This is a genomic window from Kitasatospora sp. NPDC059722, from assembly GCF_042733235.1.
Taxonomy (GTDB): domain Bacteria; phylum Actinomycetota; class Actinomycetes; order Streptomycetales; family Streptomycetaceae; genus Kitasatospora.
This window is the reverse complement of the sequence record NZ_JBHWGD010000010.1, coordinates 1-44,131: the sequence shown is the minus strand read 5'-3', so window position 1 is coordinate 44,131 and position 44,131 is coordinate 1. Positions and strand designations below refer to the sequence as shown.

44 protein-coding genes are annotated in these 44,131 nt (G+C 73.4%); 9 read left to right on the top strand and 35 right to left on the bottom strand.

Going from position 1 to position 44,131, the window contains the following annotated elements; translation table 11 throughout:
* Positions 1-131: 131 nt before the first annotated feature.
* The 11 genes from trpA to ACFV4F_RS08660 all read right to left on the bottom strand — a co-directional run bounded on the left by trpA (position 132) and on the right by ACFV4F_RS08660 (position 8,126).
* A complete protein-coding gene (trpA, locus tag ACFV4F_RS08710; RefSeq protein ID WP_380501080.1) occupies positions 132-941 on the bottom strand; it encodes a tryptophan synthase subunit alpha in 810 nt (269 codons plus the stop codon).
* Position 942: 1 nt separating this feature from the next.
* Complete coding sequence (trpB, locus tag ACFV4F_RS08705) at positions 943-2,193, bottom strand: tryptophan synthase subunit beta (RefSeq protein ID WP_380492817.1); 1,251 nt, start codon at positions 2,191-2,193, stop codon at positions 943-945.
* Between the two features lie 49 nt (positions 2,194-2,242).
* Complete coding sequence (trpM, locus tag ACFV4F_RS08700; RefSeq protein ID WP_329928299.1) at positions 2,243-2,392, bottom strand: tryptophan biosynthesis modulator TrpM; 150 nt, start codon at positions 2,390-2,392, stop codon at positions 2,243-2,245.
* Between the two features lie 9 nt (positions 2,393-2,401).
* The gene (trpC, locus tag ACFV4F_RS08695) at positions 2,402-3,208 is read right to left on the bottom strand and encodes an indole-3-glycerol phosphate synthase TrpC (protein WP_359963056.1); all 807 of its coding nucleotides are present in this window, start codon (positions 3,206-3,208) and stop codon (positions 2,402-2,404) included.
* Positions 3,209-3,503: 295 nt separating this feature from the next.
* Positions 3,504-3,944: a DUF2752 domain-containing protein gene (locus tag ACFV4F_RS08690; protein ID WP_380440532.1), complete on the bottom strand. Its 441-nt coding sequence runs from the start codon at positions 3,942-3,944 to the stop codon at positions 3,504-3,506.
* Between the two features lie 87 nt (positions 3,945-4,031).
* Complete coding sequence (locus tag ACFV4F_RS08685; RefSeq protein WP_380440534.1) at positions 4,032-4,295, bottom strand: HGxxPAAW family protein; 264 nt, start codon at positions 4,293-4,295, stop codon at positions 4,032-4,034.
* A 182-nt stretch (positions 4,296-4,477) separates the two neighbouring features.
* A complete protein-coding gene (locus ACFV4F_RS08680) occupies positions 4,478-5,107 on the bottom strand; it encodes a TIGR02234 family membrane protein (protein ID WP_380501078.1) in 630 nt (209 codons plus the stop codon).
* A gap of 26 nt (positions 5,108-5,133) precedes the next feature.
* Positions 5,134-5,610 carry a Uma2 family endonuclease gene (locus ACFV4F_RS08675; protein WP_380492824.1) on the bottom strand — a complete coding sequence of 159 codons (477 nt, stop codon included), beginning with the start codon at positions 5,608-5,610 and terminating at the stop codon, positions 5,134-5,136.
* Between the two features lie 30 nt (positions 5,611-5,640).
* Positions 5,641-7,164: an anthranilate synthase component I gene (locus ACFV4F_RS08670; protein ID WP_380440540.1), complete on the bottom strand. Its 1,524-nt coding sequence runs from the start codon at positions 7,162-7,164 to the stop codon at positions 5,641-5,643.
* Between the two features lie 38 nt (positions 7,165-7,202).
* On the bottom strand, positions 7,203-7,574 hold the full coding sequence (gene hisI, locus ACFV4F_RS08665; RefSeq protein ID WP_329928306.1) for a phosphoribosyl-AMP cyclohydrolase: 372 nt from the start codon (positions 7,572-7,574) through the stop codon (positions 7,203-7,205).
* A gap of 63 nt (positions 7,575-7,637) precedes the next feature.
* Positions 7,638-8,126, bottom strand: coding sequence for a hypothetical protein (locus ACFV4F_RS08660; RefSeq protein ID WP_380501076.1), 489 nt, complete (start codon positions 8,124-8,126; stop codon positions 7,638-7,640).
* A gap of 107 nt (positions 8,127-8,233) precedes the next feature.
* Between ACFV4F_RS08660 and ACFV4F_RS08655 the strand changes: the two genes are divergently transcribed.
* From ACFV4F_RS08655 to ACFV4F_RS08645, 3 genes are all read left to right on the top strand, one after another.
* The gene (locus ACFV4F_RS08655; protein ID WP_380501074.1) at positions 8,234-8,815 is read left to right on the top strand and encodes a hypothetical protein; all 582 of its coding nucleotides are present in this window, start codon (positions 8,234-8,236) and stop codon (positions 8,813-8,815) included.
* Between the two features lie 25 nt (positions 8,816-8,840).
* Entirely contained in the window at positions 8,841-9,485 is a 645-nt protein-coding gene (locus ACFV4F_RS08650; RefSeq protein ID WP_380501072.1) for a TIGR03085 family metal-binding protein, read from the top strand.
* Positions 9,486-9,906: 421 nt separating this feature from the next.
* The gene (locus ACFV4F_RS08645; protein WP_380501070.1) at positions 9,907-10,686 is read left to right on the top strand and encodes a VOC family protein; all 780 of its coding nucleotides are present in this window, start codon (positions 9,907-9,909) and stop codon (positions 10,684-10,686) included.
* A 64-nt stretch (positions 10,687-10,750) separates the two neighbouring features.
* Here ACFV4F_RS08645 and hisF read toward each other — a convergent pair whose 3' ends face one another.
* From hisF to hisD, 8 genes are all read right to left on the bottom strand, one after another.
* Complete coding sequence (gene hisF / locus ACFV4F_RS08640; RefSeq protein ID WP_380440548.1) at positions 10,751-11,521, bottom strand: imidazole glycerol phosphate synthase subunit HisF; 771 nt, start codon at positions 11,519-11,521, stop codon at positions 10,751-10,753.
* Positions 11,518-11,958 carry a RidA family protein gene (locus ACFV4F_RS08635; RefSeq protein ID WP_380440550.1) on the bottom strand — a complete coding sequence of 147 codons (441 nt, stop codon included), beginning with the start codon at positions 11,956-11,958 and terminating at the stop codon, positions 11,518-11,520. The genes hisF and ACFV4F_RS08635 overlap by 4 nt, the downstream gene beginning before the upstream one ends.
* A gap of 73 nt (positions 11,959-12,031) precedes the next feature.
* Entirely contained in the window at positions 12,032-12,757 is a 726-nt protein-coding gene (priA, locus tag ACFV4F_RS08630; RefSeq protein WP_380440604.1) for a bifunctional 1-(5-phosphoribosyl)-5-((5-phosphoribosylamino)methylideneamino)imidazole-4-carboxamide isomerase/phosphoribosylanthranilate isomerase PriA, read from the bottom strand.
* Positions 12,758-12,774: 17 nt separating this feature from the next.
* Positions 12,775-13,410: an imidazole glycerol phosphate synthase subunit HisH gene (gene hisH, locus ACFV4F_RS08625; protein ID WP_380440552.1), complete on the bottom strand. Its 636-nt coding sequence runs from the start codon at positions 13,408-13,410 to the stop codon at positions 12,775-12,777.
* 34 nt (positions 13,411-13,444) lie between these two features.
* The gene (locus ACFV4F_RS08620; protein ID WP_329928313.1) at positions 13,445-13,597 is read right to left on the bottom strand and encodes a hypothetical protein; all 153 of its coding nucleotides are present in this window, start codon (positions 13,595-13,597) and stop codon (positions 13,445-13,447) included.
* On the bottom strand, positions 13,594-14,187 hold the full coding sequence (gene hisB, locus ACFV4F_RS08615) for an imidazoleglycerol-phosphate dehydratase HisB (protein WP_359963098.1): 594 nt from the start codon (positions 14,185-14,187) through the stop codon (positions 13,594-13,596). The genes ACFV4F_RS08620 and hisB overlap by 4 nt, the downstream gene beginning before the upstream one ends.
* A 6-nt stretch (positions 14,188-14,193) precedes the next feature.
* Positions 14,194-15,303, bottom strand: coding sequence for a histidinol-phosphate transaminase (locus tag ACFV4F_RS08610; protein WP_380492837.1), 1,110 nt, complete (start codon positions 15,301-15,303; stop codon positions 14,194-14,196).
* On the bottom strand, positions 15,300-16,625 hold the full coding sequence (gene hisD, locus ACFV4F_RS08605) for a histidinol dehydrogenase (RefSeq protein WP_380501068.1): 1,326 nt from the start codon (positions 16,623-16,625) through the stop codon (positions 15,300-15,302). Before hisD ends, ACFV4F_RS08610 begins: the two co-directional genes overlap by 4 nt.
* A gap of 91 nt (positions 16,626-16,716) precedes the next feature.
* Here hisD and ACFV4F_RS08600 point away from each other — a divergent pair, with 91 nt between their 5' ends.
* The 3 genes from ACFV4F_RS08600 (at position 16,717) to ybaK (ending at position 19,638) form a co-directional block, all read left to right on the top strand.
* Positions 16,717-18,294 carry an oxidoreductase gene (locus tag ACFV4F_RS08600; protein WP_380501066.1) on the top strand — a complete coding sequence of 526 codons (1,578 nt, stop codon included), beginning with the start codon at positions 16,717-16,719 and terminating at the stop codon, positions 18,292-18,294.
* An 85-nt stretch (positions 18,295-18,379) separates the two neighbouring features.
* A complete protein-coding gene (locus ACFV4F_RS08595) occupies positions 18,380-19,108 on the top strand; it encodes an LON peptidase substrate-binding domain-containing protein (RefSeq protein WP_380492841.1) in 729 nt (242 codons plus the stop codon).
* Between the two features lie 35 nt (positions 19,109-19,143).
* Positions 19,144-19,638 carry a Cys-tRNA(Pro) deacylase gene (gene ybaK / locus ACFV4F_RS08590; protein ID WP_380501064.1) on the top strand — a complete coding sequence of 165 codons (495 nt, stop codon included), beginning with the start codon at positions 19,144-19,146 and terminating at the stop codon, positions 19,636-19,638.
* An 18-nt stretch (positions 19,639-19,656) separates the two neighbouring features.
* On the opposite strand, the gene ACFV4F_RS08585 is transcribed toward ybaK, so the two are convergent.
* From ACFV4F_RS08585 to ACFV4F_RS08560, 6 genes are all read right to left on the bottom strand, one after another.
* Positions 19,657-20,520, bottom strand: coding sequence for a hypothetical protein (locus ACFV4F_RS08585; RefSeq protein ID WP_380501062.1), 864 nt, complete (start codon positions 20,518-20,520; stop codon positions 19,657-19,659).
* 64 nt (positions 20,521-20,584) lie between these two features.
* Complete coding sequence (locus tag ACFV4F_RS08580) at positions 20,585-21,397, bottom strand: ABC transporter permease (protein ID WP_380440566.1); 813 nt, start codon at positions 21,395-21,397, stop codon at positions 20,585-20,587.
* Positions 21,394-22,395: an ABC transporter ATP-binding protein gene (locus ACFV4F_RS08575; protein WP_380501060.1), complete on the bottom strand. Its 1,002-nt coding sequence runs from the start codon at positions 22,393-22,395 to the stop codon at positions 21,394-21,396. The genes ACFV4F_RS08580 and ACFV4F_RS08575 overlap by 4 nt, the downstream gene beginning before the upstream one ends.
* A gap of 105 nt (positions 22,396-22,500) precedes the next feature.
* Entirely contained in the window at positions 22,501-23,748 is a 1,248-nt protein-coding gene (locus ACFV4F_RS08570) for an NYN domain-containing protein (protein ID WP_380440570.1), read from the bottom strand.
* Between the two features lie 293 nt (positions 23,749-24,041).
* Entirely contained in the window at positions 24,042-25,070 is a 1,029-nt protein-coding gene (locus ACFV4F_RS08565) for an aspartate-semialdehyde dehydrogenase (protein WP_380501058.1), read from the bottom strand.
* A gap of 113 nt (positions 25,071-25,183) precedes the next feature.
* On the bottom strand, positions 25,184-26,074 hold the full coding sequence (locus ACFV4F_RS08560) for a dihydrodipicolinate synthase family protein (RefSeq protein ID WP_380501056.1): 891 nt from the start codon (positions 26,072-26,074) through the stop codon (positions 25,184-25,186).
* A gap of 72 nt (positions 26,075-26,146) precedes the next feature.
* Here ACFV4F_RS08560 and ACFV4F_RS08555 point away from each other — a divergent pair, with 72 nt between their 5' ends.
* On the top strand, positions 26,147-27,034 hold the full coding sequence (locus tag ACFV4F_RS08555) for a LysR substrate-binding domain-containing protein (protein WP_380440576.1): 888 nt from the start codon (positions 26,147-26,149) through the stop codon (positions 27,032-27,034).
* 148 nt (positions 27,035-27,182) lie between these two features.
* Here ACFV4F_RS08555 and dnaE read toward each other — a convergent pair whose 3' ends face one another.
* From dnaE to ACFV4F_RS08525, 6 genes are all read right to left on the bottom strand, one after another.
* A complete protein-coding gene (gene dnaE / locus ACFV4F_RS08550; protein ID WP_380501054.1) occupies positions 27,183-30,716 on the bottom strand; it encodes a DNA polymerase III subunit alpha in 3,534 nt (1,177 codons plus the stop codon).
* 134 nt (positions 30,717-30,850) lie between these two features.
* Positions 30,851-31,585 (bottom strand): hypothetical protein, encoded by a 735-nt coding sequence (locus ACFV4F_RS08545; protein ID WP_380501052.1) that lies wholly within the window; start codon positions 31,583-31,585, stop codon positions 30,851-30,853.
* Positions 31,578-31,985, bottom strand: a complete 408-nt coding sequence (locus tag ACFV4F_RS08540) for a DUF3052 domain-containing protein (protein ID WP_380501050.1) — start codon at positions 31,983-31,985, stop codon at positions 31,578-31,580. Before ACFV4F_RS08540 ends, ACFV4F_RS08545 begins: the two co-directional genes overlap by 8 nt.
* Positions 31,973-32,599, bottom strand: coding sequence for a dienelactone hydrolase family protein (locus ACFV4F_RS08535; protein WP_380501048.1), 627 nt, complete (start codon positions 32,597-32,599; stop codon positions 31,973-31,975). Before ACFV4F_RS08535 ends, ACFV4F_RS08540 begins: the two co-directional genes overlap by 13 nt.
* Positions 32,600-32,632: 33 nt before the next feature.
* Positions 32,633-33,490, bottom strand: coding sequence for an ABC transporter permease (locus ACFV4F_RS08530; protein ID WP_380501046.1), 858 nt, complete (start codon positions 33,488-33,490; stop codon positions 32,633-32,635).
* Positions 33,487-36,264 (bottom strand): alpha/beta fold hydrolase, encoded by a 2,778-nt coding sequence (locus tag ACFV4F_RS08525; protein WP_380501044.1) that lies wholly within the window; start codon positions 36,262-36,264, stop codon positions 33,487-33,489. The genes ACFV4F_RS08530 and ACFV4F_RS08525 overlap by 4 nt, the downstream gene beginning before the upstream one ends.
* Positions 36,265-36,398: 134 nt before the next feature.
* Between ACFV4F_RS08525 and ACFV4F_RS08520 the strand changes: the two genes are divergently transcribed.
* Positions 36,399-37,421, top strand: a complete 1,023-nt coding sequence (locus ACFV4F_RS08520) for a mechanosensitive ion channel family protein (RefSeq protein WP_380501042.1) — start codon at positions 36,399-36,401, stop codon at positions 37,419-37,421.
* 49 nt (positions 37,422-37,470) lie between these two features.
* On the opposite strand, the gene ACFV4F_RS08515 is transcribed toward ACFV4F_RS08520, so the two are convergent.
* The 4 genes from ACFV4F_RS08515 to ACFV4F_RS08500 form a co-directional block, all read right to left on the bottom strand.
* Complete coding sequence (locus ACFV4F_RS08515) at positions 37,471-37,938, bottom strand: GNAT family N-acetyltransferase (RefSeq protein ID WP_380501040.1); 468 nt, start codon at positions 37,936-37,938, stop codon at positions 37,471-37,473.
* 1 nt (position 37,939) lies between these two features.
* On the bottom strand, positions 37,940-38,878 hold the full coding sequence (locus tag ACFV4F_RS08510) for an RluA family pseudouridine synthase (protein ID WP_380440594.1): 939 nt from the start codon (positions 38,876-38,878) through the stop codon (positions 37,940-37,942).
* Positions 38,879-38,946: 68 nt separating this feature from the next.
* Positions 38,947-39,603 carry a signal peptidase II gene (gene lspA, locus ACFV4F_RS08505; protein ID WP_380501212.1) on the bottom strand — a complete coding sequence of 219 codons (657 nt, stop codon included), beginning with the start codon at positions 39,601-39,603 and terminating at the stop codon, positions 38,947-38,949.
* Positions 39,604-39,770: 167 nt separating this feature from the next.
* Positions 39,771-40,238: a TraR/DksA family transcriptional regulator gene (locus ACFV4F_RS08500; RefSeq protein ID WP_380440596.1), complete on the bottom strand. Its 468-nt coding sequence runs from the start codon at positions 40,236-40,238 to the stop codon at positions 39,771-39,773.
* A gap of 650 nt (positions 40,239-40,888) precedes the next feature.
* Here ACFV4F_RS08500 and ileS point away from each other — a divergent pair.
* Complete coding sequence (gene ileS, locus ACFV4F_RS08495; RefSeq protein WP_380501038.1) at positions 40,889-44,017, top strand: isoleucine--tRNA ligase; 3,129 nt, start codon at positions 40,889-40,891, stop codon at positions 44,015-44,017.
* Positions 44,018-44,131 lie beyond the last annotated feature (114 nt).

Below are 44,131 nucleotides of genomic sequence, written 5' to 3'. Positions count from 1 at the left end.
GGCGGCGGTCACCCCCTGGCGGCCCCACCCACACCCAACGGCCGGTCCCCCCCGCCCCCCCCCCCCACCCCGCCGGCCCCGCGCCCCCCCCCCCCCCCCCGGGCCGTCAGCCGTCCCTATCGGTCAGCGCGTCAGCGTCGCCGTACGCCCTGCGCCAGTTCGCCGGCCAGGGCGCGGACGGCGTCGAGCGCGGCCGGTTCGTCCCCGTCCGCCTCCAGGATCCGCTTCACGAACGCGGACCCGACGATCACGCCGTCCGCGAAGGCCGCGACCTCGGCCGCCTGCTCCGGCGTGGAGACGCCGAGCCCGACGCAGACCGGCAGGTCCGTGGTGGCCCGGGTGCGGGCGACCAGGTCCTCGGCGAGCGAGCCGACCGCGCTGCGGGTGCCCGTCACGCCCATCACCGCGGCGGCGTACACGAACCCGCTGCCGGCCGCGGTGACCTCGGCCAGCCGCTCGTCCTTGCTGCTGGGGGCGACCACGAACACGGTGTCCAGACCGTGCTCGTCCGCCGCCTTGCGCCACTCCCGGGACTCCTCGACCGGCAGGTCCGGCAGGATGCAGCCGGCCCCGCCGGCGGCCGCCAGGTCGGCGGCGAAGCGGGCCACGCCGTAGCGGTCGACCGGGTTCCAGTAGGTCATCACCAGCACCGCCGCCCGCGGGTGCGCGGTGGCGACCTCCTGGACGGTCCGCAGGACGTCCTTGATCCGCACGCCGCCGCGCAGGGCGATGTCGTCGGCGGTCTGGATGACGGCGCCGTCCAGCACCGGGTCGGAGTGCGGCAGGCCGACCTCGACGACGTCGCAGCCGCCCTCGACCAGCGCCCCGATCGCCCGGATGCCGCCGTCGACGGTCGGGAAGCCGGCCGGCAGGTAGCCGATCAGCGCGGCGCGGTCGTCGGCCTTGGCCTTGGTCAGGATGCCGCTGAGCTTGCTCGCCATGTCACTTACCCCCGTCGGCCGCGTCGCCGGCCGGCTCGTCGTACAGGCCGAAGTACTGGGCCGCCGTGTGCATGTCCTTGTCGCCGCGCCCGGAGAGCGAGACCAGGATGGTGGCCTCCGGCCCGAGTTCGCGGCCGAGCTCCAGGGCGCCGGCCAGCGCGTGGGCGCTCTCGATGGCCGGGATGATGCCCTCGGTGCGGGAGAGCAGGCGCAGCGCCTGCATCGCGGCGTCGTCGGTGACCGGGCGGTACTCGGCCCGTCCGGTGTCCTTGAGCCAGGCGTGCTCCGGGCCGACGCCCGGATAGTCGAGGCCGGCCGAGATGGAGTGCGACTCGATGGTCTGGCCGTCCTCGTCCTGGAGGACGTAGGTGCGCGAGCCGTGCAGCACGCCGGGGTCGCCCTTGGTGAGGGTGGCCGCGTGCCTGGGGGTCTCGGCGCCCTCGCCGGCCGCCTCGCAGCCGATCAGGCGCACGCCGGCGTCCGGGATGAACTCGTGGAAGATGCCCATCGCGTTGGAGCCGCCGCCGACGCACGCGACGACGGCGTCGGGCAGCCGCCCGGTGCGGTCGAGGACCTGCTCGCGCGCCTCGACGCCGATGACGCGGTGGAAGTCGCGGACCATCATCGGGAAGGGGTGCGGCCCGGCGACGGTCCCGAACAGGTAGTGCGTGGAGTCGACGTTGGCGACCCAGTCGCGGAACGCCTCGTTGATGGCGTCCTTGAGGGTGCGGCTGCCGGACTTGACGGCCACCACCTCGGCGCCGAGCATCCGCATCCGGGCGACGTTCAGCGCCTGGCGCTGAGTGTCGACCTCGCCCATGTAGATCGTGCAGTCGAAGCCGAACAGCGCGCAGGCGGTGGCGGTGGCCACGCCGTGCTGGCCGGCGCCGGTCTCGGCGATGATCCGGGTCTTGCCCATCCGGCGGGTGAGCAGCGCCTGGCCCAGCACGTTGTTGATCTTGTGCGAGCCGGTGTGGTTCAGGTCCTCGCGCTTGAGCAGGATCCGCGCGCCGCCCGCCTCGGCGGAGAAGCGGTGCACGTCGGTCAGCGGGCTCGGACGGCCCGTGTAGTCCTTGAGCAGGGCGTCGAGCTCGGCGGTGAAGGCCGGGTCGGTCTTCGCCTTCTCGTACTCCTCGGCGACCTGCTCGACGGCGGCGACCAGCGCCTCCGGGATGAAGCGGCCCCCGTACGCGCCGAAGTAGCCGCGGGCGTCCGGCACGTGCGCGCCGGACTGGTGGTCCTTGTCGGACATGGTGGTTTCCCTTGGGGAGATGACGACAGTGACGTCTCGTGGCCGGTGATCAGCCGAGCGTCCCGCGCCATCGCCGGCCGGGCACCTGCCCGGGCTCACAGCCGATGACGTAGCGCACCCGCCGCCCCAGCACCCGGCGCGCGGGCGCGCGGCAGCCGCGCGGGCGGCAGCCGGGGGCGAGACGGGTGGCGATCTTCATCTGCTGCGCTCAGTCCTTGTGCCGCACGGCCGGGTGGGCCCCGGCGGCGACCAGGTCGGCGACCGCGGCCCGCGGGTCCTTGCCGGTCACCAGGGACTCGCCGACCAGCACCGCGTCGGCGCCGAGGTTGGCGTAGGAGATGACGTCCAGCGGGCCGCGCACGCCGGACTCGGCGACCTTGACGATGCCGTCCGGGATCGCGTGGACGACGTTGCCGAAGGTGTCGCGGTCGACCTCCAGCGTCTTGAGGTTGCGGGCGTTGACGCCGATGATCCGCGCCCCGGCGTCCACCGCGCGCTTGATCTCCTCCTCGTCGTGCACCTCCACCAGTGGCGTGAGGCCGATCGACTCGGCGCGCTCGATCAGCGACACCAGGGCCGGCTGGTCGAGGGCGGCGACGATCAGCAGCGCGAGGTCGGCGCCGTGCGCGCGGGCCTCCCACAGCTGGTAGGCGGTGACGATGAAGTCCTTGCGCAGCAGCGGGGTGTCCACCGCCGCGCGGACCGCGTCGAGGTCGGCCAGCGACCCGCCGAAGCGGCGCTGCTCGGTCAGCACGCTGATCGCGGCGGCGCCGCCGGCCGCGTAGTCGACCGCCAGGGCGGCCGGATCGGCGATCGCGGCCAGGGCGCCCTTGGACGGGCTGGAGCGCTTCACCTCGCAGATCACCCGGATCCCGTCGCCCTTGAGGGCGGCGACGCCGTCCTTGGCCTCCGGGGCCTTGGCGGCGAGCTCCTTGAGCTCGTCCAGGGAGACCCGGGCCTGCCGCTCGGCGAGGTCCTCGCGGACCCCTTCGATGATCGTGTCGAGCACACTCATGCGTCCACCTCGCTGCGCTCGGCAGGCGCATCGCGCAACACGCACCTGTCAATGGTTCGGTCGCTCCGCTCACTCACGGCGCAGTGCCCCCATCGTTTCTGCTAGTTCAGCTAGCCGGTAGCCGTCGGACAGAGGCCCGTCGGCTCTTCGATGGTATCGGCACCCGGGGGCGCGAACCGCATCAGCCCGGCGCGCGTCTCGCGGACCGGACGCCCCTTGCGGCGGCTCTCAACTGCGACTTCACCGCTTCTCCACCCAGGGCCGGGCGCCCCCGGCCCGGACCGGGCTCCCCGGCTCAGACCAGCGGCGGAGCCAGCCCCGCCCCGACCGGCAGGTTGCGCACGACGGTGAACACCAGCACCAGCAGTCCGATCAGCGCCCAGCGGCGCGCCCCGACCGACATCCGCGGCACCGGGCCGCCGGTCAGCGCGGCCCAGGCCCAGCGCAGCCACATCAGCGCCAGGACGGCGAACAGGAGCACCGCGACGGCGTTGTCGTGCAGCGCGGCGGTGAAGTCCCCGTGGGCCAGCGCGTGGACGCAGCGCAGTCCCCCGCAGCCGGGGCACCACCAGCCGGTCGCGGCCAGGAAGGGGCAGGTCGGGTAGTGCCCGGGTGCGTTCGGGTCCACCACGGAGACGTACACGGCGGGCACGGCCGCGGCGGCCAGTGCGGCCAGCGGCGGGCCCATCCGCCGCAGCACGGGCGGCGGGGCGGAGGCGGCGGGGGCGGCGTTCACGCCCCCGATTGTGCCCGGCGCGGGGGCCGGGGATGCGAAAACGGCGGGCGTGGCGCCCGCCGTTCTGCAGTGCGAAGGGTGTCGTCGTCAGGCGGCGACGGCAGCGCGCGCGGCGCGGGCCTCGGTCTGCTCCTGGACGGACGTGTAGACGTTGGTGCTCGGCTGCTTGCCCATGCCGGCCATCGCCATGGCCTTGCCGACGATGCCGCCGACGAGGACGACCGCGAGACCGGCCACGACCAGCAGCGGCGACGGCAGGATCATCGCGACGCCCGCGATGCCGAAGCCGACGAAGGAGATGACGACGCCGGTCCAGGCGGCGGGGTTGTGGCCGTGTGCTGCTGCTGCCATCGATGGTGCTCCTTGGCTCTCGGGGCCCGGCCGGGCCTGCGGGGCCGCCGGCGGGTTTGACGGGTTCCATTGTGCCGGGCCACATGTCGGCGGCCCAAAGCGGGTGGCGGGTCTATCGCGTCACAGTGGACGGCCGGGGACGGGCCTGGGGAGTGTCTTCCGGTTGCGCCGAAGGACAGGCCCTAGACGGCCGTCGGGTCCTCGCCGCGGTCCAGCGCCTTCCACAGGTCGGCCGGGGTGTCCGCGCCCTTCGCGGCGCCCTTGGCCGGGCTCTTCACCGGGGCCTTGCCGGTGGGCGCCTCGTAGCGGCTGCCCATGGCCGGCCAGCCGCGGCCGAAGCGCAGCGTGAGCAGCCCGGCGACGGCGAGCAGCACCCCGCCGGCCACCGCCACCCACGGCCAGCCGCTGTGGCCGACCTCCGTGGCCGTCGAGCCGGCCAGGGCGAGCTTGCGGGCCGCCTCGGCGTCCAGCGCGGCGGTGTCGCCGGCGCCGGCCACCGCCGTGGCGGCCACGCCGATCCCGGCCAGCAGGGTCAGCGCGCCGACCGCGAGCCGTCCGGCGCCGCGCACCGCGAACACCGCGATGGCGGCGGCCAGGCCCACCAGGGCCAGCCCGCCGGGCAGTTCGGAGATCCGGCCGCCGCTGACGGACACCTCCAGGGTGCCGGCCCGGCCCTGCGCCCAGTCCCGGCCGACCGCGGTCAGCACCAGGACGGCGCTCAGCACGGTCAGCAGCAGCATCACGCCGAGCGTGCGCCGGCCCGGCCGCGCGGCCGGGGCGGTGTCGGGTACGGGGTTCTGGTCAGCGCTCACCCGTCCACTATCCCCCGGCCGCGTTCTCAGGCCGTACCCGGGGTGGGGCGCTCCACCACGAACCCGTCGGTCTGGAGCACGAGCGTCCGCTCGCCGAGCGGCAGGAAGAGGTCGTTGCCGATCGGCACCCGTTCGGCCTCCCGGTACACCCCGCCCGGCGCCGGGGCGGTGTGCACGGTGCAGACGCCGGCCACCGGGTCCACCACCACGTACAGCGGCAGCCCGGACTCCGCGTACGCGCGCGCCGCCGCGCCGTGGCCGCCGCCCGGGGCGGCCACCTCCAGGACGGCCTCCACGGACGTCCCGTCGTAGCGCCCCCCGGCGCCCCGCGCGGCACCCGGGGCGATCACCGCCAGGTCGGGGGCGAGGCCGCCGGGCGCGGCCCGGAAGTCGATCAGGACCTGCGACAACACCCTTCCGTGGCCCGCCAGTTGGTCCCCGATCTGGACGGCGGCGGCGAGCACGGCCACCCACCGCCGCTCGTCCTGCGGCACCTCGGACATCCCGGCCGCCTCCCTTGCGTACCTGTGGGGCTACGAAAGCTCCGGCGTCCGCAGCGTATTGGCGGTGGCGATCGCCCGCAGCACGGCGGCCGCCTTGTTGCGGCACTCGGTGTCCTCGCCGTGCGGGTCGGAGTCGGCCACCACGCCGGCGCCGGCCTGCACGTACGCGGTGCCGTCGCGCAGCACAGCGGTCCGGATCGCGATCGCGGTGTCGGAGTCGCCGGCGAAGTCCAGGTAGCCGACGCAGCCGCCGTACAGGCCCCGGCGGGTGGGCTCCAGCTCCTCGATGATCCGCATCGCCCGGGGCTTGGGCGCGCCCGAGAGGGTGCCGGCCGGGAAGCACGCCGTCAGCACGTCGAAGGCGGTCCGCCCGGGCGCCACCTTGCCGGTGACGGTCGAGACGATGTGCATGACGTGGCTGTAGCGCTCGATGTGCATGAAGTCGACCACCTCGACGCTGCCCGGCTCGCAGACCCGGCCGAGGTCGTTGCGGCCCAGGTCGACCAGCATCAGGTGCTCGGCGCGCTCCTTGGGGTCGGCGAGCAGCTCGGCGGCCAGCGCCGCGTCCTCGTGCGGGCTCGCGCCGCGGTGGCGGGTGCCGGCGATCGGGTGCAGCATCGCCTCGCCGTCGGTGACCTTGACCAGCGCCTCCGGGCTGGAGCCGACCACGTCGAAGCCGCCCTCCGCGCCGCCGTCGGGGCCCGGGAAGCGGAACAGGTACATGTACGGGCTCGGGTTGGTGGTGCGCAGCACCCGGTAGACGTCCAGCGCGGAGGCCGGGCAGGGTGCCTCGAAGCGCTGCGAGGGCACGACCTGGAAGGCCTCGCCGGCCCGGATCCGCTCCTTGATCACGTCCACCGCGGCCCGGTAGGGCGCGCCGCCGAACGGCGAGCGGACGTCGCCGGGGCCGGCCGGGGTGAAGGTGGCGAGCCCGGGGTCGACGGGCCTGAGCAGGTCCGCCTCCATCGCGTCGAGCCGGGCCACCGCGTCCGCGTGGGCCTCGTCGACGCCGCTGGCGAGGTCGTTGTGGTTGACGGCGTTGGCGATCAGCAGCACCGTGCCGTCGACGTGGTCCAGCACGGCGAGGTCGGTGGCGAGCAGCATCGTCAGCTCGGGGAGCCCGAGGTCGTCCGGGTTGAGGTCCGGCAGCTTCTCCAGGCGGCGCACGACGTCGTAGCCGAGGTAGCCGACCAGGCCGCCGGTGAGCGGCGGCAGGCCGTCGTCGGAGTGCCGGGGGGTGTGCAGGGCCTCCAGGGCCGCGCGCAGCACCTCCAGCGGGTCCCCGCCGGTGGGGATGCCGACCGGCGGGGCGCCGAGCCAGCGGGCGTCGCCGTCCGGGCCGACGGTGAGGGTGGCGGCGCTGCGCACGCCGACGAAGGAGTAGCGCGACCAGCTGCGGCCCTGCTCGGCGGACTCCAGCAGGAAGGTGCCGGGCCGCTCGCCGGCCAGGCTGCGGTAGAGGCCGATCGGGGTGAGGCCGTCCGCGAGGAGCCTGCGGGTGACCGGGATGACCCGGGTGTCGACGGCGAGCTTGCGGAAGGCTTCGAGGTCCATGGCGGGCGGCACCTTCAGGGTCGGAGGCTTTGGTGTGGTCAGGCGAGCGGGAGCACGTCGGCGTCGAAGCAGGTGCGGTCGCCGGTGTGGCAGGCGGCACCGGTCTGGTCGACCTTGACCAGCAGGGTGTCGCCGTCGCAGTCGAGCGCCACCGACTTGACCGCCTGGACGTGCCCGGAGGTGTCGCCCTTGACCCAGTACTCGCGGCGGCTGCGGCTCCAGTAGGTGCAGCGGCCGGTGGTGAGCGTGCGGTGCAGCGCCTCGTCGTCCATCCAGCCGAGCATCAGCACCTCGCCGGTGTCGTGCTGCTGCGCGATGGCCGGCAGCAGGCCGTCCTCGGTGCGCTTGAGGCGGGCCGCGATCGCGGGGTCCAGGGCGGTGGTGCCGGGGGCGGCGGGTGTGGTGGACATGGGGACATTGTGTCAGCCCGGCCGGGGCGCCCGGTGCGCCGTCCGCATCGCGGCCGGCGCAGGTCAGCGGGGCCGCTCGCAGCCGGCGGGCCAGATCCGGTGGACGAACAGCCCGGCCCCCTGAGCCAGTGCGGCCACCCGGGCCGGCCCGTTGCCGGGCTCGCCGTCCCACGGTTCTCCGTCCCAGACGGCGATCAGCTCGTCGATCATGCCGACCAGCGCCCGCCCGGTGTCGTCGCCGAGGCCCCCGCGCTCGGCCGCGGCCAGCCGGTGGACGGCGTTCGCCTCGTTCATCAGCTCCAGCCGGGTGGCCCGGTGGTGGTCGTCGGCGCGGCCGACGAGCGGCGCACTCGCGGGGACGATGATCTCCAGCTTGCCGCCGTGCTCCAGGACGGACCGGGCGAACCAGGTGTCCGGCCCCTCGTCGGCGCAGGTGACGCCGACGAGCTCGTACGAGCCGAAGGTGGTGACCAGCTGCCAGAGGTCGCCGCGGACCAGCATCTCCGTGATGCCGCCCGACAGGCCCTGGTGTCCGGTGATTCCGACGCGCATTCCCAACTCCCGGGATCGTGTCGTGCCGCCCGGGAGCCTACCCAATGGGGGGACGAGTTCGGCCAACCACCTGCCGCGGAGCACCGGTTTGGGCCATCCTCATGGCCATGACCTCCGAGCAGCCGCCGTCCGCAGCCGCCGACCCGCGCCCGTCCCGCGGCCTGGTCCTCACCGTCGCGGCGGTCCTCGTCGCCCTGCTCGCGGTGGTGGCGACCGTCATGCTCTGGCCCGACGACAAGAAGCCGGCCGCCGCACCTCCCCCGCCCACCCCCGCGACCACGGCCACCGCGACGCCGACCCCCACCCCGACGCCCACGCCCACCCCGACCCCCACCCCGCCGTACGCCTTCTTCCCGGTCGGCACCTGCTTCGACCACCCGCAGCTCAGCCCGGCGATCGTCCGGTCCGAGGAACGGCCCTGCACCGGCGAACACGACGGCGAGGTGATCGCCGACCTCAAGCTGCCCGAGGGCCTCACCGGCGACCTCAAGATCAACCTCGCGATCCTCGACGGCTGCAAGGCCGCCGAGACCGCCGCCAAGGCCCGCCAGGGCGACGCCCGCACCTACTACGGCCGCCCGGTCGGCCCGACCATGGCCAACTACCAGCAGGGCTGGCGGGACTACACGTGCGCGCTGACCCTCAGCAACCGCCAGGGCGGCCCCAAGCTCACCGGCCACCTCCGCTGAGCCCACCACGTTCTAAGGTGACGCCATGTCGAACCACGCCCTCGCCGAGCGTCACCGCCTCGCCGAACTCCTGGCCGCCGCCGGGCCGGACGCCCCCACCCTCTGCGCCGGGTGGACCACCCGCGACCTCGCCGCCCACCTGGTGATCCGCGAACGCCGGGCGGACGCGGCCCCCGGCATCCGCGTCGGCGCCCTCGCGGGCTGGACCCACCGGGTGCAGTCGGCCTACGCCGAGCGCCCGTACGACGAGCTGGTCGGCCTCTTCCGCTCCGGCCCGCCGGTGTTCTCCTTCTTCGCGCTCCCCGGCGCGGACGAAGCGGCCAACACCGTCGAGTACTTCGTGCACGCCGAGGACGTCCTGCGAGCGGCCGACGACTGGACCCCCCACCCCGTCCCGCCCGGCCGCTCCGAGGCCCTGTGGCGCCGCCTCCCCCTCCTCGCCCGCTTCGAAGCCGGCCGCCGCTCCCCCGTCCGCCTCGAACTCCACCACCCCGACGGCCGCACCGTCACCGCCGGCCCCACCGGCGCCCCGGTCGTCCGCATCACCGGCGAGCCGGCCGACCTGATCCTCTTCACCTACGGCCGCGGCGCCCGCACGACCCTCACCGTCGACGGCCCCTCGGACGCCGTCGAGGCCCTCCGCCACGCCCTGCCCCTGCCCCCTCGGTAGCGCGCCCGATGATCCGCGGTGGGGGGGGGGGGGCCGCCGGCCGGGGCGCGCCCACCCCCCCCCCCCCCCCCCCCCCACCCCCCGCCCCCCCCCGCGCCCCCCCCCCCCCCCCCCCCCCGCGCCCCCCCCCCCCGCGCCCCCCCACCCCCCCACCCCGAGCGCACCCGCGCGACGACGACACCCGGCCGCCCGTCCGGAACCGGCCGACCACGTGCGGGAAGTCGACCGCGCCGACTTCCCGCGCACGGGCCTCGGCATCGCCGGGGATGCCCCGTTCGAGGGACCGGCCCGACCCGCCCCATCCCGTCCCGGCTGCGATTGTCAGTGGCCCGGTGCAGACTCTCAGGTGGCCGGGGAGGGGGCGTGCGCGCGCCTGTCGGAAACCGCTCCGGTCAGTTCTCCGTCGAAGGGGCACCACCTCATGCTCACCACCGACTTCCCCGCCGGTTCGCCCTGCTGGATCGACCTGGGCAGCCCGGACATCCCCGCCACCACCGAGTTCTACGACAAGGTCTTCGGCTGGACGTTCCAGTCGGCCGGCCCGGAGACGGGCGGCTACGGTTTCCTCCAGCTGGACGGCAAGACCGTCGGCGCCGTCGGCCCGCTCGACGAGGGCGACCAGTCCACCTGGACGACGTACTTCCGCACCCCCGACGTGGACGCCGCCGTCAAGACCGCCGAGCAGGCCGGCGGCACGGTGCTCGTCCCGCCGATGGACGTCATGGGCGAGGGCCGCTTCGCCCAGGTCACCGACCCGCAGGGTGCCCGGTTCGCGCTGTGGGAGGCCGGCAACACCAAGGGCCTGGACGCCGTCTCGACCGACAGGACCATGTGCTGGTCCGAACTGCACACCTCCGACCAGGACGCCGGCTTCGCGTTCTACGAGACCCTGTTCGGCTGGCGGGTGGAGAACTTCGAGCCGTCCCCGGGCATGAGCTACCGGGTGGTCTCGACCGCCGAGGGCGACCAGCAGGAGACGAGCTTCGGCGGCATCGCCCCGGTGATGGACGCGGCCCAGCCGTCCGCCTGGACGCCGTACTTCGCCGCCGACGACGTGGACGCGCTGATCGCCAAGGCGACGGCGGCCGGCGGCACGGTGCTGATGCCCGCCGCGGACGTGGAGAACGTCGGCCGGATCGCCTGGCTCGCGGACCCGAACGGCGCCCCCTTCGCGCTGATCAAGGGCGAGCCCCGGCAGTAGCGGCACAACGAGCAGGGCCCGCCACCAGGGACGGTGGCGGGCCCTCCTCGACGCGCAGAACGCGTCACCGTACCGGGTGCCCGGCCTCCCGCAGCGCGTTCTTGACCTCGCCGATCCGCAGGTCCCCGAAGTGGAAGACGCTCGCCGCGAGCACCGCGTCCGCGCCCGCCTCGACGGCCGGGGCGAAGTCGGCGAGCTTGCCGGCGCCGCCGGAGGCGATCACCGGCACGGAGACGGCCTTGCGCACGGCCCGGATCAGGTCCAGGTCGTAGCCGTCCTTGGTGCCGTCGGCGTCCATCGAGTTGAGCAGGATCTCGCCCGCGCCCAACTCGGCCGCGCGGCCCGCCCATTCGACCGCGTCGAGGCCGGTGCCGCGGCGCCCGCCGTGCGTGGTGACCTCGAAGCCGGACTCGGTCTCGGTGCCGGGAGGGCAGCGCCGGGCGTCGACCGACAGCACCAGCACCTGCCGCCCGAACCGCTGGGCGATCTCCCGCACGAGCTCCGGCCTGGCGATGGCCGCGGTGTTGACGCCCACCTTGTCCGCGCCGGCCCGCAGCAGCTTGTCGACGTCCTCGACGGCGCGGATGCCGCCGCCGACGGTGAGCGGGATGAACACCTGCTCGGCGGTGCGGCGGACCACGTCGTAGGTGGTCTCGCGGTCGCCGGAGGAGGCGGTGATGTCGAGGAAGGTGAGCTCGTCGGCGCCCTCGGCGTCGTAGAGCTTGGCCATCTCGACCGGGTCGCCGGCGTCGCGCAGGTTCTGGAAGTTGACGCCCTTGACCACCCGCCCGGCGTCGACGTCCAGGCAGGGGATGACACGTACTGCAAGGGTCACGGCTGATTGCCTTCCGGGGCTTCCAGGGTCTTTGCCAGCCCGGTGCGGTACGCGTCGATCTCGACCTCGACCATCATCCGGGAGTCGATCAGGCCCTCGACCACCACCATGGTGGCCACCGGGCGGGCGGCGTCGAAGAGCTGACGGTGGGCGCGGCCCACCTCCTCGGCGTCGCGGACGTGGGTGATGTACATCCGGGTGCGGACGACGTCGTCCGCCGTCAGACCGTACGCGGCCAGGGCCGTGAGCCCGACGCCGAACGCGGCGAGCGTCTGCCCGTACGGGTCGCCCTCGTGCTCGATCCGGCCGTCCACCCAGGCGGTGGAGCCGGCCACGTGCACGTGGTCGCCCGCGACGACCGCGCGCGAGTAGCCGAACTCGTCCTCCCAGGGGGAGAATCCGGCGACCCGGCCGCGTACGATCCGACGTTCCGTCATCCTGTAACCGTCTCTTCCGTCATCGGCGGCGTCGGCCTCACCTCGGCCCGACGCCGGCCCGACATCGGCGGCATCAGCCCGAAACCGCCGCCAGGGCCTCTTCGAGGGTGAACTTCTGCTCGTACAGTGCCTTGCCCACGATGGCGCCCTCGACACCCTCGCCGACGAGGCCGGCGATGGCGCGCAGGTCGTCCAGCGAGGAGACGCCGCCGGAGGCGACGACCGGGCGGTCGGTGGCGGCGCAGACGTCGCTCAGCAGCTGGAGGTTGGGGCCGGTGAGGGTGCCGTCGCGGTTGACGTCGGTGACGACGTAGCGGGCGCAGCCCTCCTGGTTCAGGCGGTCCAGGACGTCGAAGAGCTGCCCGCCGTCGCGGGTCCAGCCGCGGCCGCGCAGGGTGGTGCCGACGACGTCGAGGCCGACGGCGATCTTGTCGCCGTGCTCGGCGATGGCCTTGGCGACCCACTCGGGGGCCTCCAGGGCGGCGGTGCCGAGGTTGACGCGGGTGCAGCCGGTGGCGAGGGCGCGGGCGAGCGACTCGTCGTCGCGGATGCCGCCGGACAGCTCGACCTTGATGTCCAGCCGGCCGGTGACCTCGCGCAGCAGCTCGTAGTTGCTCCCGGTCCCGAAGGCGGCGTCCAGGTCGACCAGGTGCAGCCACTCGGCGCCGGCGTTCTGCCAGGCGAGTGCGGCGGCGAGCGGCTCGCCGAAGGAGGTCTCGGTGCCGGAGGCGCCCTTGACCAGACGGACGGCCTGGCCGTCCCGGACATCGACGGCAGGCAGCAGCTCAAGGCTCATCAGTAACAACTCTCAGACGGTCAGAGGGTGTTGACCCAGTTGGTCAGCAGGGCGGCGCCGGCGTCGCCGGACTTCTCGGGGTGGAACTGGGTGGCCCACAGCGGCCCGTTCTCGACGGCCGCGACGAACGGCTGCCCGTGGGTGGCCCAGGTGACGAGCGGGGCGTGGATGCGCGCGCTGTGCGCCTCCAGCTCCCAGTGCCGCACGCCGTAGGAGTGCACGAAGTAGAAGCGGGTCTGCGGGTCGAGGCCGGCGAACATCCGGCTGCCCTCGGGCACGTCCACGGTGTTCCAGCCCATGTGCGGGACGACCGGGGCGTCCAGCGGCTCGACGGTGCCCGGCCACTCGTCGCAGCCGGCCGTCTCCACGCCGTGCTCGACCCCCTTCTCGAAGAGGATCTGCATGCCGACGCAGATGCCCATGACCGGGCGGCCCCCGGCGAGCCGGCGGCCGATGATCCACTCGCCGCGGACCGACTTGAGGCCGCGCATGCACGCCTCGAAGGCGCCGACGCCGGGAACGAGCAGGCCGTCCGCGGCCATCGCCGTGTCGAAGTCGGAGGTCACGGTGACGGTGGCGCCGGTGCGCTCCAGGGCCCGCTGCGCGGAGCGCAGGTTGCCCGATCCGTAGTCGAGGACGACGACGTTCTTGCCCATGTTCAGGTGTCCAGTCTCTCTGCGTACGCGCGCACTACAGGCGCATGGCGCCGGCGGCCAGGCACATCACGGAGCCGATCGCGAGCACCAGGATGACGCCCTTCGGCAGCTTCTGCTTCCAGAACGAGATCACCCCGCCGGCCAGGAAGAGGCCGACGAAGAGGAGAGCCACGGCGGTCTTGCTCACAGTGCACCCTTGGTCGAGGGGAGGATGCCGGCCGCGCGCGGGTCGCGCTCGGAGGCGTAGCGCAGGGCCCGTGCGAGCGCCTTGAACTGGCACTCGACGATGTGGTGCGCGTTGCGACCGTACGGCACGTGGACGTGGAGGGCTATCTGCGCCTGGGCCACGAAGGACTCCAGGATGTGCCGGGTCATCGTGGTGTCGTAGCTGCCGATCATCGGCGCCATGTGCTCCGGCTCGGTGTGCACCAGGTAGGGGCGGCCGGAGAGGTCGACGGTGACCTGGGCGAGCGACTCGTCCAGCGGCACCGTGCAGTTGCCGAAGCGGTAGATGCCGACCTTGTCGCCGAGCGCCTGCTTGAAGGCGGCGCCGAGCGCGAGGGCGGTGTCCTCGATGGTGTGGTGGGTGTCGATGTGCAGGTCGCCGTCGGTCTTGACGGTGAGGTCGAACAGACCGTGGCGACCGAGCTGGTCGAGCATGTGGTCGTAGAACCCGACGCCCGTGGAGATGTCGGTCTTGCCGGTGCCGTCGAGGTCGATCTCGACCAGGACCGAGGTCTCCTTGGTGGTGCGCTCAACGCGTCCGATGCGGGACATACGGGGTTACAGCTCCTTGATCACAGTGCGAACGGCGTCCAGGAAGGCGTCGTTCTCGGCCGGCGTGCCGGCGGTGACGCGAAGCCACCCCGGGACACCGTTGTCACGGACCAGGACGCCCTGGTCGAGGATGGCCTGCCAGACGGCGTGGGTGTCGGCGAAGCGGCCGAACTGGACGAAGTTGGCGTCCGAGTCGGTCACCTCCAGGCCGAGCCCGCGCAGCGAGTCCACCAGGCGGTCGCGCTCCTCCTTGAGCCGCCCGACGTACCCGAGCAGGGTGTCGGTGTGCTCCAGGCAGGCCAGCGCGGTGGCCTGGGTGACGGCCGACAGGTGGTAGGGCAGGCGGACCAGCTGGACCGCGTCCACCACGGCCGCGTCGGCGGCCAGGTAGCCGAGGCGCAGGCCGGCCGCGCCGAAGGCCTTGGACATGGTGCGGGTGACCACCAGGTTGGGGCGGCCCTCGATGAGCGGCAGCAGCGAGGCGCGGTGCGAGAACTCGACGTAGGCCTCGTCGACGACGACCAGGCTGGGCCGGGCCGCCTGGGCGGCCTCGTACAGGCGCAGCACGACGTCGGCGGCCACCGCGGTGCCCGTGGGGTTGTTCGGCGAGCAGACGAAGACCACGTCGGGCCTGTGCTCGGCGATCGTGGCGACGGCCGCGTCCACGTCGATGGTGAAGTCGTCGTTGCGCGGGCCGGAGATCCACTCGGTGCCGGTGCCCCGGGAGATGAGGGCGTGCATCGAGTAGGACGGCTCGAAGCCGAGCGCGCGGCGGCCGGGGCCGCCGAAGGTCTGGAGGAGCTGCTGGAGCACCTCGTTGGAGCCGTTGGCGGCCCAGACCTGCTCGCGGGCCACCGGGAAGCCGGTGGTGCGACTCAGGTAGGCCGCGAGCCCCTCGCGCAGCTCGACCGCGTCGCGGTCGGGGTAGCGGTTGAGCCCCCGGGCGGCCTCGGCGACTCGCTCGGCGATCCGGGCGACCAGTTCCTCCGGCAGCGGGTACGGGTTCTCGTTGGTGTTGAGCTGTACCGGCACGTCCAACTGCGGCGCGCCGTACGGAGACTGGCCCCGCAGCTCGTCCCGGATGGGAAGGTCGTCAATGCGAGTGGTGCGCGTCACGAGCCGGGAACCGTCCAATCGAACCGAGCCTTGATGGCGTCGCCGTGCCCCGGCAGGTCTTCCGCGTCGGCCAGGTTGACGACGTGCGCGGCGATGTCCGCGAGCGCGTCCCGGTCGTACTCGACGACCTGGACGCCGCGCAGGAAGGTCTGCACCGACAGGCCGGACGAGTGGCAGGCGCAGCCGCCGGTGGGCAGGACGTGGTTGGAGCCGGCCGCGTAGTCGCCCAGCGAGACGGGCGTCCAGCGGCCGATGAAGATCGCGCCCGCGTTGCGGACCTTCGCGGCCACCGCGTGCGCGTCCCGGGTCTGGATCTCCAGGTGCTCGGCGGCGTAGGCGTTGACGACGGTCAGGCCCTGCTCCAGGTCGTCGACCAGGATGATGCCGGACTGCCGGCCGCCGAGCGCCTCGGCGACGCGCTCGCCGTGCTTGGTCCGCGCGACCTGCACGGCCAGCTCGGCCTCGACCGCGTCGGCCAGCGCCGGCGAGTCGGTGACCAGCACCGAGCCGGAGGTCGGGCCGTGCTCGGCCTGGCTGATCAGGTCGGCGGCGACGTCGGACGGCAGCGCGCTGTCGTCGGCGAGGACGGCGATCTCGGTCGGGCCGGCCTCGGAGTCGATGCCGATCCGGCCGGCGAAGTAGCGCTTGGCGGCGGCGACGTAGATGTTGCCCGGGCCGGTGACCATGTTCACCGGCGCGCACTCCTCGGTGCCGAGCGCGAACATCGCGACCGCCTGGGCGCCGCCGACGGAGTACACCTCGTCCACGCCGAGCAGCGCGCAGGCCGCCAGGATCGTCGGGTGCACCCGGCCGCCGCCCCACCTACTGTTCAGAGGGGCCTTCTGCGGCGGCGAGGTGACGGCGATGCCCCGGACGCCCGCCTCCTGGGCCGGCACGACGTTCATCACGACGGACGACGGGTACACCGCCAGCCCGCCCGGCACGTACAGCCCGACCCGGTCCACCGGCACCCAGCGCTGGGTGACGGTGCCGCCCGGCACCACCTGCGTGGTGTGCTCGGTGCGGCGCTGGTCCGCGTGCACGGCCCGGGCGCGGCGGATCGACTCCTCCAGCGCGGCGCGCACCTTCGGGTCCAGCGTCTCCAGGGCCTCGGTGAGCTGCTCGGCCGGGACACGGGTCGACTCCAGCCGGACGCCGTCGAAGCGCTCGGTGATCTCGATCAGCGCCGCGACCCCGCGATGGTGCACGTCCTCGGCGATCGGCCGCACCTTCTCCAGGGCGGCCGCCACGTCGAACTCGGCACGGGGCAGCAGGTCACGCGGGTCGTCCAGCGAGCCGCGGAGGTCGATTCGAGAGATCACGCCACCCAGTGTAAGGAGTGGCCGAAACCACTGGTCCCGCATTTCACTCCGTGATACGAAAGGCGAGACGACCGGGGGGACGGGGGAAAGCATGGCGGAGCGCGCGCCGGAGGACTGGACCGACACGGAAAAGGAACTCTGGGAGGCCTTCCGCCAGGGGGACGTCTTCGACCGCCGGGCCCGGAAATCAGCCGAGGACGACCCCTACGGCGACGCCGAATGGGGCTCCGAGCGCACCGTCCGCGCCGAGATCCTGGCCCGCCTGCTGCTGGCCGGCCCCACCGCCGCCCCGGGCCGGGTCTCCTCCCTGCGGATGAACGGCGTCAACGTCACCGGCGCGCTCAACCTCGCCGGCGGCCGGATCAACCAGTACGTCGAGCTGTACGGCTGCCGCTTCGAACACAAGGTCCTGATGTCCGAGGCCGAGGCCAGCACCGTCCGGATGGTCGACTGCCTGATACCCCGCCTGGAGGCCTCCCGGCTGGCCACCACCGGCGACCTCCACCTCGCGCGCTGCCGCATACCGGAGGGCGTCCGGCTCACCGACGCCAAGATCGGCACCGACCTGCTGCTCAACGTGACCCGTCTCGGCTCCGACCGCTACGGACGCGCGCTCTCCGCCGACGGCATGACCGTCCACCAGGACTTCGAGGCCGACCGGATCGAGGTCCACGGCGAGCTCAGCCTGCGCACCGCCCGCATCGGCGGCCGGCTCTCGCTGCGCGGCGCCCAGCTCCACGCCGTCCCGGACAACCGGATCTGCCTCAACGCCGTCCGGATCACCGTCGGCCACACCGCCTACCTCACCAGCTCCGCCGACGGCGGCTGGTTCGGCTCCCGCGGCTACTACGGCTCCGGCTACGGCCAGACCGCGCCGGCCGGCGCCCCCAGCACCCCGTTCCGCGCCCACGGCCAGGTGCGGCTGTCCGACGCCCGCTTCGACGGCGCCTGCCTGATCTCGGGCGAGTTCCACCTGGACGGCGACGACGAGCTCTCGCTGCGCCGCATCCACACCCCCGAACTGCGCTTCACCTGCCGCATGCGGCCCACCGGCCCGGTCTCGCTCTCCCGCGCCCGGGTCGGCAACCTCGTCGACACCCCGGACGCCTGGCCGCTCGGCAAGCACCTCGGCCTCACCGGCTTCACCTACGAGGTCCTGCGCCCGGCCGCGCCGTTCACCGTCCAGCAGCGCATCGCCTGGCTGGAGGGCTCCACCGTCGACTTCCAGCCCGAGTCCTACGAGCAGCTCGCCGCGGCCATGCGCCGCGACGGCGCCGACGACGACGCCCGCGAGGTGCTCTACGCCAAGCAGCGCCGCCGCCGCGAGACGCTCCCGCTGCCCGCCCGGATCTGGGGCACCGTCCAGGACGTCAGCGTCGGCTACGGCTTCCGCCCCGGCCGCGCCGCCCTGTGGCTGCTCCTCGCCTGGGCCCTCGGCAGCGTGTTCTTCGCCACCCACCCGCTCAACCCGCTGAAGGCCGACGAGCGCCCGAACTGGAACCCGGTGCTGTACACGCTCAACCAGCTCCTGCCGATCGTCGACCTCAACCAGGGCGCGTGGAACCCCGGCGGCCTCGCCCAGTGGGTCTCCGCCGGCCTCGTCGTGGTCGGCTGGCTGCTCGCCACCACCGTCGTCGCGGGCGCCACGCGGATGCTCCAGCGCGGGTGAGCCGGACTCCGGCGCGGGCGACCGCGACGAACCCCGTGACAAACCCCGCGACAAGGCCGGGGCCCGGGGAACTACGCTGTCGGCCGTGACAGAACGGCTGCCGCTCTTCCCGCTGAACACCGTGCTCTACCCGGGCCTCGTGCTGCCCCTGAACGTCTTCGAGGAGCGCTACCGCCGTCTCGTCGCCGACCTGCTCGAACAGCCGGAGGACGAGCCGCGCCGCTTCGGCGTGCTCGCGATCAAGGACGGCCGCGAGGTCGCCCCGGTCCGCCCCGACGAGGGCCCGGCGGGCCCGCTGGACGGCCTCGGCACGTTCACCGGGGACGCCCTGGAGGCGATCCACCGCGTCGGCTGCGTCGCCGACGTCGCCTCCGTCCAGGACCAGCCCGACGGCCGGTACGAGCTCCTGGTCACCGGCACCACCCGGTTCCTGCTGCGCGACGTGGACGCCTCCGGTCCGTACCTGACCGGTGAGATCGAGCCGATCGAGGAGCGGCCCGGCGAGGGCTCCGGCGCCCTCGCCGCCGAGGTCGAGCGGGCGTTCCGCGCCTACCAGAAGCGGCTGGCCGGCGCCCGCGAGGCCAGCACCGTCGGCCACCAGGAGCTCCCCGACGACCCGCAGGTGCTCTCCTACCTGGTCGCCGCCGCCTCGGTGTTCGAGACGCCGGTCAAGCAGCGGCTGCTGGCCTGTCCCGACACCGCCCAGCGGCTGCGCACCGAACTCGACCTGCTGCGCCGCGAGACGGCCGTGCTCAGCTGGCTGCCGTCGCTGCCCGCGGTGGACCTGACCCGCCAGTCGTTCAGCCCCAACTGACCTCCGCCGAACCCCGTGTGACCCGAGGAGCTCCCGTGGCCAGGAAGCCGAAGAAGGGCGGCCAGGGCACCCCGGCCACCGTCGCCCTGGAGACCGCCGCCGTCCCGTTCACCGTGCACTCCTACGAGCACGACCCGGCCGCCGCCTCCTACGGCGGCGAGGCCGCCGAGGCCATGGGCGTCCCCGCCGAACGGGTCTTCAAGACCCTGGTCGCCGACGTGGACGGCGTCCTGACCGTCGGTGTGGTCCCGGTCGCCGGCCAGCTCGACCTCAAGGCGCTGGCCGCCGCCGCGGGCGGCAAGCGCGCCGCCATGGCCGACCCGGCCGCCGCCGAACGCAGCAGCGGCTACGTCCGCGGCGGCATCTCCCCGCTGGGCCAGCGCCGCCCGCTGCGGACGGTCGTCGACGAGGGCGCGATGACGCACCCGACGATCTACGTGTCGGCGGGCCGCAGGGGCCTGGAAGTGGAACTGGCCCCGACCGACCTGATCACCCTGACCAAGGCGACGACCGCCCCCATCGCCCGCTGAGGCGGCCTGGAAGAGCCGCTACCCGAGACCCGGCCGCCGGCCGTCAGCCCCGCCCTGCTCCCCCGCCGGCCCGTCCTTCACGTCCGGCCCCGCGTGCCCGTCCAGCCCCGCGTGCCCGTCCAGCCCCGCGTGCCCGTCCAGCCCGGCCTGCCCGTCCAGCCCGGCCTGCCCGACCGCCCCCTCCAGCGGAGGCTGCCCGTACGGCCCCGCCCAGTACGGCGGCGGGTCCTCCTCGCGCTTGCCGAACGCCGCCGACAGCAGGAGCAGCAGCACCATCGCCGCCATCGGCCAGGCCAGCAGGGCGCCGTGCGCCCCCAGGTCGATGTCCGCGTAGAAGCGTCCCCCGTTGCCGACCCGCCGGGCCTCCCCGATCAGGTCGTGGCTGGGTCCGAACGACCGCCCGAGCCGCCAGGCGCCGAGCGAGCCGAGCAGCCCGCCGACGGCCAGCCCCACCGCGACCGAGATGCCCCCGCCGCGGCGGCGCGTGACGAGGAAGGCCCCGAGCGCCGTGACGATCCCCATGCCGAGCCCGACGAGCACGAACACCGCGTCGGCCCCGGCGCGCTGCTCGCCCTCGGGGTCGGCGTACAGGATCCGGTCCCCGTCGACGACCAGCGGCACCTTGGGCGCCAGCCAGGCCCACAGCCCGGCCATGGCGAGCCCGAGGACCGCGCACACGACCACCGTCGCGGCACCGATCCGCAGCTCCGACATCAGCCGGTCCACCGGCGAGCTCTCGGCCTTGGAGACGCCCCCGATCCCCTCCGGGAGCGGCGGCAGCCCGGCGACGTCGTGGGTCTGCGGCGGCGCGAACGGGTTGGCGTCCGGCACCGCGGGCACGTCGTCGCGGGTGGGATCCGGAGGTGTGTTCGGTACGGTCACGGACCCCATCGTTTCACGATCGCGCCCCGGAGGGACCGCCGCCCGGGTGCCGCGGCCGTGCGCCCTACCGGGAGACGGCCCGCCGGTACGCCCAGGTGGCGATCGCCAGCGACACGACGCCCACCCCCGCGCAGACCGCGAGGTCACCCGCGACCAGCGCCCAGTCCGGGTCGGCCGTGAACGTACGGGCGAAGGCCTCCACGCCGTACGTGGACGGCAGCAGGTCGCGCAGCCACAGCACCGGCTGCGGCAAGTGGTCCACCGGCAGGACGCCGAGCAGCAGCGCCGCGGACATCCCGAGCTGCCCGAGCATGGTGGCGATCTCCTGCCGCGGCGCGAGCAGCCCGCAGGCCGCGCCGAGCCCGGACAGCGCGGCCCCGGCGAGCGGCACCACCGCGAGCAGCACCCACAGCTGGCCGAGCGGCAGCCCGAACATGACCGCGCCCACCGCCGCCGTCACCACCGTGCCGGGCAGCGTGAACGACGCGTACGCCCCGGCCGCGCCCAGCACCACGGAGGCCGCCGGCACCGGCAGCGTCGCGTAGTGGTCGAGGCCGCCGGTGGCCCGCAGCTTCCCGAAGTACTGCGCGAGCAGGTTGAGCGCGACGAACGCCACCACCAGCACGCTGGACCCGGCGACCACCGACCGCGCGGCCGAGTTCTGCCCGGGGTCGACGACGCCCCGCATCATCACGAGGATGCCGAGGGACTGGAACGTCGCCACGAACAGCAGCGGGATCCGCGCCACCCGGGCGCGGGCGAGCTGTGCCCGGTAGACGGCCGCGAGCGCGGGCAGCAGCCGCGCCGCGGGGGCGAGCGGGGCGGGCGCGGGGCCCGGGTCGGCGGCGGTCCGGGGCGGCACCGAGAGCAGCGTCACTTGGCCAGTCCTCCGTGGCGGCCGCCCAGCTTGAGGTAGGCGTCCTCAAGGCTCGGCGTGGCGAGGGTGAAGTCGTCGAGGGCGGCGAAGGCCGGGCCGGTGGTGACGGCGGCGACGAGTTCGCGGGCCTGCTCGGGGCTGGTGCGCACGGTCCAGCGGCGGCCGGTGCGCTCGGCCCGTTCGGCGAGCTCGGCGACGGCCGGCACGCCGACCGGGGCCTCGTCCCGCCACACCAGGTCGAGCCGGACGTCGCCGTCCACGAGGGCCTTGAGCCCGCCCGGCGTGTCACAGGCGATGACCCGTCCCTCGTCGACCACGGCGACCCGGTCGAGGACGGTCTCCGCCTCGATGACGTTGTGGGTGACGAGCAGCACGGTGGTGCCGCGCTCGGCCCGGCGCCGGTCGACGGCGGCCCAGACGGCGCGGCGGGCGACGGGGTCCATCCCGGTGGTGGGCTCGTCGAGCACCAGCAGCGGCCGCTCCCCCACCAGCGCGGCGCCGAAGCACGCGAGGCGGCGCTGCCCGCCGGAGAGCTTGGCGAGCGGCCGGCCGGCGATCGGCTCCAGCCCCAGTTCGGTCAGCATCTCGCCGGCCTCGGCCCGGGCCTGCGCCCGGCTGAGCCCGCGCAGCCGTCCGGTGGTCTCGGCGGCGAGCGCGACGGTCAGTTCGTCGAGGGCGGTGGACTCCTGCCCGAGGTACCCGAGCAGGCGGGCGGCCAGCTCGGGGTGGCGCACGACGTCGTGCCCGAAGAGTTCGATCGAGCCGGAGTCGGGGCGCAGCAGCCCGCAGAGCTGGCGCACGAGGGTGGACTTGCCGGCGCCGTTGGGTCCGAGCAGCCCGAAGATCTCACCCGTCCGGACGGTCAGCGTGATCCCGTCGTTGGCCCGGATGCCGGTGGCCGCGGAGCCGCGTCCGGCGCGGTAGGTCTTCACCAGGTCGCGGACGGCGCAGCACGGCAGGCCGCCCCTGGGTGCTCGCCCTGCCGCCGTCTCGTTCACGACGGACGACTTTACGCGCTCACACGGGCGAACCGGACAAGGGGGCCCGTCGGGCCTGCCTGCGGACTCCCGCCCGCCGTGCGACGCCCGGGACCGGCCGCGCCCTCAGTCGTCGACGACCATCGACCCGCCCGGCACCCGGGACGCGAGCTCCTTCCAGAACCCGGCCCGGATCGCGTACCTGTCGTGCTCGTCGATCTGGTCGTCCTTGTGCGCGAGCAGCCCGAACCGGGCCGCGTAGCGCAGGAGTTCGCCGTCGACGCGGTGCGGGATGCGCGGGTAGTCGGGCCACAGCACGGTGAGCCGCTCGACGTCGCCGAGGCGCTCGCTCCAGCGGCGGGCGAAGACCTGCCCGACCTCGTGGGCGTCGCCGCCGATGGAGGTGATGTCCTCCTCGCGGTCGGCCCAGCGCTGTTCGGCGGTGGTGAGCTGGGCGAGCGTCGGCAGGCTGTCGCCGGCGGTGACGGCGGGCTCGGGGGCGGGCCGGTCGACCCAGCCGCGGTCGGAGGACCAGCGCAGCACCGGGCCGGTGTGGGCGGCGCTGCCGTTCGCGGTGGCGACGGGCGCGGCGGCGGTGCGCCCGGCGAGGTCCTTGGGGGTGGGCACGACCTTGAGCGCGGTGGCCGGCTGCGGCCGCCCGTTGGTGGCGGCCGGGGCGACGGGCGCGGGCGCGCCGGCGGCCGGGCGGACCGGTACGGGCCCGGTGGGCGGCACGGCGGCCGGGGGTGCGGCGGGCGGGGCGGCGAGGATCTTGGCAATCTCCTGCCGGGGGCCCTGGCCGGGGGCGGGGAAGACGTTCGCGGTCTCGCGGAGGCTGAACGAGTTCTCGATCCACTCCCGGTCGAGGACCCGCCGTTCGTCCGCCTCGCCGACGAGGTCCTCGGACTGGTTGAAGTCGCCGTCGGCGGCCTGGAGGGCCCACAGGTGGACGACGACGCCGTGCTCCTTGGCGGACATCATGCCGGGCAGGAGGTCCCCGTCGCCGGTGATCAGCACGACGTCGGCGCAGGCCCGGTTGCGGGCGAGCTCGGAGAGCTCCGCGTGCATGGCGGCGTCCACGCCCTTCTGCACCCAGCGGCCCTCCGCGCGGGTGAGGGCGCCGAGCCGGACGGTCACCCGGGGCAGGACCCGCAGCCGCCGGTGTTCGGGCATCGGGCGCCGGTCGGGGGCGGCGTCGAACCAGTAGATCCGCAGCAGTGGGAGCCCGGTCTCGGCCTCGGCGCGTTCGCGCAGCGCGGTGATCAGCGCGGTGTGGTCGACGGTGACCCGGGAGCGGGACGGGTCGCCGGCGAGCAGGCTGGCGGCGGCGCCCAGCAGGTATCCGGCATCCACCAGAACGACACAGCGATCCATCGCGCACCTCTTTCCGCTCGCCCTCGGGTCAGGCCAGGTGGGCGCGGTCCGCCCGGGGAACGGACGCGGTGGGTGAGGGGGCTTCCGCGACCGCCCGATCGTTGGCTCACCTTTTCCCCATGGTTCGCGCGCCGAACCCCGGGGGACGTCGCGGTCGCGCAACGGCCCTCCCAATGGAAAGCAAAGGCGGGCCCCGTTCAACGACGGGGCCCGCCAAACGTCACGCGGGCTGCGCTTTCGGGGTCCCGGCCCTACGGCTCGCAGGCGTCCCGGCCCTTCGGCTCGCCCGGGTCTCAGCCCTTCAGCTCGGCGGCGACCAGCTCGGCCAGCTGGACGGCGTTGAGCGCGGCGCCCTTGCGCAGGTTGTCGTTGGAGACGAACAGCGACAGCCCGTGCTCCACCGTCTCGTCGGCCCGGATGCGGCCGACGTAGCTCGGGTCCCGACCGGCGGCCTGGAGCGGGGTGGGGATGTCGGACAGCTCGACACCCGGGGCGGCGGCGAGCAGCTCGGCGGCGCGCTCGGGGCTGATCGGACGCTCGAAGCGGGCGTTGATCTGCAGCGAGTGGCCGGAGAAGACCGGAACGCGCACGCAGGTGCCGGCCACCTTGAGCTCGGGGATGCCGAGGATCTTGCGGCTCTCGTGGCGGAGCTTCTGCTCCTCGTCGGTCTCGTTGGAGCCGTCGTCGACGATGGAGCCGGCGAGCGGCACCACGTTGAACGCGATCGGCCGCTGGTAGACCTTGGGCTCGGGGAACTCGACGGCCGAGCCGTCGTGGGCGAGCGCCGAGGCGCCGTCGACGACCTTGGCGGCCTGGTCCTGCAGCTCGGCCACGCCGGCCACGCCGCTGCCGGACACGGCCTGGTAGGTGGAGACGACGAGGGCGGCGAGCCCGGCCTCCTCGTGCAGCGGGCGCAGCACGGGCATGGCGGCCATGGTGGTGCAGTTCGGGTTGGCGATGATGCCCTTGGGCCGGTCGGCGACGGCCTCCGGGTTGACCTCGGAGACGACCAGCGGGACCTCGGGGTCGCGGCGCCAGGCGGAGGAGTTGTCGATGACGACCGCGCCGGCCGCGGCGACCTTGGGGGCGAGGGCCTTGGAGGTGCTGCCGCCGGCCGAGAAGATCACGATGTCCAGGCCGCTGTAGTCGGCCGTGGCCGCGTCCTCGACGGTGACCTCGGTGCCCTGCCACGGCAGCGTGCGGCCGGCCGAGCGGGCCGAGGCGAACAGCCGCAGCTGCTCCACCGGAAAGTTGCGCTCCGCCAGGATCTCGCGGACCACGCCGCCGACCTGGCCGGTGGCCCCGACAATACCGATCTTCATTCCGACTGACTCCTCTGCATGGTGCTTTCACAGCCGCACTCTGCCCATCATGCCTTGTCACGCGGCGAGGGCGACCTGGTATTCCACGGTGTGAGAGAGGGCTGGGACCCGGTCTAGTGGTCCAGACCACTCGCGAGAACGAGCGCCACGTCCACCTGCGCCCGCCCGGCCGGCAGCAGCGGCAGCCGCACGTCCGGGGTGGGGATCCGGCCCTGCGCGTGCAGGACACCCTTCACCACGGTGGGGTTCGGCTCGGCGAAGACGGCCAGCGCCAGCCCGGTCAGGCGGTGCCCGAGCACGCGGGCGCGCTCCACGTCCCCGGCCCGCCAGGCCTCGGCCAGCTCGACGAAGCGGCCGGTCGCCAGGTGGGCGGCGGCGAGGATGCCGCCGGCCGCGCCGAGGGCCAGCATCGACGACACGAAGGCGTCCTCCCCGGAGAGCACCGCGAACCCCTCGGGACCGGCGGCGAGCAGCTCGACCGCCGCCTGGTCCAGCCCGCCGGTCGCGTACTTGACGCCCACCACGCCGTCCAGCGCGGCGAGTTCGCGCAGCGCGGCGGCCGACAGCTGCTGTCCGGTCCGGTACGGGATGTGGTAGACGACCAGCGGCAGCGGGCTCGCCTCCGCGAGCGCCCGGAAGTGCGCCACCGTCCCCGCCTCGCCCGGCCGCAGGAACGCCGGGACGGTGACGAGCGCGGCCGCGGCCCGCGGCACCCGGGCGCCGAGCTCGGCCAGCGCCTCCGCCGTGGCCCGGGTGTCGCCGCCGTGCGCGCCGACGATCAGCTGCGCGCCGCGCGCGGCACACACGGCGGCGCACGCGTCGATCACCGCCCGCCGCTCCTCGGCGCCCAGCGCGGCGGGCTCACCGGTCGTGCCGAGGGCGACCAGCCCGGCCGCACCGGCGTCGAGCACCTCGTGCGCGAGCTTCTCCAGGGCGTCCAGCGCGACGGAGCCGTCGGCGGCGAAGGGAGTGATGAGGGGGACGTAGATACCCGCGAGTTCCATGCGACCGATCCTGCGCCGCGCCGATCACCCAGGTCCAGTTCACATTTCCGACGCTTCTCGTAAGCTGAGCCGATGCTCGACGTCCGACGCCTGCGCCTGCTGCGCGAACTGGCCCACCTCGGCACCATCGCCGCCGTCGCCGAGGCGCTCTCCTTCAGCCCTTCGGCGGTGTCCCAGCAGCTGTCCGTCCTGGAGAAGGAGGCCGGCGTCCCGCTGCTGGAGCGCACCGGCCGCCGGGTCGCCCTCACCCCGGCCGCGCTGGGCCTGGTCCGGCACGCCGAGGCGGTGCTGGCCCGGCTGGAGCAGGCGGACGCCGAACTCGCCCACGCCCGCCGGGGCCTGGCCGGACCGCTGCGGATCGGCACCTACCCCTCGGCGGCCCGCGCGATCATCCCGGCCGTCCTCGCCGAACTGGCCGGCTGGCACCCGGGCCTGGAGCCGATGGTCACCGAGGTCGACCCGGCGGGCGTCGGCGCGGCGCTGCGCGCGGGCGAGCTCGACGTCGCCCTGGTCCACGAGTACGACCTCGTCCCGGCCGACGCCGAGCCCGGCCTCGCGGTGACCCGCCCGGTGTTCACCGAGCCGATGTACCTGGCCGCGCGCGCCCCGGGCACGGTGGCCGAGCAGCGCTCCGCGCCCTGGATCCTGGCCCCGCGCGGCACGCTCTGCCACAGCATGGCCGTGCGCGCCTGCGAGGCCGCCGGCTTCGCGCCGCGGGTCCGGCACCAGATCGACGACTTCACGACCGTCCTGGCCCTGGTCGCCGCCCGCCAGGGCGTCGCCCTCGTCCCCCACCTGGGCACCGCCGCGCCCCCGCCCGGCGTCGTCCTCACCCGCCTGCCCATGTACCGCCGCACCCGCGCCGCCTTCCGGGCCGGCGCCGGCTCCCACCCGGCGATCTCCGCCTTCGTCTCGGCCCTCCACACCTCGGTCCCCCCGGGCCTCGGCGGCACCGTCTGAGGATCCCGGCCTTCAACTCCCCCTCAATCCCACGCTCCCTCTACCCCCTTCAATCCCCGCGCCCCGAAAGGGGCCCGGGGAACTGCGCGACCAGCCAGGCAACTCCCGTCACCCGCAGGCCCACAGCTCCCCGCTCCCCGAAGTGCTCTCAGCCCGCCAGACAGCTCGGCCCGAGCAACTGCTTCAGGTCCCCGAACAACGCCGGATCCGACTTCACCCGGTGCCGGTCGAGCCGCAGCACCGTCGTCGACCGAGCGCCCTCCAGGCGCAACCGCACCTCCGTCGTCCCCCGGTGGCTGCTCAGCACCTCACCGAGCCGGGCCACCAGCGGCGGCGTCACCTTCACGCTCGGGATGTTGATGACGATCGGCGCCTCGGCGTGCGCGTTGGACAGGTCGGGGACGGCCAGCTCCATCCCCATCAGCCGCGGCACGTCCTCCCGCTTGTCCAGCTTGCCGCGCACGAACACCACGGCGTCCTCGACGAGTTGGGAGGAGACCAGCTGGTAGCTCGCCGGGAAGAACATGCAGTCGATCGAGCCGGCCAGGTCCTCGACGGTGGCGATCGCCCACGCGTTGCCCTGCTTGGTCATCTTCCGCTGGAGGCCCGAGATGATGCCGCCGATGGTGACGATCGTCCCGTCCGGCCGCTCCGCGAGGTCCGCCACCGCGCAGTCCGCCTTGTCGGCGAGCACGTGCTCGATGCCGTGCAGCGGGTGCGAGGAGACGTACAGGCCGAGCATCTCCCGTTCCTGGGTGAGCAGGAAGGCCTTGTCCCACTCCTCGTCGGAGAAGGTGACGTCCAGTCCGAAGCTCGGCTCGTCCGCGGTCGCGTCGCCGCCGAAGAGGTCGAACTGCCCCTCGGCCTCCTTGCGCTTGACCCCGACGACGTTGTCGATCATCGGCTCGAACTGCGCGCTGAGGCCCTTGCGGGTGTGCCCGAGCGAGTCGAACGAGCCCGCCTTGATCAGCGATTCGACGGTCCGCTTGTTGCAGACCACCGACTCCACCTTGTCCAGGAAGTCCGGGAAGGAGACGAACTTCCCCTTCGCCTTCCTGGTGCGGATCATCGAGTCGACCACCGGCCCGCCGACGTTGCGGATGGCGGTCAGCCCGAACCGGACGGTGTCGCTGCCGTGCGGCGTGAAGTCCGAGTCCGACTCGTTGACGTCCGGCGGCAGCACCTGGATGCCCATCTTGCGGCACTCGTTCAGGTAGACGGCGGACTTGTCCTTGTCGTCCTTCACCGAGGTCAGCAGGCCGGACATGTACTCGGCCGGGTAGTTGGCCTTCAGGTAGGCCGTCCAGTACGAGACGAGCCCGTACCCGGCGGTGTGGGCTTTGTTGAACGCGTAGCCGGAGAAGGGGACGAGGACGTCCCACACCGCCTGGATGGCCGCGTCGGAGTAGCCGCGCTCGCGGCAGCCCTTCTGGAAGGGGACGAACTCCGCCTCCAGGATCTCCTTCTTCTTCTTGCCCATCGCACGGCGCAGCAGGTCTGCCTGGCCGAGCGAGTACCCGGCGAGGATCTGCGCGGCCTTCTGCACCTGCTCCTGGTAGACGATCAGGCCGTACGTCGGCCGGAGCACCTCCTCCAGGGGCTTCTCCAGCTCCGGGTGGATCGGGGTGATCTCCTGCTGCCCGTTCTTGCGGAGCGCGTAGTTCGTGTGGGAGTTGACGCCCATCGGGCCGGGCCGGTACAGCGCGAGAACGGCGGAGATGTCCTCGAAGTTGTCGGGCTTCATCAGGCGCAGCAGCGAGCGCATCGGCCCGCCGTCGAGCTGGAAGACGCCGAGCGTGTCGCCGCGCGCCAGCAGCTCGTAGGTCGGCTTGTCGTCGAGCGGCAGCTTGAGCAGCTCGATCTTCTCGCCCTTGTTCTTCTCGATCGCCTTGACGGCGTCGTCCATGATCGTCAGGTTGCGCAGGCCGAGGAAGTCCATCTTGAGAAGGCCGAGGCCCTCGCACGTGGGGTAGTCGAACTGCGTGATGGTGACGCCGTCGGTGTGCCGGGTCCAGACCGGGATGTGGTCGGTCAGCGGCTCGGCGGACATGATGACGCCGGCCGCGTGCACGCCGGGCTGGCGGATCAGGCCCTCGATGCCGCGCGCGGTGTCGATGACCTTCTTCACGTCCGGGTCGGTCTCGTACAGGCCGCGGATCTCGCCGGCCTCGCCGTAGCGCGGGTGGCTCGAATCGGTGATCCCCGACAGCGGGATGCCCTTGCCCATGACGTCCGGCGGCATCGCCTTGGTGATCCGGTCGCCCATCGCGTACGGGTAGCCGAGGACGCGCGAGGAGTCCTTGATGGCGGCCTTCGCCTTGATGGTGCCGTACGTGACGATCATGGCGACCTTGTCGGATCCCCACTTCTCGGTCACGTAGCGGATGACGTCACCGCGCCGGCGCTCGTCGAAGTCGATGTCGACGTCGGGCATGGAGATGCGCTCGGGGTTGAGGAAGCGCTCGAAGATCAGGCCGTGCGGGATGGGGTCGAGGTCGGTGATGCCCATCGCGTAGGCGACCAGCGAACCGGCCGCCGAACCGCGGCCGGGGCCCACCGCGATGCCCTGGCTCTTGGCCCACATGATGAAGTCGGCGACCACGAGGAAGTACGCCGGGAACCCCATCTGGATGATGGTGTCCATCTCGTACTCGGCGAGCTTCTTGTGCTCCTCGTCGTACCCGCCCGGGAAGCGCCAGTCCATGCCCTCCCAGACCTTGGACTTGAAGAAGTCCGCCTCGGACTCGAAGCCGTCCGGGATCGGGAAGCGCGGCATGAGGTTCTTGAACGTGAACATGCCCTCGGTGTCGACCCGCGAGGCGACGAGGAGCTGGCTGTTGCGGCAGCCCTCCTGCCAGGCGTCCGAGGAGTCCAGGGCGTACATCTCGGCCGCGGACTTGATGTAGTAGCCGGTGCCGTCGAACCGGAAGCGGTCCGGGTCGGAGAGGTTCTTGCCGGTCTGCACGCAGAGCAGGAGGTCGTGCGCACCGGCGTCGGCCTCGGTGGTGTAGTGGGAGTCGTTGGTGACGACCGGCGGGATGTTCAGCTTCCTGCTGATCTCCAGCAGCCCGTCGCGGACCCGCTTCTCGATGTCCAGGCCGTGGTCCATCAGCTCCAGGAAGTAGTTCTCCTTGCCGAAGATGTCCTGGTAGTCGGCCGCGGACCTGACCGCCTCGTCGAACTGCCCGAGCCGCAGCCGGGTCTGCACCTCGCCGGACGGGCAGCCGGTGGTGGCCATCAGGCCGCCGGACAGCTCGGAGATCAGCTCCTTGTCCATGCGGGGCCACTTCACGAGCCAGCCCTCGGCGTAGGAGCGCGAGGTCAGCTTGAAGAGGTTGTGCAGGCCCTCCCTGTCGCGGGCCCAGATGGTCTTGTGGGTGTAGGCGCCGGACGCGGAGACGTCGTCCTTCTTCTGGTGCGGCTGTCCCCACAGGACGCGCTTGGTGTTGGACCGGGACTCGGGCGCGACGTACGCCTCGATGCCGATCACCGGGGTGATCCCGGCCGCGGTGGCCTGCTTGTGGAACTCGGCGGCGCCGTACATGTTCCCGTGGTCGGTCATCGCGACGTGGGTCTGCCCCAGCCGCTCGACCTCCTTGAACATCTGCTTCAACCGGGCGGCGCCGTCCAGCATCGAGTACTCGGTGTGGACGTGCAGGTGCGCGAACGGCTGATCGCTCAAGGCGGGGCCTCCAGAGGCTCTGGGCTTTGTGGTGGGCCGGCGAACGCGCAGGTCACAGGGGTTCCCTGGAAACAGATGTGGTCCGAACCACCTCCCGGGGTCCGGACCATCCCTCACGCGTTCACGCGTCTACTCTAGCCCGCCCCGCCCCCGCCGAGCCGCACCGCGGCGGCGTCCCGCACGGCCGTCTCCTCCAGCGGATCGTCGCGCAGAGCGACCAGGCGCTCCCCCACCTCGGGCCGTTCCGGAGCGTGTCGGACCCCCAACAGCCTGGCACCGGATTCACAGTCCCAGAGGCTCTCCACGTACGCCTCGTCGAGCCCCGCAGGCGCCACCGCGGCGAGCGCCTCCAGGTACGCCGGCCGCTCGGAGGAGTGCGGCGTCCACAGCCAGAACCGCCGCAGCAACGACGCCGCCCCGCCCGCCTCCGGCCCGAACCGCGCCAGCCCCCGCGCGAGCGCGGCCGGCCCGCACCAGGTCCGCTCCACCCAGCACCGCTCCAGCTCCTCCAGCAGCACCGGCAGCGGACGGGAATCCTCGTCCCGCCCGTGATCACCGTGCCCGTCCCGCCGGACGGGCCCGCGCGCCGGCAGCTCCAGCACCTCGTCCGCCCGCACGCGGGCGTTCCCCGCCGGCAGCTCGGCCACCGGCCCGAGCGGCAGCGCCAAGTCCCGTACCAGCCGCGCCAGGTAGAGCGCCCGCTCGTCGACCTGCCGGTCCCAGCGCCACTCCCACCGGAGGCACCCGTACACCAGCCCGGCGGCGGCCGCCGGGTCCTCCGCCGCCATCAGCGCACCCAGCCCGCGCCCCCGCTGCAGGAGCCCCGGCAGCGTCCCCGCCGGCGCGTACTCGTATCTCCGCTCAGTCACGCCCCCTCAGCTCCCGCCGGATCACCAGCCGCAGCCCGGACCACACCTCGTCGATCGCGCACACCTTGTTGTCCACCAGCCCGGTCGGCAGCGCGACCTCCCGCACCCCGTTCTCGTCCAGATCGCTCACCACCCCCGAGGACTTCTTCGGCCACGCCACCCACAGCCCCGCCGCCGGCCGCATCAGCGCCCGCAGGCCGGGCAGCCCGGTCTCGTAGGCGGCGCGCCCGGCCGGGAACCACACGCAGACGTCGAACGATCCGGCGGCTGCCGTGACGCCCTCCGGCAGGTCCGGCACCGCGAAACCCGCCGGCGCGTCCACCAGGAGCAGCTCGTCCCCCGTCCGGATGCCGAGCTTGCGCGCCAGCGGCGTCCGCGAGTACCCGCTCAGTGGTCGCACTCCGCGAGGAAGTCCAGCGCGACGGCCCACGCGCGCTCGGCCGCCTCGGCGTCGTAGTCCGCCAGTTCCGCGTCGGTGAACAGGTGCCCGGCGCCGCGGTAGCGGTGCACCTCGACGTCCGCCCCGGCCTTGCGCATCTGCAGGTACCAGGCGTTCAGCCAGTCCTCGGTCTCGAACGGGTCCGGCTCGGCGACGTGCAGCTGCACCGGGATGTCGGTGGCCGCGTCCTCCCGCAGGTCCGACGTGCCGTGCAGGAGCAGCAGGCCGCGCGCCTTCTCGTCGGCCAGCGCCAGGTTCTGCGCGAGCGAGCCGCCGAGCGAGAACCCGGCGTAGACCAGCCCGCCGTCCGCGAGCGGGGCGACCGCGGTCACCGCCCGCCGCAGCAGCTCGTCGCTCCCGCCGAGCTCCTCCTGGTACGCCAGCCCGGCCTCGATGTCGTCGAAGGTCCGCCCGTCGAACAGGTCCGGCGTGTGGACGGTGTGCCCGGCGCCGCGCAGCCGCTCGGCGGCGGCGTGGACGGCGGGGCGCAGCCCGTAGGCGGAGTGGAAGAGGACGATCTGGGCCACGGCGGGGGTCCTTCGGGAGAGGTCGGCTACCCACCCATGATCCCTCATCGCCCCGGACGGACCCGCCCCGCTACGAGACCGCTACGAGACCACGTCCTTCCGGGCGAACCCGCGGAACGCGAGCGCGAGCAGCACCGCCGCGTACGACAGCGACAGCGACACGCCCTGCACCATGCCGCCCCACTCCAGCTGCGGCTGCAGCGCGTCCGCCCACGCGTACTGCCAGTGCGCCGGCAGCCACTCCCGCAGGCTCCCGAGCGCCGTGACGGCGTCCAGCACCCCGGTGATGATCGAGGCGAACACCGCGCCGCCGACCGCGCCGAGCGGCGCGTCGGTGGCCGTCGAGAGCCAGAAGGCCAGCGCCCCGATCACGAGCTCGCTCAAAAAAACAAACGCGACAGCAACGGCCAGCCGAGGCAGCGCGTCGGCGGCCGGCAGACTGGCGCCGGCCGGGAGCTTCAGGTCCCCCCACCCGTACGCGGCCGTCCCCACGACCAGCCCGATCGCCGGCAGCATGACCACCGCGACCGCCGAGAACAGCATCCCCACCACGAACTTGCGCGCCAGCAGCCGCGCCCGCGGCACCGGCGCGGCCAGCAGGTAGCGCAGCGAGGACCAGCTGGCCTCCGAGGCGACGGTGTCCCCGCAGAACAACGCGACCGGGATCACGAGCATGAACCCGGTGCCCATGAACAGCATCGTGGTCGCGAAGTTGGCCCCGGACGCGGTGGCCAGCTCGATGAACGTGGTCCGGTCCTGGCGCCCGGGGGTCCCGCCGACCTGGAAGGCCGCCAGGACGATGAACGGCAGCGCCGCCAGCACCCCGCCGATCACCAGCGTCCGCCGCCTCCGCAGCTGCCGGACGATCTCGACCCGCAGCGGCAGCGTCCGCCCGGCCCGGTACCCCTCGGCGTGGTCCGCCGAAACGACGCCGTTCACGCCGCACCTCCGATCAACGACAGGAACGCGTCCTCCAGCCGCCGCTGCGGCCCGGCGCTCTCCACCGGCACGCCGAGGCGCACCAGCTCGGCGACCAGCTCGCTCGCCGCCATCCCGTCCAGCCGCACCAGCAGTCCGCCCTCCACGGCCTCGGCCGAGCCGACCCCGGCCAGCTCGCCCACCTTCTCGACGACCGTCTCCGGCGCGAACGACGGCGCCACCCCGATCATCAGCAGTTCCCCGGCCCCGACGATGTCGCCGACGGCGCCGGCCGTCACGAGCCGCCCGCGGTCCATGACCACGAGGTCCGTGCAGCTCTGCTCGACCTCGGAGAGCAGGTGGCTGGAGACGATGACGGTCCGCCCGCCGGCCGCGTACCGGATCATGACCTCGCGCATCTCGCGGATCTGCGGCGGGTCGAGCCCGTTGGTCGGCTCGTCGAGGATCAGCAGGTCCGGCATCCCGAGCATGGCCTGGGCGATCGCGAGCCGCTGCCGCATGCCCTGCGAGTACGTGCGCACCGCGCGGTCGAGTGCCTCGCCGAGCCCGGCGATCTCCAGCGCCTCGGCGAGGTGCGCGTCCTCCTCCGGACGCCCGGTGGCCTGCCAGTACAGCCGCAGGTTGGCCCGCCCGGTGAGGTGCGGCAGGAAGCCCGCGCCCTCGACGAACGCGCCGACCCGCGAGAGCACCGGCGCGCCGGGCCGCACGAGGTGGCCGAAGACGCGGATCTCGCCCGCGTCCGGCCGGATCAGGCCCATCAGCATCCGCAGCGTCGTGGTCTTGCCCGCGCCGTTCGGCCCGAGCAGCCCGAGCACCTGCCCCTGCTCGACCCGGAAGCCCAGGTCCCGTACGGCGTACCGGTCCGCCGAGCCCTTGTAGCGCTTGCCGAGCCCGGTGATCTGCAGCGGCACCCCGCCGAGCGCCGGGTCGTACGCGGGCCCGCCGGCCCCCCGCGCGCGCCGCCGCAGCCGGGGCGCCAGCACCAGCCCGAGGGCCACCACGACGGCGGCCACCGGGAGCATCCAGGTCCGCGCGGGCAGCGGCGTCGACTCGGTGACGAGCTGCCCGACGGTCGGCACGGCCAGCGCCCCCGCGACCGCCACCCGGTAGGTGGCCGGTTCGGCGGGCGAGGCGTACGCGAGGTCGGTGCTCGCCAGCACGAGCCGCAGCCGGTGCCCCGCCGGGAACGTGTGGTCGACGGCGGGCAGCGCCACCGTGACGGTCCGCCCGGCGTCCGCGCCGGTGACCCGCAGCGGCGCGGCGAGCTGCTGCGGCAGCTGGGCCTTGCCGTCCGGCCCGACGTCGTACAGCTTCGCGAACAGCACCGCGTCCGGCCGGTCCGCCTGCACCCGGACGGGCACGGTCGGCTGTCCGGTCAGGTGCAGCGGCCCGTCCAGCGGCGCCGACTCGAAGGCCGCGTTCTGCCCGGGGAAGTCCAGCGCCAGCCCGGCCCCCAGCGAGGCCGCCTGGCTGAGCGCCCCGATCCCCGGCAGCGTCGAGATCCCCGGCGGAGCGCCGCCCGGCGGGTTGGCGAGCGTCTTCTCCCCGCCGGTCAGGTCCACCGACCGCGAGCCGGTACCGCCGAGCCCGGGGTACGCGTCCGCCGTGGCGCCGCGCAGCACGGCCTGGAACCCGGTCGAGTCGACCCCGCCGGTCCGGGTCACCCGGAACGCCGGGCCCGTGTCGTTCCCCCGCCCCCGCAGGTAGTGGTCGAACCAGGCCGTCACCCGGTCGTCCACCCGGGCGCTCGTGTCGGTGCCCCCGTCGTGCCCGCCGGCGAACCAGTCCACCGAGACGGGCGCGCCGTTGGCCGCCACCGCCTGCGCGATCCGGTCCCCCTGGTCCAGCGGGAACAGCGAGTCCTGCTGCCCCTGCACGACCAGCGTCGGCACCTTGAGCTGCCCGGCCACCGAGGACGGGCTCGACTTGTCCAGCAGCGCGACGGCGTCCGCGTCCGCGTGCCCGCTCGTGGCGACCCGGTCGTACATCTGGCAGAGCGACTCCAGGAAGCGCCCGCACCCGACCGGCCCGCCGTCGCCGCCCGCCGGCCGGCCGCCCTCGCGCGGCGAGCCCCCGGACGGCCCGAGGTCGCCCGCGGCGCCGGTCGTGAAGAAGATCCCGGCCCACAGCTTCTTGAACACCCCGTCCGCCGCGCCCGACCCCTGCACGCCCTGCGGGAACAGCGCGTCGGCCAGGTTCCACCACGTGATCTGGGTGGCCACGGCGTCGATCCGGTGGTCGTACGCGGACGCCAGCAGCGAGACGGCGCCGCCGTAGGAGGCGCCGGTGATGCCCACCCGCGGGTCGCCGGGCCCGTCCAGCTGCACCTCGGGCCGCTGGGCCAGCCAGTCCACCAGGTGCTTGACGTCCTCGACCTCGCGGTCGGGCGCGTTGAGCCCGATCTTCCCGCCCGAGTGCCCGAAGCCGCGCGCCGACCAGGTCAGCACCGCGTACCCCTGCCGGGCCAGCTGCTCGGCCCGGTCGTGCTCGCCCTCCTTGGAGCCGCCGAAGCCGTGGGCGAGCAGGACCGCCGGGCGCGGGGTGGAGCCCGTCGTGAAGAACGAGGTGTCCAGCTGCACCTGCTGGGCGCTGCCGGGCGTCTCCGGCATGCTGAGAAAACGATCCTCCTGGTGGACCGGCTGCTCCCCGCCGGACGCCACCGCCGCCGTGCCGATCCCCGCGACGGCCACCAGGGCCACCGCACCGGCCAGCAGTCTCCGCCGCGTCACCGCACCGCGGCCGCGCCACCGACGCCACGCGCCACCGAACTCCATGGCCGTTGATCGTAACGGCCGCACGAGTAGGCGTCCGATAAAGCCACCGCCCCGGCCCCCGCCCGTTTCACCCGCTTCCAGTCCGCTATGCCCGGGTATCGTACGGCTCACCCGACCCCAGTCCCCTCGGCGAGGTGCCCGTGTTCCGGCCGCTGATCACCCTGCTCGCCACCATCGTCGCCACCCTGGCGACCGGCTGGACCGTCGACCAGGCCCTCCAGCGCATCGCCGCCCGCAACCCCGGGGCCCCGGTCTGGCCACTGCTCCGCAGGTGCCGGATCCCCCTCCAACTCAGCGTCATCACGGCCCTGTTGCTCGCCGCGAGCCCGCTCAAGCGGATCTTCCACCTGAAGAACGACGAGGGCGCGCACCACCTGCTCCTGCTCTTCCTCCTCGCCTCCCTCGGCTGGCTGACGGTCCGCGTCGTGGCGGCGCTCCTGGAGGCGCTGCTCGGCCGGTACGAGACCGTCACCGAGGACCCCGCCCGCAGGCAGCGCGTGCACACCCAGATCAGCATGCTGCGCCGCGCGGTGAGCGCCGGCATCGTCATCGTGACGGTCGCCGTGATGCTGCTGACGTTCTCCGCGATGCGCACAATCGGCGCCAGCCTGCTCGCCTCCGCCGGCATCATCGGCATCGTCGCGGGCATCGCCGCCCAGAGCGCCCTGGGCAACTTCTTCGCCGGCCTGCAGATCGCCTTCGGCGACACGGTCCGGATCGGCGACACCGTGGTGGTGGACGGCCAGCAGGGCACGGTCGAGGAGATCACGCTCTCCTACCTGGTGGTGCGGCTCTGGGACCACCGGCGCCTGATCGTGCCGGTCTCCTACTTCGTCAACAAGCCGTTCGAGAACTGGACCCGCCGCGACCCCGGCCTGCTCGCCGCGGTCCTGCTCCACCTCGACCACACCACCCCGGTCGACGCCCTGCGCGGGGCCCTGCACACCCGCCTGGAGACCCACCCCCTCTGGGACGGCACCGAGTGGGCCCTCAACGTCACCGACGCCACCCCCAGCACCATCGTCGTCCGCGCCACGATGACCGCCCGCACCCCCGACGACGCCGCCCAACTCCGCTTCGACATCCGCGAACACCTCATCGCGTACCTACGCGACGAACACCCCGAAGCCCTCCCGCGCCTCCGCACGACCCCCTGAACGACGAATCCCCCCGCACCCCTTCCGGGGCGCGGGGGGATCGCGGGGCCTACAGCACTCGCGTCATCGTCCGGTGCGGGATCCCGGCGTCGTCGTACACCGGCCCCTCCGCCGCGTACCCCAGCCGCTCGTAGAACCCGAGCGCCTGCACCTGCGCGTGCAGCTCCAGCTCCACGGCCCCACGGGCGATCCCCGCGGCCTCGATCGCCCGCACCAGCGAGGCCCCGAGCCCGGTCCCCCGGGCGGCCTGCACCACCGCGAGCCGCCCCAGCAGCACCCGCCCGGCGCGCCCACCGGTGAGCTCCAGCGCGGCGTCCCCGTGGATCAGCCGACCGGTGCCGAGCGCGGTGCCGTCCCCCGCGACCGCGAGCACGTGCACCGAGGTGGCGTCGTACTCGTCGTACTCCAGCTCCTCCGGCACGTTCTGCTCGACGACGAACACCTCGCGCCGGACCGCCCGCACGAGCTCCAGGTCCGCGTCGCCCTCCGCGACGCGGATCCCCGCGGCCGCCGTCATCTCAGCTCTCCGACGCGATGATGTCGAGCGCCTTGCGCAGGTCCGCCGGGTACTCGCTGGAGAACTCGACCCACTGCCCGTCCGCCGGGTGCTCGAACCCGAGCGAGACGGCGTGCAGCCACTGCCGGGTCAGCCCGAGCCGCTTGGCGAGCGTCGGGTCGGCGCCGTAGGTGAGGTCGCCGACGCACGGGTGGCGCAGCGCGGACATGTGCACGCGGATCTGGTGGGTGCGGCCGGTCTCCAGCTTGATGTCGAGCAGCGACGCGGCCCGGTACGCCTCGATGAGGTCGTAGTGCGTGACGGACGGCTTGCCCTCGCGCGTCACCGCCCACTTCCAGTCCGAGCTGGGGTGGCGCCCGATCGGCGCGTCGACCGTGCCGCTCATCGGGTCCGGGTGGCCCTGGACGAGCGTGTGGTAGCGCTTCTCGGTGATGCGGTCGTGGAACTGGCGCTTGAGGTCGGTGTACGCGCGCTCCGACTTCGCCACGACCATCAGGCCCGAGGTGCCGACGTCGAGCCGGTGGACGATGCCCTGGCGCTCGGCCGCGCCGGAGGTGGAGATCCGGAAGCCGGCCGCGGCGAGGCCGCCGATGACGGTGGTGCCGGTCCAGCCGGGGCTGGGGTGGGCGGCGACGCCGACGGGCTTGTCGACGAGCACGATGTCGTCGTCCTCGTGGACGATCCGCATGCCGTCGACCGGCTCGGCGACGACCTGCACCGGGGCGGCGGGGGCGGGGATCTCGACCTCCAGCCAGGAGCCGGCGGTCACCCGGTCCGACTTGCCGGCCTGGGCGCCGTCGAGCGTCACCTTGCCGTCGGCGGCCAACTCGGCGGCCTTGGTCCGGGAGAAGCCGAACATCCGGGCGAGGGCGGCGTCGAGTCGCTCGCCCTCCAGGCCGTCGGGTACGGGGAGGCTGCGGATCTGCGCTGCGGTACTCACCCGTACGAGTATGCCGGAAAGGCGGCCGCCACCTTCCGCCCGTCCCTCCCGGCCGCCTGGTTGCGCCGCTACTTCGCCGGCTTCTCCGCCTGCTGGTGCACGGTCCCGTCCGGGTTGCTCCCGCGGAACGACAGCAGGACGACCAGGATCCCGCCGCACACGATCGCCGAGTCCGCGAGGTTGAAGACCGCGAAGTGCTGCACGGAGATGAAGTCCACGACGTGCCCGCGGAAGACGCCGGGCGCGCGGAACAGCCGGTCGGTGAGGTTGCCGAGGGCCCCGCCCAGCAGCAGCCCGAGCGCGATCGCCCACGGCAGGCTGTACAGCCGCCGGGCGATGCGCCAGATCACGACGATGACGGCCGAGGCGATCATGGTGAAGACGACGGTGAGTGCCTGGCCCATGCCGAACGCGGCCCCGGAGTTGCGGATCACCTGGAAGGTCACGACGTCGCCGACGACCTTGATCGCCGCGTGGTTCTCCAGCCGGGCGACGACCAGCAGCTTGCTGCCGAGGTCGACGAGGAACGCGAGCACGGCGACGACCAGCAGGACGCCGATCCGCCGCGGCCCCTTGCCCTTCTCCACCGCCGTGGCGCCGTCCGTGGCCGCCGGTTCGGCGGACTCCGCGGGCTCTGCAGGCTCGGCCACGGCCACCTCCACGGCTTCGGCGGGGGCAGGGACGGCGTCGTCCCGGGTCTGGGGAGAACCTTGCGTACTGATGATCCGCTCCGCTGCCGATGGAGCTCCCCCGGCCGGAGGTGGGGGAGGGTGGTGGGCCGGTGACGACACCGGTCGCTCCCCGTCACGGGGGCGTCGGGCGACGTTCAGGCGACGTTACGGGGTCGAGCGTACGGCAAGCCCGACCCCCCGCGCCGCGCCGGTCGGGCGGTTCAGCGGCGTTCCTGCTTGGCCTTGCACTGCACGCAGAGCGTGGCCCGCGGGAAGGCCTGCATCCGGGCCTTGCCGATGGCCTGCCCGCAGGACTCGCAGACGCCGAAGCCGACGCCCTCCAGCCGCTCCAGGGCGCGCTCGATCTGGGCGAGGCTGTCCCTGGCGTTGTTGGCGAGGGCGAGCTCGCTCTCCCGCGAGATGTTCTTGGTGCCGGCGTCCACCTGGTCGTCGCCGGCTCCGTCGTTGGAGTCGCGCATCAGGCCGGAGATGGCGGCCTCGGCGGCGCCGATCTCGTTCTGCAGCCGCTCCAGCTCGCTGATCAGTTCGTTGTGCAGCTCGTGGACCTCCTCCGAGGTCCACGGCTCCTCGCCCGGACGGACCGGCAGCGTGGCCGGGTCCACGGATTCTGCGCCGCGCAGCACGGTGACGGTGTCGGTGCTGGTGTTCTGCCGTGCGGTAGTGGTCACGGTCCCCTCCCCTGGATCGGCCGCCACGGCCTTGCGTGCCCGCTTGGTGGCGGTACCCGCGCCGGTTGCCTTCTCAGCCATGGCTTCGACCCCATCTACGAACGAATCGAGCCGCCGGTTCCCGGCGGCTTCCAGTGCCGGAACGATAATCCCGATCAAAACCGGTCACAACATGACATACCGACGCCTCACCATGATCCCACCCAGGCAGCCGCCCCAACCGCCACGCCCCTCGCGCTGACCAGACTTGTGCCCAGAACACCCCCTCCTAACCACCCCGCGGCGCACCCCCGGGAGCACCCGCGAGCAGCCGTTCGGCGCGTCCCGCGCACCCCGCGCCGGACGAAACCGACTTGCGGCAGCCGATACACTGGGCCTGCAAGGCGCAGATGGGACGAGTACCGACGTACGCAGCCACCAGCGACCCGGGGACGGTGCGAGCCCGGGGGTGTGCGCGGCGGGAAGATCACCCCGGAGCCGCCGGAAGAACGGCCACCACCACGGCGGCCCACTAGACCCGGCAGCAACCCCAAACAAGAGGGCCGCACCGCACCACCGCGGCCAAGGAGGGTGGTACCGCGGGTCGGCGAAGGCCGTCTCGTCCCTCCGGAGGATTCAGTCCCAGCATCCGCCGGAGGTAGACACCCGCGATGAGCACCTACAACCCCGTCCCCGCACAGGTGGATCTCCCCGCCCTGGAACACCAGATCCTGTCCTTCTGGCAGGACAACAAGGTCTTCCAGCGCAGTCTGGAGCAGTCCGAGGGCCGTCCCGAGTGGGTGTTCTACGAGGGCCCGCCGACCGCCAACGGCATGCCCGGTGCGCACCACATCGAGGCCCGCGTCTTCAAGGACGTCTTCCCCCGGTACCGGACCATGAAGGGCTACCACGTCGCCCGCAAGGCCGGCTGGGACTGCCACGGCCTGCCGGTCGAGCTGGCCGTCGAGAAGGAGCTCGGCTTCTCCGGCAAGCAGGACATCGAGGCCTACGGCATCGCCGAGTTCAACGCCAAGTGCCGCGACTCGGTGACCCGCCACACCGACGCCTTCGCCGAGCTGACCACCCGCATGGGGTACTGGGTCGACCTCGACGAGGCCTACCGCACGATGGACCCGTCCTACGTCCAGTCCGTGTGGTGGTCGCTCCAGCAGATCTTCGACAAGGGCCTGCTGGTCCAGGACCACCGGGTCGCCCCCTGGTGCCCGCGCTGCGGCACCGGCCTGTCCGACCACGAGCTGGCCCAGGGCTACGAGACGGTCGTCGACCCCTCGGTCTACGTGAGGTTCCCGCTCACCAGCGGCCCGCTCGCCGGCCGCGCCGCGCTGCTCGCCTGGACCACCACCCCGTGGACCCTGGTCTCCAACACCGCCGTCGCCGTGCACCCGGACGTCACCTACGTGGTGGCCACCGACGGCACCGAGCAGGTCGTCGTCGCCGAGCCGCTGGTCGCCAAGGCGCTCGGCGAGGGCTGGGAGACCACCGGCGAGTCCTTCACCGGTGCCGAGATGGAGCGCTGGGGCTACCGGCGCCCGTTCGAGCTGGTCGACATCGAGGGCGCCCACTTCGTCCTCAACGCCGACTACGTCACCACCGAGGACGGCACCGGCATCGTCCACCAGGCCCCCGCCTTCGGTGCGGACGACCTCACGACCTGCCGCAAGTACGGCCTGCCGGTGGTCAACCCGGTGCTCGCCGACGGCACCTTCGCCCCCGAGGTCCCGCTGGTCGGCGGCCAGTTCTTCAAGAAGGCCGACGAGGCCCTGGTCGCGGACCTCAAGGAGCGCGGCCTGCTCTTCCGCCACGTCGCCTACGAGCACAGCTACCCGCACTGCTGGCGCTGCCACACCGCGCTGCTCTACTACGCGCAGCCGTCCTGGTACATCCGGACCACCGCCGTCAAGGACGCGCTGATCCGGGAGAACGAGGCCACCAACTGGTTCCCGGAGACGGTCAAGCACGGCCGTTTCGGCGACTGGCTGAACAACAACATCGACTGGGCGCTCAGCCGCAACCGGTACTGGGGCACCCCGCTGCCGATCTGGCGCTGCGAGGAGGGCCACCTCACCTGCGTCGGCTCGCTGGCCGAGCTGTCCGAGCTCACCGGCACCGACCAGAGCGGCCTCGACCCGCACCGCCCGTTCATCGACGAGGTGACCTTCGCCTGCCGCGACTGCGGCGGCACCGCCACCCGCGTGCCCGAGGTCATCGACGCCTGGTACGACTCGGGCTCGATGCCCTTCGCCCAGTACGGCTACCCGTACCAGAACAAGGAGCTGTTCGAGAAGCGCTACCCGGCGCAGTTCATCTCCGAGGCGATCGACCAGACCCGCGGCTGGTTCTACACGCTGATGGCCGTCGGCACCCTGGTGTTCGACAAGAACAGCTACGAGAACGTCGTCTGCCTGGGCCACATCCTGGCCGAGGACGGCCGCAAGATGTCCAAGCACCTGGGCAACATCCTGCAGCCGATCCCGCTGATGGACCAGCACGGCGCCGACGCGGTCCGCTGGTTCATGGCGGCCGGCGGCTCGCCCTGGTCGGCCCGCCGGGTCGGCCACGGCACGATCCAGGAGGTGGTCCGCAAGACCCTCCTCACCTACTGGAACACCGTCGCCTTCCAGGCCCTGTACGCCCGCACCGCCGACTGGGCCCCCTCCGCGGGCGACCCGGCCCCCGCCGACCGTCCGGTCCTGGACCGCTGGGTGCTCTCCGAGCTGAACACCCTGGTCCGCGAGGTCGACGCGGCGTTCGAGGCCTACGACACCCAGCGCGCCGGCAAGCTGCTGTCCGCGTTCGTCGACGACCTGTCCAACTGGTACGTCCGCCGCGGCCGCCGCCGCTTCTGGCAGGGCGACGCCGCCGCACTCGCCACCCTGCACGAGGCGCTGGAGACCGTCACCCGCCTGATGGCCCCGCTCACCCCGTTCATCACCGAGCGGGTCTGGCAGGACCTGGTGGTCCCGATCGACGAGACCGCCCCCGCCTCCGTCCACCTGGCCACCTGGCCCGAAGCGGACGAGACCCTGGTCGACCCGGCGCTCTCCCGCCACATGGCGCTGGTCCGCCGCCTGGTCGAACTCGGCCGCGCCACCCGCGCCGAGTCCGGTGTGAAGACCCGCCAGCCGCTGTCCCGCGCGCTGATCGCCGCCCAGGGCTGGGAGGAACTGCCCGCCGACCTGCGCGCGCAGATCGCCGAGGAGCTCAACGTCTCCACCCTGGAGTCCCTCGCCGAGGTCGGCGGCTCCCTCGTCGACACCACCGCCAAGGCCAACTTCCGCGCCCTGGGCAAGCGCTTCGGCAAGGGCGTCCAGGACGTCGCCAAGGCCGTCGCCGCCGCCGACGCCGCCCACCTCGCCACCGAACTGCGCGCCACCGGCCAGACCAGCGTCCAGCACGACGGCGAGACGATCACCCTCTCCCCCGACGAGGTGATCATCACCGAGACCCCGCGCGAGGGCTGGGCCGTCGCCAACGAGTCCGGTGCCACCGTCGCCCTCGACCTGGCCATCACCCCGGAGCTCAAGCGGCTCGGCATCGCCCGCGACGCCATCCGCCAGATCCAGGAGGCCCGGAAGAACTCCGGCCTGGACGTCGCCGACCGCATCGTCCTCCGCTGGCGCGCCACCTCCGAGGAGACCGCCGAGGCCATCGCCGAACACGGCCCCCTCGTCGCCGACGAGGTCCTCGCGACCGACTTCGCCGCCGGCGCCGCCGACTGGACCTCCGACACCTTCACCGACGAGTCCCTCGGCCTGGCCTTCCAACTCCGCAAGGCCTGACCCGAACAAGAACCGCCGCCCGGCTCAGCAGAGCCGGGCGGCGGTTGCACACCCAAAACCAACCCCAGTCTGATATAAACAAAAAAACAAGCCGACCAAAAAACAAAGCAACAG

Bases quoted from the DNA above. Each gene is read 5' to 3' on its own strand.
- trpA (WP_380501080.1), bottom strand. From the start codon at position 941: ATGGCGAGCAAGCTCAGCGGCATCCTGACCAAGGCCAAGGCCGACGAC.
- trpB (WP_380492817.1), bottom strand. From the start codon at position 2,193: ATGTCCGACAAGGACCACCAGTCCGGCGCGCACGTGCCGGACGCCCGC.
- trpM (WP_329928299.1), bottom strand. From the start codon at position 2,392: ATGAAGATCGCCACCCGTCTCGCCCCCGGCTGCCGCCCGCGCGGCTGC.
- trpC (WP_359963056.1), bottom strand. From the start codon at position 3,208: ATGAGTGTGCTCGACACGATCATCGAAGGGGTCCGCGAGGACCTCGCC.
- ACFV4F_RS08685 (WP_380440534.1), bottom strand. From the start codon at position 4,295: ATGGCAGCAGCAGCACACGGCCACAACCCCGCCGCCTGGACCGGCGTC.
- ACFV4F_RS08675 (WP_380492824.1), bottom strand. From the start codon at position 5,610: ATGTCCGAGGTGCCGCAGGACGAGCGGCGGTGGGTGGCCGTGCTCGCC.
- ACFV4F_RS08670 (WP_380440540.1), bottom strand. From the start codon at position 7,164: ATGGACCTCGAAGCCTTCCGCAAGCTCGCCGTCGACACCCGGGTCATC.
- hisI (WP_329928306.1), bottom strand. From the start codon at position 7,574: ATGTCCACCACACCCGCCGCCCCCGGCACCACCGCCCTGGACCCCGCG.
- ACFV4F_RS08660 (WP_380501076.1), bottom strand. From the start codon at position 8,126: ATGCGCGTCGGAATCACCGGACACCAGGGCCTGTCGGGCGGCATCACG.
- ACFV4F_RS08655 (WP_380501074.1), top strand. From the start codon at position 8,234: ATGACCTCCGAGCAGCCGCCGTCCGCAGCCGCCGACCCGCGCCCGTCC.
- ACFV4F_RS08650 (WP_380501072.1), top strand. From the start codon at position 8,841: ATGTCGAACCACGCCCTCGCCGAGCGTCACCGCCTCGCCGAACTCCTG.
- ACFV4F_RS08645 (WP_380501070.1), top strand. From the start codon at position 9,907: ATGCTCACCACCGACTTCCCCGCCGGTTCGCCCTGCTGGATCGACCTG.
- ACFV4F_RS08635 (WP_380440550.1), bottom strand. From the start codon at position 11,958: ATGACGGAACGTCGGATCGTACGCGGCCGGGTCGCCGGATTCTCCCCC.
- hisH (WP_380440552.1), bottom strand. From the start codon at position 13,410: ATGGGCAAGAACGTCGTCGTCCTCGACTACGGATCGGGCAACCTGCGC.
- hisB (WP_359963098.1), bottom strand. From the start codon at position 14,187: ATGTCCCGCATCGGACGCGTTGAGCGCACCACCAAGGAGACCTCGGTC.
- ACFV4F_RS08600 (WP_380501066.1), top strand. From the start codon at position 16,717: ATGGCGGAGCGCGCGCCGGAGGACTGGACCGACACGGAAAAGGAACTC.
- ACFV4F_RS08570 (WP_380440570.1), bottom strand. From the start codon at position 23,748: ATGGATCGCTGTGTCGTTCTGGTGGATGCCGGATACCTGCTGGGCGCC.
- ACFV4F_RS08565 (WP_380501058.1), bottom strand. From the start codon at position 25,070: ATGAAGATCGGTATTGTCGGGGCCACCGGCCAGGTCGGCGGCGTGGTC.
- ACFV4F_RS08560 (WP_380501056.1), bottom strand. From the start codon at position 26,074: ATGGAACTCGCGGGTATCTACGTCCCCCTCATCACTCCCTTCGCCGCC.
- ACFV4F_RS08555 (WP_380440576.1), top strand. From the start codon at position 26,147: ATGCTCGACGTCCGACGCCTGCGCCTGCTGCGCGAACTGGCCCACCTC.
- ACFV4F_RS08535 (WP_380501048.1), bottom strand. From the start codon at position 32,599: ATGAGGGATCATGGGTGGGTAGCCGACCTCTCCCGAAGGACCCCCGCC.
- ACFV4F_RS08525 (WP_380501044.1), bottom strand. From the start codon at position 36,264: ATGGAGTTCGGTGGCGCGTGGCGTCGGTGGCGCGGCCGCGGTGCGGTG.
- ACFV4F_RS08515 (WP_380501040.1), bottom strand. From the start codon at position 37,938: ATGACGGCGGCCGCGGGGATCCGCGTCGCGGAGGGCGACGCGGACCTG.
- ileS (WP_380501038.1), top strand. From the start codon at position 40,889: ATGAGCACCTACAACCCCGTCCCCGCACAGGTGGATCTCCCCGCCCTG.